Source organism: Actinosynnema sp. NPDC049800, from assembly GCF_040656635.1.
In the GTDB taxonomy this organism is placed as follows: Bacteria; Actinomycetota; Actinomycetes; order Mycobacteriales; family Pseudonocardiaceae; genus Actinosynnema.
This window is the reverse complement of sequence record NZ_JBFAMT010000019.1, coordinates 55485-112998: the sequence shown is the minus strand read 5'-3', so window position 1 is coordinate 112998 and position 57514 is coordinate 55485. Positions and strand designations below refer to the sequence as shown.

Sequence of the window (57514 nt, the reverse complement as noted above, 5' to 3'; positions counted from 1 at the left end):
CCGCGTAGTCCGGCCTGCCGTCGGGCGTGCGGCGCACCAGCGAGTCGTGGTTGTAGAACGCCGAGGTGCCGTCGGAGAGCCGGAAGTCGCGGAAGGCGTTGTCGCCGTCCTGCAGGTGCAGCGAGATCGCCTGGCGCGGCCGGGTCGACCGGTTGGCGGCGCTGCCGTGGTAGGTGCGGCAGTGGTGGAAGCTCATGTGCCCCTTGGGGATGATCATCGGGATCTTGGACACCCGGGCGCCGTTGTGGGCGGCGTTGGCGGAGAGCAGGTCCTCCAGGTGGTCGTGGTCGCGGTCGGCGAAGTGGCGCGTGGTGCTGTCGTCGAACCCGACCTCCTCCCAGCGGTGGCTGCCGTCCACCATCGTGATGGTGCCCAGCTCCTCGTCGCAGTCGTGGAACGGGATGAACGCGGTCAGCATCCGGTCGGAGGACGACGACGACCAGTAGTGCTTGTCGAAGTGCCACGGCACGACGTTGGACGGCTCGTCGGCGATCGGCGGCTTGTAGATCAGGGTCGACTGGAACACCCGGATCTCCGACGCCTCGGCCAGCCTCGCGGCCACCGCGCCGATGATCGGCTTGAGCAGCGCCTTGGCGATGCCGTCGCTCTCGTAGTGCACGTAGTCGTTGTGCCGCTGCACGTCGCCGTGCGCGGGCTCCCAGTAGGCCAGGCGCGGCGGGCGGGTGGGCAGGTGGCGGCTGCGCTCGCCCTCGTAGTAGCGGTCCACGGCGGCGGTCAGCTCGTCCACCTCGTCGTCGGACAGCAACTTCCTGGACAGGTACCAGCCGTGCTCGGCGAAGAAGCGGACCTCGTCGCCGGTCGGGAGCAGCTCCCGTTCCCGGTCGGTCAGCGCGAACGCCTTCACCTCGGTCACTCGTCCTCCCCAGCGGTGGTGCCGGACAGTTCCCCGCGCTTGGCCTCGTACAGGGCGCGGATGTTGCCGCTGCCGAAGGTCAGCGCGCCGCGGCGTTCGATGATCTCCAGGAACAGCGTGCGCCGGACGTGCACGGACTCGGTGAAGATCTGCAGCAGCTGGCCCCAGTGGTCGCGGTCGACCAGCACGCCCAGGCGGCGCAGCTCGTCCAGCGGCGCGTCCAGGTGGCCGACGCGGTCCTCCAGCGAGTCGTAGTAGGCGCCGGGCGTGCCCAGGAAGCGGACGCCGTGCTCGGACAGCGTGCCGACCGCGCGCACGATGTCGTCGGTGCTGAACGCGACGTGCTGGACGCCCGCGCCCGCGTGCCAGGTCAGGAAGTCGTCGATCTGGCCGGGGGTGCGGTCCGGGTCGGGTTCGATCAGCGTGAACGTCACCTGCCCGGACGGGCTCTGCACCACCTTGGAGTCCATGCCCTGCCCGCCGACCTCCACGTGCTCCTCGAAGATCTGCTCGAAGCCGAACACGTCGACGTAGTAGCGCGCGGTCGGGTCCAGCCGCCCGGCGGGCACGCAGATCGCGAGGTGGTCGATGGCGCGCAGCAGCTTGCTGTCGCTGTACGGGTCGGGCTCGTCGACGACCAGCGCGCCGGGCAGGAACTCGCGCCGCGCGCCGTGCCGTTCCACCAGCCGGTGCGTGACGTCGGAGAAGCCGGAGACCTCCGCGACGACGACCCGCTGCTCGCCCTCGCCGTAGGCCTTCGGCGGTGACAGGGGTTGCGCGCCGCGCTCGACCAGCAGCCGGTACGCCGCCGCCGCGTCGTCCACGCCGATGCCGACGACGGCCACCCCGTCGCCGTGGCGGCGCACGTACTCGGTGACCGGGTGCTCGGCGTCCAGCCCGGAGGTCAGCACCACCTGGATGTCGCCCTGGCGCAGCAGCAGCGAGCGCTGCCCGCCCAGGCCCGTCTCGGGCCCGCCCTGGCCGCGCACCTGGAACCCGAGCGCCGTGCACAGGTAGAACGCCGACTGCTTGGCGTCGCCTACGTACAGTTCGATGTGGTCGATGCCGGAGATCCGCATCAAGACGCCCCGATCGCTTCCCGCAGCACGTCGACCGCGCCGTCGATGGTGGTCATCCGGCCGTACTGGTCCTCGTCCAGCTCCACGCGCGCCCCGTAGCGCTGCTCGACCTGGTGCAGCAGCCAGGCCAGCTCCATCGACTCGATGCCCTCGGGGACGTCCCGCACCGACCTGCCGTCGAGGCTGGCGAGCATCGCCACGACCTCGTCCCGGCCCGGCGCCGGCCCGCTCACGCGGGCTCCCCGAGCCGCGGCGGGGTGGTCTCCGTCCTCATCGGATCACCTTCCTTCTCGCGGGGCCTGGCGGAGCACCGACCGGTCGCGCACGAGCTTTCCCGTGGTGGTGCGCGGCATCGCCGTCAGCACGTGCAGCTGCCGCGGTCGCTTGTAGGCGGCCAGCCGCTCGGCGAGACCGGCGTGGACGGCGTCGACCGACGCGCCCGGCGCGAGCTGCAGGTAGCCGGTGATCACGTCGTCGTGCAGCACGACGGCGGCCTCGACGCCCGGCAGCGCGGTCAGCGCCTCCTCGACCTCCGTCAGGTCGACCTTGAGCCCGCCCACCGAGACCTGCGAGTCCAGCCGCCCCTTGATCGTGACCAGGCCGGTGCCCGGGTCGACGACGCCCGCGTCCCGGGTGTGCAGCCACCCGTCGGACCAGCGGGTCGGGTCGGACAGGCCGACGTAGGGCGATTGCGGCCTGCTCACCAGCAGTTCGCCCGCGCGCTCGACGACGGCGAGGCCGGGGGCCGGGGTCAGCGCGGGGCGGTGCGCGCCGAACAGGTCGGTGGCGATGACGCCGACCTCGGTCATGCCCCACATGTTGCCCAGCGGCACGCCGTACTTGTCCAGGAACGCGGTGGCCGTCGCGGCGGGCACGAGTTCGCCGCCGGTGGTCATCCGCTTGAGCTGGGGCAGGCGCGGCGGTTCGGCGACCGAGGCGAGCAGTCCGATGTGGAACGGGACGCCGAGCACCGTCGCCGGACTGCTCTCGGCCGCCACGGCGTCCAGGACGCTGTCCCCGGTGAGCCGTTCCGGCGGCCTGATCTGGACGCCCGCGTGCAGCCCGTAGAGCAGCGCGCCGACCAGGCCCAGCACGTGCACCACCGAGGCCAGCACGACGATCCGCTCGCCGGGCAGGGGCACACCGTCGATGCGCGTGTAGCGCTCGACCTCGGCGATCAGGTCCGCCGCCGTGCGTCCGATCACCTTGGACGGTCCGGTCGAGCCGGAGCTGAGCTGGATCACCGCGTGCGGTGTCGCGGCGGGGCGGCCGGGGTGCGGGGTGACGGTCTCCTCGACGTCGGCGAAGGCGCGCAACGGCTTGCTGCGCACCGCGCCGGGCGCGACCACGACCTGCGGCGCCAGCCGTCGCAGCGCGGCGTCGACCTCGAACGGGGTGAGCCGGTGGTCCAGCAGCGCGACCTGCGCGCCGATCCGCCAGCCCGCCAACAGGTTCGCCACGTACGCCAGGGACGGCGGCAGGCGCAGCACGAGCGAACCGCCCGCGCGCAGCCCCGCCGCTTCGAGCCGGGCGCGGCGCTCGGCGACCACGCGGCGCAGCGCGGCGCGGTCCACCGGGCCGTCGACCTGCAGGCACACCTGGGCGTCCGGGCCGCGCAGCAGGACCTCGTCCACCCACTCGGGGCCCACCACCGGAGCGGAACCGGCCTCCGCGAGATGACGTGTCACGAACACCCCCGCCCGATCGCGCGCCTGCGGTGAACGAATGCCGAACTGGTACGAGGCAGGGAAATGAACGTGGTGAAGCCTACGTCACCGCTCACCCGAGGCACCATCGGCCAATCGGTCGCGGCGGTCGTCGATCAATGCCGCCAGCCGGTCCAGCCCGGTGTCGATCAACCCCGCGGAAACCGCGCTGATCGAAAGCCGCAGCGCGGGTACGGGCGGTGCCCCGTCGTAGAAATGACCCATAGGCGTCCACAACACCCCGTAGTCGCGGGCGGACCGTTCCAGCAGCGCGTCGTCAACCGGAAAGGGAACGTCCACGACCACGAAGAATCCTCCCGCGGGCGCGGTCCAGGTGACGTCGCCGCCTTCGGGGAACCGCGCCGCGAGACCGTCCAGGACGCGGCGCAGGTTGCCCGCGTACCACTCGCGCTGACGGGCGGTGGCGTCGGCCAGGCTCCCGCCGTGCTCGACCAGCGCGCCCCCGATCACGGCCTGCGCGATGGGCGAGGTGTTCACCGTGACCATGCTCTTGATCTTCGACAGCTCGTCGGCGAGCAGCCCCACCCCGCCGGCCGCCGAGGCCACCCGCTGGTCGGCCACCACGTACCCGACGCGCGCCCCGGGCAGCACCGTCTTGGCGAACGACCCCAGGTAGATCACCCTGCGGTGCTCGTCCAGCGCCTTGAGCGTGGGCACCCGCGCACCGCCGTGGAACAGCCCGTACGGGTTGTCCTCGACCAGCAGGACGTCCTCCTCGCGCGCCACCTCCAGCAGCGCCCGCCGCGTCTCCAGGTCCATGCTCAGGCCGGACGGGTTGGCGAAGTCCGGCATCACGTAGCAGGCGCGCGGACGGCGTCCGGCGGCGCGTTCCCGGCGGATCACGGCCACCAGGTCGTCGAGGTCGACCCCGCGCGCCGAGGTCGCCACGGGCCGCACCGGCAGGTCGGCCAGCCGCGCCGCGCCGGTCAGCCCGACGTAGGTCGGCGACACCGCGAGCAGCACGTCCCGGGCGTCGGCGCGGAATGCGCGGGCGACGAGGAACATCGCCTCCTGGCACCCCGCCGTGACGACGACCGACTTGGGGTCGACAACGGTTCCCTCGTCACGCCGGAGGTTCTCGGCGACCAGTTCGTGGATGATCCCTTTGGTACGCCCGTACTGCAATACGGTGCGCCGCACCTGGGCCGGTGTCAGCCCTCGTTCGCGTTCCAGGTGGTCGCCGAACAATCGCAGATATCGCGGCACGTCCGCCAGGTCGAAGAACTCCTCGGTGGGCCGCCCGGCGGCCAGGGAAATGGCTTCGGGATATCGCCCGGCGATCTCGTTGAGGAAATTCATGGAGTTCGCCGCCGGGTCCTCCAGACCGCCGAACAGCGCCGCGGTGGCCAGGTCGGCGGTCTCCGCGGTGCTCACGTCGCCTCCCCGCGCGCGGCGCGGCGGCGGTCGCGCGCGGCGAGCACCGACCGCAGCAGGTCGTCCAGCTCGGTGTCGGACAGCCCGGCCAGCCCGTCGTCGGGTTCGGGTTGCCGCTCCGCGGTGACGATGGCCGCGAGCGCGGCGATGGTCGGCGTGGCGAAGATCCGGTGCAACGGCAGGTTCACGCCGTAGGCCTCGGCGACCTTCGCGGCGAACCGCATGACCGTCAACGACCCCGCGCCGCGCCCGAACAGGTTGTCGTGCACGGCGATCCGGTCGGTGGTGCGCAGCAGGTCGGCCCAGATCCGCGCCATCGTCCGCTCGACGTCGTCCCGGGGCTGTCCCCAGTCGGGCTCGGGCAGGGTGTCGGACAGCTCGTCCAGCGCCACGAACAGCTCGGGGACCATCCACGCCGGCAGCGTGGCGCGCAGGTGCCGCCGCAGGGCTTCGCCGCTCTCGTCGGACACCACGTACGCGACCAACGCCGTCTCGCCGTCCTTCGGCGCACCGGTCACGACGGCGTCCCGCACGGCCGGGTGGGTTCGCAGTTCCGCGGCGACCTCACCGCGGTCCACCCACCTGCCGCGGACCTCCACCCTGTCGTCGGTGCGCCCGACGAGGTCGAGGCGCCCGTCCTCCCGCCACCGCGCCAGGTCGCCGGTCGCGTGATCGCCGACGTGCACCTCGCCGATGGCGCCGATCGGCACGGGCACGCCGCGCTCGTCCAGGATCACGGCACGGGAGCGGTTCGTCGCGGGCCAGCGCCCCGCCACCGGCCAGAGCGCCGACTCCGCATCGCCGTGGACGTGCCACAGCTCGGCCCCCGGGGTGTCGAGCGCTTCGGCGAGATCCGGTGTGAGGCCGGTGCACAGCCGCAGTCGCACGCTCTCCGGCACGGTCGGCAGGTGCCGCCAGGTGTGCGCGGACGCGTGCATGGCGGTGATCCCGTCCAGGTCCTTGCCATCGGTGACCACCACGTCCGCGCCGCACACCAGGGGCAGCAGCAGTTCCATCAGGGCGACGTCGACCGCGGTGCCGATCGCGGCGAACCGATCTCCCGCGCCCAACGGGAGATCACGGCGGAGCACCGCGAGCACGTCGGCGACCGCCCGATGCGTGACGTCACGACCATCGACGACGTAGGCGGCCGGATCCGGCGCCGCGGGGTCGATCGGTTCGCCCTCCGCCGACGTGATCACGGTCGCGCCGCCGATCGAGACGTGCTCCTCGTCGCCCACGACCAGTTCCAACCCGGCGTCCCGGACGCGCTTCTCCAGACCGGGCAACGGGAAGTCCGGATCCAGCAGCACGGCCGTCCGGCCCGCCCACCACGTGCCCAGCACGGCCACGAGCAGTCCCGCACCGCGCCGGACGCACACACCGACGCGCCGGTCCGCGCCCCGCTCGGCGATCACCCGGGCCAGGACGGCGGCGCGCCGACACAACTCGGACATGGGCACGGTGCCGGAGCTGTCGGTCACCGAGGCTTCCGACTCACGCAGGGCGCGCACCACGTCGAGGTCCGGCACCGTCGGGGCGACGGCCTCCGGTCCTGGCGGCAACGGAAGGTCCACGACCGGCGTGCGCGGGTGCTGTTCGGCGTGTTCCAGCACCGCCACGACCGAGCGCAGGAACCGTTGGGCGAACGGCGATCCGTACACGTCCGCGCGGTAGGTCAGCCCGAGGACGCCGTCCTCCCCCGCGTTCACCTGGAAGTCGGCGCACTCCTGGCCTGTCGTGGAGAAGCCGACCACGGGACGGGCCACATCGAGTTCGGCGGCGAGCTTGTCGAACGGCAGCTCATCGTGCGAAAGCGCGACCGCGGCGGAGTCACGCACCCGCGCGCGCAGTTCGGCGAACGCGCCGGTGACGGACACGCGCAGCGGCACGATGTCGGCGAACGGCCCCACGATCGGCTCCAGCTCCGCCCGGACGCGCCCGTTGACGGGCAGGGCGATCACCAGGTCGCGCTGCCTGGCGTAGCGGGACAGCACGACCGCGTACGCGGCGAGCGCGGCGGACGGGTCGCCGGGGGCCTCGGCCGTGACTTCACCCCAGGACGGAGTGGACGGCGGATCGGCGGGCAGGGACAGACCGGCGGGTGCGTCGCGCAGCGGTTCGCGCCACGGCGCCAGTTGCCGCTCCAACTCCTCCCCCGCCAGGCGTTCGCGCTGCCACACGGCGTAGTCGCCTTAGTCCATCCAGAGTTCGGGCGGCACCCCGCCCGCGGTGGTCAACTCGTCCAGCAGGAGGTCCAGGGCCGGACCGTCGGCGACGACCCGGTGCGCGGACACGACGAGCGACGGCCGTTCCGGCGTCCCGACCAGCGCGACGCGCACCAGCGGCGGCGTGGCGAGGTCGAACGGCTCGGCCGACTCCTCGTGCGCGACGGGCAGTTCGGCGGTGTCCGCCACGACCTGCTCCGGCTCGCCGTCGACCGTGACGACCGAGGTGCGCAGCGCGGCGTGCCGGACGACCGCGGCGTCCACGGCCCGGCGCAGGGCATCGGGGTCCACCGGGGCGTCGAGCCGGCGGGCGCGCCGCACCACCGCCGCGGGGCCGTCGAGCGACCGAGCACGGAGCTGCGCGAACGAGAGCGGGTACCGCACGCGTCACCTCCCGCCGGTCGCGTCCGCCAGGAGTCGCTGCCGCATCAGGAACTTGCGCACCTTGCCGGTCGGGCCGAAGGTGACGCCGTCGTCGGGGACGGTCTCGACGCGCCGCAGCGTGCGGGCCGCCGCCTCACCCAGCGCGCCGCGCACGACGTCCTCGTGGTCCGCTTCCGGGTCGACGTCGTCGCGCAGGATCAGCAGCACGTCGGTCACCACCGTGCCGTCCGGCTGCCGGGCCGCCAGCACCGTGCAGTCGCGGACGTCGGGGCTGCGGGCCAGGATGCGCTCCTCGGTGAGCGCGGTGTAGATCCAGTTCCCGTCGCCCAGGTCGACCGCGTCGTTCACCCGGTCGACGTGGTAGTAGTAGCCGTCCTCGTCGCGGTACATGAGGTCACCGGTGAGGTAGTAGCCGTTGAGGCGGGTCCGGTAGGTGGCCGCGGAGTCGTTCCAGTAGCCCAGCGCCAGGGTGGGCGACTTGAGGCCGCACTGACCGACCTGCCCGACCGGCACCTCCTCCGCCGTCGTCACGTCCAGCAGCGCCACTTCGGCGAACGGGTACGGCTTTCCCACGCAGCGGTCGTAGCGGTCGCTGCCGAGGCGGTGCGCGATGGCGAACGCGCTGTGCCCCATCTCGGTGGAGCCCAGCGTGTCGATGAACTTCGAGCCGGGCACGTCGACGACGCCCTCGCGCGTCCACGTCGGGTGGCTGCCCACCGCGACCAGCCGCCGCACGTGCGCCTCGTGCGCGCAGTCGCCGGTGCTCGACCAGTTGCGCACCGAGGACAGGTCGCGGGTGGACAGGTCGAAGCGGGCCAGTTCCGACCACGTCACGGCGAGGCCGTGCACGCCCGTGGGCCTCCAGCGCTCGATGGCGTCGAGGACCACCTCGCCGCTGCGCTCGAACGGGCCGCCCTGGTTGGACAGGCACAGGATCTCGTAGCCGTTGCACAGCGCCTGGTTGAGCACGATGATCCCGGCGGCGTGGGCGGCGGGCAGCGCGGTCAGCTCGCGCACCCGCCCGTGCGGCCGGGCTTCGGTGAGCCGCACCGCGCGCACGGCGGCGAACAGGCCGTGGTGCGAGTGGACGACCGCCGTGGGCATGCGGGTGGTGCCCGAGGAGTGCGTGATGGCCACCGGGTCGTCGCCGTGGTGGCGGTAGTGCTCGGGCGCACGCGTCGGGTCGCCCGTGCCGATCTCCGCCGCGTCGCCGAGGATCGGCACGCCCAGGTCGTGCTCGCGCAACCGGGCGTGGTCGTCGTCCACGACGACGCCGACGCCGCGCAGCTTGCGGATGAACTCCGCCGCCACGTCGATCGGCATGTTCGGGTTCATCAGCGCCGGGATCGCGCCCAGCCGGTTGAGGGCGAAGAAGTTGAGGAACACGTCCGACGCCGCGGTGACGAACAGCGCCACCGGGTCGCGCCGCCCGATCCCCCTGCGGGCGAACCACTCGGCGCGCGCGGCGACCCGTTCGGTCAACTGGCGCAGCGACAGCGGCGTCCACGCCGGGATGCCGTCCACGTCCACGTCGAAGCTCACGCGCGGCGCGTCGAGGTCCGCGCCGTGCTCGACGAGCATCAGCGGCACGTTGCCCGCGCCCACGCGCAGGTCCCGTGCGAGAGCCGTCCGCAGCTGGGCAGTGCTCACGAGACCTCCCGGTTGAACAGGCGGATGGACCAGCCGACGGCCAGGCCGCAGGCGGCGAGCATGACGACACCGCCCTGCCAGACCGCGGGCGCGGTGAAGTGGCCGGTGAACAGGGCGCGCAGGGCGTCGGTGGCCCACGCGAACGGGTTCCACAGCGCCACGTTCTGCACCCACAGCGGCGCCAGGGTCAGCGGGATGAGCACGCCGGCGAGCAGCGACACGGGCTGGCCGACGGTGTTGATCAGCACGCCCAGGCTGTTCTCGTTGCGCACCAGCAGGGCGATGGCGTAGGAGATGGAGATGCTGAGCAGGATCACCAGCGACAGCAGGGCGTAGGACACCACGAGGTCCAGCAGGTTCACCCGCAGCCCGAACGGCAGCGCCGCGACGGTGATCACCGTCGCCTGGAACTCCAGCAGCGCCACGTGCATCAGCGCCCGGCCCAGCAGCAGGCCGGTGCGGCTGACCGGGGTGACCCGGCAGCGGTCGATGATGCCCGCGCGCAACGCGCTGAGCAGGCCGTAGCCCGCGTACAGGCCGCCGAGCAGGCCCATCGCGACGAACAGGCCGGGCACGTAGACGGCGTAGGCGTCGCCGTAGCTCTCCACGCCCCGGCCCGCCATCGCGACCTTGAGGAAGGGCGCGAACAGCACCAGGAACGTGATCGGCTGGGCCAGGGTCAGCGCGACCACGGTGGGGTTGCGCGCCATGATCCTGGTCTCGAAGGTGAAGATCAGCCAGGTGTCGCGGAGCACTTTCACGCCGGCCGCCCTTCAGTCGTCCAGGGTGCGGCCGGTCTTGGCCAGGAACACGTCGTCCAGGCTGGGCCTGCGGGACTCGATGGCGCCCGGTTCGACCCCGGCGCGCAGCAGCGCGGCCATGATCAGCGGGATCGCGGTGGCCGCGCCGTCCACGTACAGGCGCAGGGTCGTGTCGACCGCCTCCACGCCGCGCACGTAGTCCTGCGGGGTCAGCACGTCGGCGGCGCGGCGCAGCTTCCCGGCGTCGGGCTGGCCCGCCTCGTCGGGCGCCGCCAGGTCGACCGTGACGACGTCACCGGAGATCTCCCGCTTGAGGTCCGAGGGCGTGCCCTCGGCGACGATCAGGCCGCGGTCGATGATGGAGATGCGGTCGCACAACGAGTCCGCCTCGTCCAGGTAGTGCGTGGTGAGGAAGACCGTCATGCCGTTGTCGCGCAACCGCCGCACCTCGCGCCACATGCGCGCCCGGCTGGGCGGGTCCAGGCCCGCGGTGGGCTCGTCCAGGAACATCACCGACGGCCGGTGGATCACCCCCAGCGCGAAGTCCAGCCGCCGGCGCTGCCCGCCCGAGTAGGTGCGGACGCGGCGGTCGGCGAACTCCTCCAGGTCGAACGTCGTGATCGCGGCGGCGGCCAGCTGCTCGGCCTCGGCCTTGCCCCGGCCGTGCATCCGGGCCTGGGCGACGAGCTCCTGCCGCGCCGAGGCGTCGTCGTAGGTGCCGCTGGACTGGGCCACGAACCCGATCACGTCGCGGACGCGCGCGGGCGAGCGCAGCAGGTCCACGCCGCCGATGCGGGCGCTGCCGCCGTCCGGGCGGACCAGGGTGGCCAGCATCCGCAGCGTGGTCGACTTGCCCGCGCCGTTGGGCCCGAGGAACCCGAAGATCTCGCCCTCGCGCACCGCGAAGTGCACGTCCCGCACCGCTTCCACGGCCTTGGCCTTGCGCCCGCGCTTGCGATAGGTCTTGCGCAACCCGCTCGCCTCGATGACCAGGTCCCGCCGCTCGCCGGCGTCGGCTCGGTCCGGCGCGACGGGGTCGCGCGCCGACAGCGTTGGGCGGGAGGTCATCCGCTGAGGCTAGGTTAGTTGCGGTGCAACGACAATCACGCTTTCGGACGCGTCGGCGCACCGCCGCGGGGAGTCATCCGCGCGCCGACGGCCGCGCCGATCGCCGCCACCGGGCGCGGCAGCAGCATGTGCTCGTGCTCGCAGTCCACTTCGACCACCTCCACCGGACCGTCCAGGTGGCCGTCCCACGCCGCGACCTTCGCTTCGGTGCTGCGCCGCGACCGGGTGGCCGACAGGAACAGGACCGGGAAGCGCACCAGGCCGGCCTCGTGCCGCTGCGCCACCGCGATGGAGTGGCGGATGACGCGGGGCAGCGCCCGCAACCGCCGGTCGGGCCACTCCGACAGGCCCAGCCTCGGGCGTCCGCGCACCGCCTCGACCAGCCGGCCCACCGGGTCGGGGTCGTCCGGCTCGACCACCGGCTGGTAGCCGAACTCGCGCAGCACGAAGTCGCAGAGCAACCACAGGTTGTCGTCACCGACGCCCAGGCCGTGCGGCAGGTCGGGCGTGGCGTCGCCGACGACCAGCAGCGCCACCTCGTCGCCCCGCCGCTGCAACTCCTCGGCCACGGCGTGCGCGGTGTTCGCGCCCAGGGACCAGCCGAACAGGTGGTGAGGGCCGGGGCTGGTGGCGCGGATCAGGTCCGCCCAGTCGCGGGCGACCTCGGCCAGGTCCACCGGCAGCGGTTCGGGTCTCCGCGAGCCGCGCGACTGGAGCCCGTACACCGGGTGGGCCGCGTCCAGGTGCGGCAGCAGGGCCAGGTAGCACCAGCTCGCGCCGACCAGCGGCGGCAGGCAGAACAGCGGCGCGCCGTCACCGCCGTCGCGCAGCGGCAGCACCAGGTCCAGGATGCCGCCCGCGGCCCTGATGTCGGCCCGCCGCTGCCGAGCCCACGCGAACTCGTCGGTGGTGGGCAACGCGTTCGCTCTCAGCCCGTCCACGGGCCCATCCTCGCGGCTGGAGGCGGTCAGCCGCCAGACGCCAGCGCGACGAGGTGCGCGGCGGCGGGCGCGCCCCCCGCGGCGGCGAACTCGTCGCCGATCCGGCGGGCGCCGTCCCGATAGGCCGGATCGTCCAGGACGGCGCGCACGGCCGCGTCCAGCTCGGGCACCGTCACGTCCAGGATCGGCACCTCGATGCCCGCGCCCGCCGCCGCGACCCGGTGCGACAGCGCCACCTGCTCGGCCCGGACCGGGGCGAGGACCATCGGGACCCCGTAGCTCAACGCCTCGTTGACCGCACCTCCCGCGTGGCAGACCACCGCGTCCAAACGGGGCATCAGGTCCAGCATCGGCACCAGTTCGGCGGCGATGGCGTTGTCGGGGAACGACTTCGCGTCCACCCAGGAGGTGACGAACACCGCCTGCACGTCGTCGGCCAGCGGCGCGAGCACCGCGCCGGCGCGCTCGTAGAAGTCGCCGATCATGTGGCCGACGATGGTGCCGACCGTGACCAGCACGTGCCGGCGGTCGTCGTCCCAGTCGTGCCAGGGGAACCCGGGGGCGTTGGGCCGCGGTCCCAGCGCCGCGCCGACCAGCACCGTCCGGGGCGGCAGCGCGGCGGGCGGGGTGAGGCCGGGACTGGACAGGGCGATCACCAGGTCCGGCGAGAACCTCGGGTCCAGCGGCTCGTCGGCGGGCAGTCCGGCCAGCTCCAGGGCCCGCGCGACCCGGTCGGCCACGAAGTCGTCGAACCCGGCCAGCTCGGGCGGCGGCGCGAGTTCCAGCAGGCCGGTGCACAGGCTGGCCCACCGCACGCCCCGCCGGTGCGCCACCAGGCCCCCGGCCAGCGCGTACTGCTCGGCGACCACGACGTCGGGCCGGTGGCGGACCACCGCGTCGTCCACCGCGTCGAGGACGAACCGGGTGAACGGCAGCAGGTAGCCGTCCCACAGCGCCCGGACGCCGGCCATGCCGGTCTCGGCGTAACGGCGGTAGGCGCGTACCCCGGTGGGGTGCACCGTCGCGTCCGGACCGACCAGTGGGCGCAGCGTGTCCTCCGGACCGCACCACACCACCTCGTGTCCACTGTGGAGGAGTTCCTGGCCGATGGCGAGCATCGGGAACAGGTGGCCTTGCAGCGGCAGCTCTACGAGCAGGAACCGCGACACCGGACGATGATGGCACACATTGACGTCCGACAGGGCGCGTGGTGTGATCTGCGACTGTGACCGCGCTCGACGCGGTGTCGGTGTACACGCCGACTCTCCGCGTTCCCATCGAGAACCTCGCCGAACCGCTGGGGTTGACCGACATCCAGGTCCGGCTCTTCCGGCGGTTCCACGGGCTGGGCGAGATCAGCCTCGACCCGGAGCGGTCGCTGGCCGACCTGCTGCGCGCGGCGATCGACGGCATCGGCTCGCTGCGCGGGCGCGAGCACCTGGTGCGGTACGTGGTCTACGGGCGGGCCATGCCCGTCGTGGTCCCGTACCCGCGCAACCCGCTGCACGAGGTGTGCCGGGAGGCCGGGCTGGGCCACGCGCTGGCGTTCACCGTCACCCACCAGAGCTGCGCCAGCGGGCTGCTCGCCCTCGAGTCGGCGGGGCGGCTGCTGGCGGCCGACCCGGACCCCGACGCGCTCGCGCTCGTCCTCACCGGCGAGAAGGCGTTCACCCGCGACGCGCGCCTGCTGCCCGGCACGTCGATCTTCGGCGAGGGCGCGTCGGCCAGCCTGGTCAGCGCGCACGGCCCGCGCGACCGGGTGCTGTCGTTCGCCTGCGCCCAGCGCGGCGAGTTCGACACCGAGTTCGGCGAGAGCGCCGAGCGCTTCCAGCGCGAGTACCGGCCGTTGCTGGCCGAGGTGATCCGCGAGGCGGTGGCAGGGGCCGGACTGGAGCTGGACGACATCGCCCTGGTGCTGCCCCACAACGACAACGTCGTGACCTGGCAACGGCTCTGCCTGCTGATGGACTTCCCGGTGGAGCGCGTGCTGCTGTCCAACGTGCCGGTCAACGGCCACCTGTTCTGCTCCGACGCGTTCGCCAACTACAGCACGGCGCGCGAACGCGGGCTGCTTCGCGAGGGCGACCGCTACCTGGTGGCCGCGGTCGGCGCGGGCGCCGGGGCGACGTTCACCGCGACGGTGTTCCAGCACTGAGTCCGTTCCACCCAGGAGGCCGCCATGACCGCACCCGACGCCCAGGTCGACACCGAGTTGCGGCCCCGCGTGGTCGAGGCGATGACCGAGGTGATCGCGCGGCTGTCCGAACGGGACGGGCCGGTCACCGAGGACATGGACATGGCCGACGAGCTCGGCCTGAGCTCGTCGCTGGGCCTGGAGCTGCTGCTGGAGGTCGAGGAGCGGCTCGGCGTGCAGATCGACGTGGAGAAGATGCGCACCGACGAGCTGCGGACGGTGGGCCAGCCGGCCAAGTTCATCGCCTCGCACTGCAGGCCCTGGTAGTGCGCGTGCTGCGCGCCGAGCGCCGGGTCTTCCCCGGCCCGGCGGTCTTCCTGGCCGACGACGCGCACCGGGCCGTCGTGGCGGAGTACTTCGCGGACCTGGCCGGATCGGCGCAAGCGCCGGGGCTGACCGGATCCGCGCGGACACCGGAGTTGTCGGGATCGGTGCGGGCGCCGGAGCTGTCCGGCCAGTCCTACGGCGAGATGGCCGCCGCGCTGGTGGCCGCCGTCGCGGACGGGCCGGTGGACCTGCCGGTGCTGGCGTTCTCCATCCACGACCTGTGGCCGGGCCGCGCCACGGCCACCTACCTCAGCCACGTCTGCCCCGGCACGCCGCTGTCCTTCGCGGTCTGCGACCAGGGCAGCGCCGCGCCGTTCACCGCGCTGCGCCTGGTCCGCGACCGCGCGCGGCGGCGGGCGCTGGTGGTGGCCGTCGAGCAGGGCGGGCTGCCCTACGACTCCACGGCGACGCCGCCGCGCGAGCACCGCGGCGTCGCCCTGCTCTGCGGTGACGACGCGGGCCACCGCGTCACGGACCTCCACCAGTTCCCGGACGTGGCCCCGGAGGCCGTGCCGGACCTGGCGGCCCGGACGATCGCCGACCTGTCCGCCGGTCACGACCGGGTGCGCCTCGTGCTGGGCGAGGCGTTGTCCGCGGTGTGGCCCGAAGGTCCCGACCGCGCGCCCGCCGGTCAGCCGCTCACCGGGGTGTGGTGGCGGCTGGCCGACGCGCTCGCCGAGCCGGGCGGGTTGGTGGTGGTCGGCGAGTACGACCGCGAACTGCGCTACCTCTGCCTGGTCGGGATCGAGGTGCGCTGAGGCGGAAACCGGCCGCACGACGAAGGAGCACGCATGATCCCCCTGTTCAAGGTCGCGATGTCCGGCACCGCGCCGGCCCTCGTCGAGAAGGTCCTGACCAGCGGCTTCATCGGGCAGGGCGCCAAGGTGGACGAGTTCGAGGCCGCCCTGGCCACCCGGATCGGCAACCCGAAGCTCGCCACCGTCAACAGCGCCACCTCGGGCCTGCACTTAGCCCTGCACCTGGTCACCGGCGGCGTGAGAGGCGACGGTGGCGAAGTGCTGACCACGCCGATGACGTGCAGCGCCACCAACTGGCCGGTGCTGGCCAACGGCCTGCGCCCGCGCTGGGTGGACGTCGACCCCGCCAACCTCAACATGGACCTGGACGACCTGGCCCGCAAGATCACCCCGCGGACCAAGGCGATCATCGTGGTGCACTGGGCCGGCTACCCGGTGGACCTGCGGCGGTTGGCCGAGGTGCTGGACCAGGCGGAGAAGGTGCACGGCGTGCGCCCCATGGTGATCGAGGACTGCGCGCACGCCTGGGGCGCCACGTTCGACGGCAAGCACCTGGGCAACCACGGCAACATCTCGGTGTTCAGCTTCCAGGCCATCAAGCACCTCACCGCCGGTGACGGCGGCCTGGTCGTGCTGCCGGACAAGGAACTGGCCCGCCGGGCGCGGCTGCTGCGGTGGTACGGCATCGACCGCGAGACCAACGCCCGGTTCTCGTTCCTCAACGACATCCCCGAGTTCGGCTTCAAGTTCCACATGAACGACATCAACGCCAGCATCGGCCTGGCCAACCTCGACCACGTGGACGAGATCGTGGCCAAGCACCGGCGCAACGCCGCGTACTTCGACGCGGAGCTCGCCGACGTGCCGGGCCTGGAGCTGACCGAACGCGCGCCCGACCGCGAGTCGTCGTTCTGGATCTACACGATCAAGGTCGACGACCGCGACGGGTTCATGCGCCGCATGGAGGAGGCGGGCATCATGGCCAGCCAGGTGCACGAGCGCAACGACGTCTACACGACGGTGCGCGAGTACGCCGCGCTGCTGCCCGGCCTGGACAGCGTGGGCGCGCGGATGGTGTCCATCCCGGTCGGCTGGTGGCTGACCGAGGACGAGCGCGGGCACATCGCGTCCACCATCAAGGCGGGCTGGTAGGGACGCGCGCCGCGCCGGGGCCCGGCGCGGCGCTCACCTCCGGGAGCGGGCGAAGGCCAGGAACCGGTCGTTGGCCTCGGCCGTGCCGACCGTGACCCGCACACCCCGACCGTCCAGGCACGCCACCAGGATGCCCGCGGCCCGGGCGTCGGCGGTGAACGCGGCGCTGTCCTCCCCCAGCGGCAGCCACACGAAGTTGGCCTCGCTGTCGGGCGCGGTGTACCCGGCGTCGCGCAGCCCGGCGACCAGCCGGGCGCGCTGCGCGGCCACGTCGGCGCACCGCCGCGACAGCTCCTCGGTGACGTCCGGGTCGAGCGCGCGCAGCGCGGCGGCCTGGCCCAGGGAGTTGGCGAAGAACACCATGCCGGTCATCCGCGCGGCCATCACCCGGTCCGCGGGCAGCACCGCGTAGCCGACGCGCAGCGCGGCCAGGCCGTAGGCCTTGGAGAAGGTGCGCAGCACGCACACGTTCGGGTGGTCGCGGTACAGGTCCAGCGCGTCCGGGAAGTCCGGGTCGGTGACGAAGTGCCGGTAGGCCTCGTCGATCACGACCGGCACGTCGGCGGGCACGCGGCCGAGGAACTCCTCCAGCTCGGCGCGGCCCAGCGCGGAACCGGTGGGGTTGTTGGGGTTGCAGATCAGCACGCACCGGGTGGCGCCGGTGACGGCGTCGGCCATCGCGCGCAGGTCGTGCCGGTAGCCGTCCATCGGCACGGGCACGCCCTCGGCGCCCGCGTTGGCGACGATCAGGGGGTAGCCCTCGAACGACAGCGCCGCGTGCACGACCTCCGGCCTCGGCCCGAACGACTGCACCAGGTGCTGCAACAGCCCCGCCGAGCCAGGTCCGACGAGCACCGCCTCCGGGGCGACGCCCAGGTGCCGGGCCAGCCCGGCGGTGAGCGCCCCGGCCAACCGGTCGGGGTAGCGGTTGAGCAGCGCCGCGCCCTCGGCGACCACCTGCCGCAGCGCGGGCAGCGGCGGGTGGGGCGTCTCGTTCATGGACAGGTCGTGCAGCCGGTCGGCGTCGACGGCGGTCATCGGACCTCGCTTCCCCTCGGGTCGGCCGCGGGCAGGTCGTGGGCACGCCGGTCGGCGAGCACGCCCAGCTGGTAGAGCCGGTCGACGAACGTCAGCGGCCGGACGTCCGTGCCGGACATGTTGCCCGCGGTGCGCCGCAGCAGCCGGGGGTTGGCCGCGGTGCGGCGCATCATCCGCGCGCCCAGCAGCCGGGGTGCGCCGGACAGGGCGGTGATCATGCGGGCGGCGTTGTGGCTGACCGTCGCAATGTGGTCCAGGCTCGGCCGCCGGGCCGCCTCGTACGCCGCCAGTGCCTCGTCCACCGCCGGCTCCTCGCCCATCACCGACCGCGCGGCCAGCACCTCTCCCAACGCCTCGGCCAGCCCTTCGGCATCGGCCAGCGAGCTGTTCACGCCCTGCGCCGCCATCGGGTGCACGGCGTGCGCGGCCTCGCCGACCAGCGCCAGGCCGGGCACGGCCAGCCGGCCCGCCCGCAGCCGGGACACCCCGAACAGCTGCCGGCGGTGCAGGCTCGCCTCCAGCGCGGGCGCGAGCGGCGCGAGCGCGGGCACCTCGGCGAGCACGCCGCCGACCCAGCGGCCCAGCTCGGCCAACCCGGTGGCGCGGAACTCGTCGGGCGCGACCTGGACGTAGAGCCGGCAGCGGCGACCGGGCAACGGGTAGACCAGCCGCAGGCCGCGGGCGGTGCGGTAGGCCGTCACCTCGCCGGGCACGTCCGCGTCGGCCACGTCGAAGGCCAGCAGCCGGTGCGGGTACTCGTCCCGGTCGACGCTGATCCCGGCGTCCTTGCGCAGCGCCGAGGACATGCCGTCCGCCGCCACGACCAACCGCGCGCGGACCTCGCCGCCGTCGACCGCCACGCCCGCGACCCGTCCGCCCTCGCGCAGCACCCCGTCCACGCGCACGCCGCGGACGATCTCCACGGTCTCGGGCAACGAGCGGGTGATTGCCGCGCACAGGTCCTCGTAAGCCGCGCACAGCACCTGCCGGTGCGGACCGGGCAGGGTGCCGTACTCGACGGCGAGCAGCGCGGTGCCGTCGCCGTCGCGGATGGCCAGCCGGTCCACCGGGCGCGCGTCGGCGGCCCTGAGGTCGTCCAGCGCGCCCCAGTCGTCGAGCACGCGCACCGCGCCGGGCTGGAGGATCTCGCCCTTGGCGGTCGGCGCGGGGGTCTGCCTGCGGTCCAGCACCAGCACCCGCAGGCCGGTCCCGCCCAGCGCCCGCGCGGCGGCCAGCCCGGCCGCGCCCGCGCCGGACACCACCACGTCGACGGTCCCCGGGAGCGTCATCGGACGGCGGCCCGGTACTCGCCCAGCGCCTTGAGCGCCACGGCCTGCGTGACCACGCCGTTGGCGTAGCGCACGTGGTGGCGGATGTAGTTGCACACCCGCGTGGGCTCCCACCCGCCGTCCGGTCCGGCGGCGGCCACCAGCCAGGCCGCGCCCCGGTCCACCGCGTCCGCGCCGGCTCCCGCCGCCAGCAGCGCCTGGACCGCCCAGGACGTCTCTTCGACCGAGCCCTCGGTCCCGTCGCCCGGGCCCCACGAGCCGTCCGGCAGCTGGGTGCGTAACAACCAGTCCACCGCCTTGCGCACGACCTCGTGCCCGTCGTGCCCGGCCCGCGCCAGCGCGGCGACCACGACGGCGGTCCCGGACGTGTGGTCGCGGTACCACAGGTTCTCGAACGTGCCGTCCGGGTTCTGCGCGGTGAGCAGCCACGCGACGGCGGAGGCCACGGCCGGGTCGTCGGCGGGGCGGCCCGCGTCCAGCAGGGCCTGGATCGCCTGGCTGGTGATCGCGGGGCACGGCCCGTCGTTGGCGAGCTTGGTGTCGCGCACCCACAGGCTCCACGAGCCGCGCGTGTCCTGCCGCCCGGTCAGCCACTCCAGCCCACCGCGCAGGTGGGCGTCCTCGGCGGCGCCGGGCAGCCCGGCCAGCGCGCTGAGGATCTCGGCCGACTCCAGCGTCACCGGCCAGCCGCGCCGGGTGGAGAAGCTCCAGCCGCCCGCCGGGACGTCCAGGATCGTGAACGGCTCGGTGGTGCGGGCGGCGTGCAGGAAGTCGCGGGCCGCGCGCAGTCGGGGGTCCGCGGCGTACCCGGCGGCGACCAGGCCGGTGGTGGCGTAGCCGGTGCGGGTCAGGTCGAGGTTGGCCACCGCGTCCCACGCGCCCTCGGGCCGGACCGCGGCGCGCAGCCAGCCCGCGATGGCGTCGGCGATGTCGGGCGCCTCGCCGGAGCGCGCCAGGCCGAGCAGCACCAGGGCGGCCGGCCACGGGTCCTCGCTGAGAGCCCCGGTGCGCCCCTCGTGCTCGTACACCGCGCGGACCAGTCGCAGAGCCGCCGGACGGGCCAGGCGCAGGGTGAACCGGCGGACCGGCCCCGTGGGCAGCAGGCCGTCCTGGGCCAGCGCCAGGCCGACGAACGGCGTCGTGCGGAACGAGATCAGCCGCCGCCGCAGCTTGTCGGCCAGCACGATCTCCAGCGGCAGCCGCCGCAGCGCACCCGCCTCGGCGGTCAGCCCGGCCAGGGTCAGGAACTGCCGGCACATCAGCGCCACCGCGCGGTCGGTCACCGCGTCCACCCCGCCCAGCGCGGCCAACGCGGCACGCCCGGCAGTCACGGCCGTCGCGCTGACCTCCGGCGAGACGACGCGCAGGGCGGCGGTGGCGATGGCGGTGGGCACGGCCTCGCTGGGCGCGCCGTCCACCCCGCCCCAGCCGCCGTCGTCGCGCTGCCGGTCGCGCAGCCACGCCGCGCCGCCCGCGACCAGGTCGGCGTGGGCGACCGGGTCGGCGGCGTGCAGCGCCGTGATCGTGCCCGCGGTGCCCAGCACGGAGGCGGGCGGGTCGTCGGTGAACGCGCCGTCCGGGCGCTGCCGGGCCAGCAGCGCCTCCGCGCCGCGCTCCACGGCCTTCGCGACGTCGACCAGCGACACGGCTGTCATGTCTTGTCCTCCAACGGGATCAGGCGGCGCGAGCGGGCCCCGGGCGGCCGGGACGTGCCCAGCTCGTGCCTGCTCCGCATCGCCGACTGCGTCCACCATGTCAGCGCGGCCAGCGGCAGGGCCAGCCCCAGTTGCCAGCCGACGCCCAGGCCGAGGCCGACGGTCGCCGAGGCGAGCACGAGCCGTTCGACCACCAGCACTTCGTGGCTCCGCAGCGCGACGACCACCGGCACGTCCGCGCGCCGCCGGACCAGGGGTGCCAGCGCGAGCACGCCCAGCGCCGCCACGACGGCCAGCGTCACCAGGTACGCCGTGCGGTCGCCGACCGCGGACAGCAGCCCGCCCGCCACCGCCGCGCCGATCACCGCCAGGTACAGCGCGAGGACCGTCCACACCGCGAAGGGCGTGCCGCGGCGCACCGGCAGCGTGCCGTAGCCGCCCGCGCGGTCGCCGTCCACGTCGCGCAGCGCGCCGACCAGGTTGGACGCCGTGTCGTGCAGCCAGAACACCGCCGCCAGCGCCACCACCGCGGCGATCCCCGACGACGGCCACGTCCCGGCCACGCACACCCCGTACACCAGGGCGATCGCGCCGAGCGCGCCGCGCACCAGGTTGCCCGCGATGCCGCGCGCCTTGGCCCAGCGGCTGTAGGCGACGATCCCGAACACGCCGAGCACGGCGGCCAGCAGCGTCGGCCACCCGCCCAGCACGGCGATCGCCGCCACCACCAGCATGCACAGCACACCGCACGCCCGGGCGACGCGCGGGCTCAACCGTCCCGACGGGATCGGTCGGTGCGGTTTGCCGATGGCGTCCAGGTGCCGGTCGAAGTAGTCGCCCAGGTAGTGCCCGCCCAGCCAGCCCGCGGTGGGCGCGGCCCACGCCGCGAGCAGCCGCCACGGGTGCCCGGCCGCGCCGGCCAGCACCGCGCCACCGAGCCCGACCAGCCCGACGTACCAGAGCGTGTAAGGGCGCCACGTCTCCACGTGCGCCCGAACCGCCGCGCCGAAGCCCACGTCCTACCCCCGGCCGTCCGGCGGTGCGCTCACCGCGCCCCGCTCGTGGTCCAGCGCGCGATGTCGGCCAGCGCGGTCGCGTGCGGCGACGGTGACAACCCCGCCAGCCCGGCCAGCGCCAACTCCACGTGCGACACCATCCGCCGGTGCGCGCTCTGCACCGCGCCGGAGGCCGTCACCAGGTCCCGGACCCACCGCACGTCGCCCTCCCGGGCGGCGCGGCGGCCCAGGACGTCCCGCAGCTCGCGCCGATCGGCCTCGTCGGCCGCCTCGTAGGCCAGCAGCACCGGCAGCGTCGGCCGTCCGTTGAGCAGGTCGCTGTCGGCGGGCTTGCCGGTCTCCTCGGGCGTGGCGACGAAGGTCAGCAGGTCGTCGCGGATCTGGAAGGCGATGCCGACGTGCTCGCCGTAGGAGGCCAGCATCGTGCCGGTGTCCGCGCCGGCGCCGCCCAGCGTCGCCCCGATGTAGCAGGCGGCCCGGAACAGCGCGCCGGTCTTGAGGCGCACCATCTCCTCGTACCAGCGCGCGCCCTCCTCCAGGTCGCCGACGAGGCGCGACTCCAGCACCTGGCCGCGGCACAGGTGACGGCCGACCTCGGCCAGCTCGCCGACCGCCGCCACGACGCGCGCGGGCGAGGCCGACCACGGTTCGTCCACAAGGGACTCGAAGGCGCTGAAGATCAGGCCGTCGCCGGTGACGATCGCGTTCGGGACTCCGTAGGCGGCGTGCACCGACGGCCGACCGCGGCGCACGTCGTCGCCGTCGATGATGTCGTCGTGCACGAGGGTCGCGGTGTGGACGTACTCCAGCGCGAGCACGGCCGCGGTGACGCGGAGCGGGTCGCCGCCGACGGCCTGCGCGGTGTGCAGCGCCATCAGCGGGCGCAGCAGCTTCCCCGCCGGCACCAGGGCGAACCGCGCCATGGAAGCCAGCTCGTCGGTCGTCTCCGGCCAACGGCGGCGCAACTCCTCCTGGAGGAGCCGTCCCGACTCGCTGCGGGCCAGACCGTCGAGGAAAGTCCGATACTGCGGTGAGTCGGAAACGGTCATGCGCGTCCGCCCTTCGACAGGCGACAGGTTTGACGCTCAGCGTGACGGTAAGGCGCGGGGAATCCCGCGGCAAGAAGCCGATCAGCGCAACGCCGACCGGAACTCCATGAGCGCCAAGCCATCCGAGCCCGCGAACGTCCGCGCCGGCGCCAGTCCGACCGACGCGGCGAGCGCGTCGTGCGCCGCGCGGTCGCGCTCCCGACCGCCCACCTCCACCAACATGCGGAGGTCGAACGGCGACAGGTGCGGCACGTGCGGCTCGGTGGGCAGCACCTCGACCACGAGCACTCGTCCGTCCGGACCGGCCGCTTCGGCGCAACGGCGCAGGATCGTCGCGGCGGACGCGTCGTTCCAGTCGGTCAGCACGCGCGAGACGACGTAGACGTCCGCGCCTGCGGGCAGCGGCTGGAAGAAGTCGCCCTCGACCACCTCGACCCGGTCGCCCAAGCCGTTCTCGGCGAACCGCGCCGCCGCCGTGGCCACCGGCTCGGCCCGGTCGACCAGCATCCCGCGCAGGTGCCCGTGCGCCGCCAGCAGCTCGGCCAGCAGCGCGCCCGAGCCGCCGCCGACGTCGGCCACCAGCCCCGCCTCCGGCCACGGGTAGAGCTTCGCCACCTGCGGCGCGCTCATCGCCTGGAGCCCGGCCATCAGCCGGTCGAAGTGCGCGCGGTACTCCGGGGTCGCGTCCAGGTCGGACCAGAAGTCGCGGCCGTGCACCGACGCGTAGCCCGGTTCGCCCGTGCGGACCGCGTGCGGCAGGCCGAGCGCGGCCAGGTCCATCCGCGCCGGGAAGCCGTCCAGGTCGAACCTCGTGCCGTAGCCGGTGTCGCCGCGGTCGCGCAGCAGTTCGCCCAGTCCGGTCAACGCGAACACGTCCGGTGAGACCTCCGCGAACACCTCGCGGTGGACCAGGTGGCGCAACAACCTGCCCAACGCGTCGCGGTCGGCGCCGCAGCGCCGCGCCAGCTCGGTCAGGTCGGTGGCGCCGTCGGCGATCAGGTCGGGCACGCGGAGCGTGACCGCCGTGCGCACGGCCATCGGGGTGACCAGGTCGGTGAGCGCGTCCAAGCGCTCCCCTGCGTTCTCGGGCGGCATCGGCGCAGCGTCCCGAACCGCACCACCGCAGTCAACCCGTGGACCAAACCCCCTTCGTGGCACAGAATGGCCCGATGACGAGTGTGACCGCCCCGGAAATCCGGCTGGTGTCCGGCGCCCTCGGCGCGGAGATCAGCGGCATCGACCTGAACACGTTGACCGACGAGCAGTTCGACCTGATCCGCGATCGGCTGCTGCGTCACCAGGTGGTGTTCCTGCGCGGTCAGGGGAACCTGACGCCGCAGGCGCACATCGACTTCGGGCGGCGCTTCGGCGAGGTGGAGCTGCACCCCTACCTGCCGCGGCTGGAGAGCCACCCGGAGATCGTCGTCATCGACTCGGAGGACGGGGCGAAGGTCGACGTGTGGCACACGGACATGACCTTCCACGAGAGCCCGCCGATCGCGTCGGTGCTGCACCTGATCGAACTGCCGCCCCACGGCGGCGACACCATGTGGACCAACCAGTGCCTGGTCTACGAGTCGCTGTCGGCCCCGCTGCGCGACCTGGTGGACGGCCTGACCGCGATCCACACCATCCGCGTGGGCGACGAGTTCTCCAGCCGCGCCGAGCACCCGGTGGTGCGCGTGCACCCGGAGACCGGCCGTCGCTCGCTCTACCTCAACCGCCTGTTCACCTCGCACATCCCCCAGTTGTCGCGCAACGAGAGCGACGCCCTGCTGGAGTACCTGTTCCGGTTCTCCGAGGGACCGCAGTTCACCTGCCGCTTCCGCTGGCAGCCCGGCGACGTGGCCATGTGGGACAACCGGGTCACCCAGCACTACGCCGTCAACGACTACCGCGAACGCCGCCGCGGCCAGCGCATCACGGTGCTGGGCGACGTGCCGACGGGCAACCCGCCGCGCTGGGAGCACTACCAGCCCGCGCCGGGCGAGCGGTACTGGCCCGACCGGGTCAACGCGGTGGAGAGCTACTGATCCTCCCGCCACACCACCGGGAACCTCTCGATGCCCCCGTTGATCCGGTCGTGGCGCCACGGCAGCTCCTCGACCCCGATCGCGGGCGCGAGCCCCGGCAGGCGGCGCAGCAGCGTCGCGATGGACAGCTCGACCTCCATCCGGGCCAGGGCCGTGCCCAGGCAGAAGTGCGGCCCGTAGCCGAAGGCCAGGTGCGCCGTCCGGGCCACCCGGTCGATGTCGAACACGTTGGGGTCCTTGAAGACCCGGGGATCGCGGTTGGCCACCCACGGGACGGCCATGACGCGGTCCCCGGCGCTCATCGCGACGTCGCCGACGGTCACGTCCCCGGTGACGACCTGCACCCGGAACATGCTGCTGACTGCGGTGTACCGCAGGATCTCCTCCACCGCGGCGGGGATCTTCTCCGGTGACCGCACCAGCTCCGCCAGCTGCTCCGGGTGCTGGAACAGCACCCGCACGCCCGCGGCCGTCGAGCCGACCTCCAGGCCGCCGCGCAGCAACCCCATGGCCAGCACGATGATCTCGTCGTCGGACAGGCCGTGGTCGTCGCCGCCCTCCAGCCACACCGACAGCAGGTCGTCGCCGGGCTCGACCCGCTTGGCGGCCAGCTGCCCCGCCAGGTAGACCCACAGCGACTTCGCGGCCTCCGCGGAGTTGTAGTCCACCACCGAGTTCAGGCCCGCGAGCCAGCCGTAGAACCGCTCGCGGTCGGCGGCCGGGACACCGATCACCTCGCAGATCACCAGCAGCGGCAAGGGCGCGACGAGACCGCTGACCAGGTCGGCGGGCCGCGGCCCGGCGATCATCGCGTCCACCAGCTCGTCCACCAGGGCCTGCACGCGCGGGCGGTAGTGCGCCATGCGGCGACCGCCGAACGCGCGGCTGCCCACCCGGCGCACCGCCGCGTGCGCCGGGCCGTCCTGGTTGAGGTCGCGCAGCGGCGGCTGGTCCGGCGGCGGCCGGTGCAGCACCCGGCTGAACCGCGGGTCGGCCAGCACCTTGACGCACCCGGCGTAGTCCAGCACGAGCCAGGCGGGCTCCCCGTCCGGCAGCAGCACCCGGCTCACCGGGTCGGTCTCGATCATGCCGAGGAGTTCCGGCGACAGCTCGCCGGTGAACGGCTCGAAGGGGTACCGGCGCAATTCGGGTAAGGCGGCCACGGCGGATAAGACTGCGCCCGAACCCCCGCTGCGTCAACGGATTCCGCACGCCCCGTGCGCGGGTTAGCATGCCGGGTGCGCATTCTGATCTCGACCTGGGGCTGGCGCTCGCACTTCTACTGCCTGGTGCCGTTGGCGTGGGCGCTGCAGGCCGCCGGGCACGAGGTGCTGGTGGCCACCCAACCCGGGCTCGCGCCGGTCGTGGACGAGGCCGGCCTGGTCGCCGTGCCGCTGGGTCCGCACCTGGACTTCGAGGCCGTGTTCACCGACCGGATCGGCAAGGTCGGTGGCGGCACCGGCGCGCCCGATCCGGACGGTCCGGCGATCACCCCGGACGGCGGTGTGGTTCAGATGGCCGACGCCTGGGTGGACGACCTGGTCGCGTTCGGACGGTCCTTCCGGCCGGACCTCCTCCTGTGGGAGCCGTTCAACCTCGCCGCGGCCGTGGCAGCGGCCGTGCTGGACGTGCCCGGCGCGCAGGTCCTGTGGGGACCGGACCACGGCTCCACGCTGGCGTGGGACCACGAGGGCGTCTTCGGCCCGCTGGCACGCCGCTTCGGGATCACGTCGTCGGACGTGCGCGTGGCGGGCGGCCTGATGATCGACCCCGTGCCCGCGCCGCTCCAGGTTCCGCTGCCCGTGCCGAGCCTGCCGATGCGCTACCTGCCCTACAACGGCACCCACGTCCTCCCGCCGTGGCTGCACGAACCGCCGAGCCGCCCGCGCGTGTGCGTCACCGGCGGCACGGTCGCCGGGCCGGGGCTGTCCGAGCGGGCCGATCTCGCGGACGTCATCCGCGCCGTGGCCGACCTGGGCGCGGACGTGGTCGTCGCCGTGGCCAAGGCGCACCGCGACGCGCTGCCCCCGTTGCCCGACACGGTGCGGGTGGCCGACGCGCCCCTCGCGCTGCGCCTGGCGCTGCCCGGCAGCGCGGCGTTCGTCCAGCACGGCGGTGCGGGCACGATGATGACCGCCCTCGTCCACGGTGTGCCGCAACTGATCCTGCCGCAGGTCGGCGACGAGCACTTCAACGGCGAACGCCTGCTGGTGTCCGGCGCGGGCCTGGTGCTGGAGGAGCCCGACGTCGCGTCGGTGCGCGACAGCGTCGCCGCGCTGATGGACGGTGGGCCGTGGCGGGAGGCCGCCGAACTGCTGCGCGACCGCATCCACGCCATGCCCACCCCCGCCCAGGTGGTCGACCAGCTCGTTGCCTACGCCGAAGGACGCCACCCGTGATCCGCTTCCCGCTCCCGCCCGCGCCGTCGCTGCACCACCCGTCGCCGGAGTACGCGCGCCTGCGCGCCGAGGACCCGGTGCCGCGGGTGGAACTGCCCGACGGCACCCTCGCCTACCTCGCGACCCGGCACGCGGACGTCCGGAAAGTCTTCAGCGACCCCAGGTTCAGCCGTGCCGCGGCCACCGGGCCGAAGGGTCCGGAGTGGGAACTGGGATCGCTGGCCGACGACTCGCTGCTGGGCATGGACCCGCCCCTGCACACCAAGGTCCGCCGCGTGGTCGGCAGCGCCTTCACCGCACGCCGCGTCGAGGACCTGCGCGCGACGGTGGCCGGGCTCGTGGACGGCCTGATCGACCGCCTCGAACAGGCCGGCCCCGGAGCGGACCTGAGCGCGCACGTGTCCGCGCCGCTGCCCATCGCCGTGATCAGCGGGCTGTTCGGCGTGGCCGACGAGGAGCAGGACCGGGTCAAGGAGTGGTCGGACGCGCTGGTCGGCGATTGGCGGGCCGACCCGGGCCCGCCGCGCGCGGCGCTGGCCGCGTTCGGGGAGCTGATAGGGAAGCGGCGCGCGAACCCCGGCGACGACCTGATGAGCGCCTTGGTCGCCGCGTGGGACCGGGAGGACTCGCTGTCCGAGCGGGAACTCGTCTCCGTCACCGCCGGGCTGCTCGCCGGCGGCCACGAGTCGACCACCAACCAGATCAACCTGTTCGTCACCGTCCTGTCGAGCCACCCCGACCAGCTCGCCGCCCTGCGCGGCGACGACCCGCACGCCGTCGCGGTGGCCGTGGAGGAGCTGACCCGCTACATCCAGCTCGGCGAGAGCGGCATCCTGATGCCCCGGGTCACCCTCGAGGACGTCGACCTGGGCGGGGTCCCGGTGCCGGCGGGCTCGGTCGTGCTGCCCGCCGTGGTGTCGGCCAACCGCGACGAGTCGGTGTTCCCGGACGCCGACCGGCTCGACCTCACCCGCTCCCCCAACCCGCACATCGCCTACGGCGCCGGCCCGCACCACTGCATCGGCGCTTCGCTGGCCCGCATGGAGCTCCAGGAGGCGCTGGGCGGACTGCTGCGCCGGCTGCCCGGCCTCCGCCTGGCCGTGCCGGAGTCGGAGCTGGGCCTCAAGCCCGGCCTGGTGGTCAGGAGCTTCCGGGAGCTGCCGGTGACGTGGGGCCGATAGCGGGCGCGGTCGGGTCGAACGCGGCCGCCAGCGCCACCTCCTCGACCGCGTGGAGCATCGTCTCCACCTGGTCGGTGGTGAGCACGGCCATGTCGAACACCATCTGGAGGTGGATCGTGCCGGGCCGGTCCTCGACGCTGATGAACAGCTGGTCGGGCATCGCGTCGAGGTGGCCGTCCCAGGACAGGAACGTCCGGGGCAGCTCGGCCCGCACCCGCTCCTCGGTCACGGGCTCGCCGTCGGTCAGCTCCTCGGCGTCCGGGCGGGTGCTGAACCTCAGGTCGCTGATGCGGCAGGTGACCGCGGCCGGGTGGCCGCGTTCGGCGTCGAGGCGGTCGACCAGGCGGTCGAGCTGGTCGGGGTCGTAGTAGGCGCGCATCCACGCCGCCGTCGCCGCGTGCCGGGTCCGCGCCACCACCTCGTCCACCGTGCCGCGCAAGTCCAGCGTCACCACCGAGTTCTGGCTCAGCGTGCCGATCACGTCGGCGAAGCCCGGCCGGAACCGGTTGCTGACGATGACGTTGGTGGTGAGCGGGTCCACGCCCGTGGCGCGGCCGATCGCGATGGCCAGCACGGCCAGCAGCACCCGCGCGGTGTCGGTGCGCGTGCGGCGGGCGATGGCCAGCACGGCCAGGTGGGCCGCAGAGGACCTGAACCGGCCGTGCCAGTAGCGGTGCCCGAGCCGCCCTTCCGGGTACTTCGGCTCCCCGAACGTCGCGCGCGGCAGGTCCCGGAGTTGGCGCTCCCAGTAGCGCATCGCGCCGTCGCTGGTGCGCCGCGCCTCGGGCGTCTGCTCGCGGCGCGCGAGGTCCAGCGCGGTGACGGCGTCGGGGGCCGGCCGGCGGTCGGCCAGCTCGCCGACGCCCAGGCCGGTCATCAGCAGCAGCGTGCCCGTGCCGTCGGCGACGAGGTGGTTGACCGCGAACACCAGGTGCGCCGCCTGGCCGCGGTGCTCCAGCACCGCCAGCCGGACCAGCCACGGGGTGTGGCCGTCGAACGGGGTCGTCATCCACTCGAACCAGATCTTGTGGCTGTGCCCCAAAACCTCAGCGGGGTCCACGTCGTCGTCGAAGGCGGTCACCTCGACGTCGATCTCGCCGGATTCCACGACCACCTGGCACGGCTCGCCGCCGTCGCCGACGCCGAGCCTCATCCGCAGCGCGGGGTGGCGGCACATCATCGCGCCCAGCCGGGCCGCCAGGTCCGCGACGGTCACGCCCTCGGGCAACGGGTGCGCGCCGCTGTTGTTGTGCGGCCAGCCGGTCGCGCGCATGTCGCGCATGATCGCCTTCTGGCCCCACGTCAGGGGCGCGGTGCCCGCGCCGGGTCCGGAGAACGGGACGGTGACTCGGCGCTCACGCATCGGCGCGCCCGAGGATCACGCTGACGTTGTGGCCGCCGAAGCCGAACGAGTTGGACATGACGGTGCGCGCGGGCGCGGCGAGGGCCTTGTCCCGGACGTGGTTCAGGTCCATCGACGGGTCCGGCTCGTCCAGGTTGTGCGTCGGGGGCAGCAGCCCGTGCCGCAGCGCGGCGATGCCGATGGCCGCCTCCACCACGCCGGACGCGCCGAGCATGTGCCCGGTGACGCCCTTGGTCGAGCTCACCGGCGGCATGGCGCCGCCGAACACGCTCGTGATGGCCTTGGCCTCCGCGGCGTCACCGGCTTTGGTGGCGGTGCCGTGTGCGTTGAGGTAGTCGACGTCCGCGGTGGTCAGGCCCGCGTCGCGCAGGGCGATCTCCATGCTGGCCGCGGCGCTGGAGCCGTCCGGGCGCGGTGTGGTGGGGTGGTAGGCGTCGTTCGTCGCGCCCCAGCCCAGCACGTCGGCGTGCGCGGACGCGCCGCGCGCCCGCGCGAACCCCGGCCGCTCCAGCACCAGCACGCCCGCGGCCTCGCCGAGCACCAGGCCGTTGCGGCGGCGGTCGAACGGCCGGCTCGCGGTCGCCGGGTCGGGCCAGCCCTTGGCCAGGGCCAGGGCGTTGCCGAAGGCGTCGGCGAAGGTCGGGAACAGTGGAGCCTCCGAACAGCCGCACACCACCACGTCCGCCTCGCCGGCGCGCAGGATGCGCAGCGCCTCCCCGATGGACTGGCCGCCGGCCGCGCAAGCCGTGCCGACCGACGAGGTGTAGCCGCGGATCCCGAACTTGATCGCGGTGCGCGCGGCGGCCATGTTGGGCAGCACGCCGGGCAGCATGAACGGGCTGACGCCCAGCCGTCCCCGCCGCGACCGCTGCACCGCCTGGTCGGCCAGCGTGTCCAGCCCGCCGACGCCCGACACCACAACGGCGACCCGGTAGGGGTCCACGTCACGGCCCACTTCGAGGCCCGCGTCCGCCAACGCGTCCTCGGCCGCCCGCAGCGCCATCACGATCGACCGGTCCACGAGCCGCGCTTCCTTGGCCGGGATCACGCTGTCCGCGGCGATCGGCGGGGCGAACGCGGCGACGTCCACGACGCCGCGCAACACGTGGTCCTCCGGTGGAGCGGACAGCCCGGAGCGGCCCGCGCAGACGGCGTCGAACACCTCGTCCACCGCCGTGCCGACCGGCGTGACGAGCCCGATGCCGGTGACGGCGGCCCGCGCGGTCACGTCGCGGCCGAGGTGCTGATCCGCTGGGCGACAACGGCGCAGAACTCGCCGACGGTCAGGCCGGCGAAGGACTCGGCCTCCTCGACCTCGAAGCGCACCCCGTACCGGTCCTCCACCCGCAGGGCGAGTTCGGCCAGGGCCAGCGACTCCAGGTCGGCGCCCGCGGGGCCGAGCACGGTGTCCTCGTCGATCCCGTCGGTGCTGTACTTCATCTCGGTGAGCGACTCCAGCAGGAAGTCGCGGATCTCAGCGGTCATCGTCCACGCGCCCTTTCCCGGCCGGTGAAGGGAGAGTTTTTGCCATCAGGTCCCGGCCGTCAAGCAACCGTTCGCCGAACCGACGCTATGGACCGCGCTCGCTTCGGGACCGCAGAATGTGCGGCATGGCGACGACCGCGCTGGACCTGGTGACCGGCGTCGGCGCGCCGCCGCCCTCGGCCGCCGTCGTGCCGCCCGGCGGTGGCGCGCTGACCTACGGCGAGCTGTCCGACCTGGTGGAGCAGGTCGGAACCGCGTTGCGGCACAACGAGAAGGCCCTCGTGCTGTGCGCGGGCGACCGCGACCTGCCCACTGTGCTGACCTATCTCGCCGCACTGCGGTTGGGCCACACGGTCGCATTCCTTCCCGCGACCGCCGAGGTCTTGTCCGCCTACCGGCCCGATTTCGTCGTCCCGGCGCCCGGCGCGCACGACGACCTGACGGCCGCCGGCTACCGGCCGACCGGCGAATCCCCGGTCGGCGCAACGGTCTTCCGCCGCACCTCCGGCGGTCCGCTCACCCCGATCTCCGACGAGACGGCCCTCCTGCTCACGACTTCGGGGACTACGGGAAGCCCGAAGGCGGTTCGGCTGTCGTACTCGGCGATCGCCGACAACTCCCGTGCGATCGTGGACGCCCTGGGCATCACCGCGGCTGAGCGCGCCGCCACCACGTTGCCGATCACCCACGCCTACGGGCTTTCCGTGCTCAACAGCCACCTGATCGCCGGGGCGAGCGTGGTGCTGTCCGACAGCCCGCCGCTGGCGCTCGCGACGTGGGACCGGCTGGCCCGCACGGGCGTGACGTCGTTGGCGGCCGTGCCGACCACCTACGCGGCGTTCGGGCCGGCGCACGTGAACCTCCTGGAGCGCACGGCGATCCGCACGATGACCCAGGCGGGCGCACGGCTGCCCGACGAGCTGACCACCCGGTTGGCGGGGATGATGCGGCGGCGCGGCGGCCGGTTCTTCACGATGTACGGGCAGACCGAGGCGACGTCCCGGATGGCCGTGCTCGACCCGGCCGACCTGCCCGAGCGCCTCGGTTCGGTCGGACGGGCCGTGCCGGGCGGCGTCTTCACCATCGCCCCCGGCCCACCGCACGCCCGGGCCGTCCCCGGCGAGGGCGCGGTGCGCTACCGGGGGCCGGGCGTGATGCTGGGCTACGCGTCGTGCCGGGAGGACCTGGCCCGGGGCGCCGAAGTGGACGTGCTGGACACCGGCGACCTGGGCTACCTGCGTGCCGGCTACCTGTACCTGACCGGCCGCACCAAGCGCATCGCCAAGGTGCTCGGCGTCCGCACGAGCCTGGACGACCTGGAGCGCCTGGTGGAACGGCCGGAGCACCCCACCGCGGTGCTCGCCGACGACGACGTGGTCTACCTCGTCGGCGCGGGCGACTCCGCCGTTCACGAGCGGCAGCGACGGCACTTGGCCGATTCGCTCGGCGTGCCGAGCCGGCACGTTGTCCTCCGGCAGGTCGACCGATTACCGCGCACGCCCGGCGGGAAGGTCGACTACCCGGCACTGGCCGAAGTCATCGGGAGGTCCGGCGGTGGAGCTGAGCAGTTGGCGTCGACTGTCCGACCGGGGACCTGACCTGGTGCTGTGCCTCGACTTCCCCGGCGGGAGGGCGTCCGCGGGCTTCCCCGACCTGGCGGCCTCGTCGACCGTCGACGCCTCCTTCCTCCACGTGGGACGGATCGGCGCGGGCCCGCTGGACGAGGCGGTCGCCCGGTGGGCGGACGAGGCCCTGGCGGGTGGCGGCGCCGTTCGCGCCGTCCTGGGCTACTGCGCCGGCGCGTCGCTGGCCACCTGCGTGGCCGACGCGGTGGCCGAGCGGCAACCCGCTCCGCGGGTCCTGCTGTTCGACGCCGCGCGGACCGGCGCGGGCTCCCTGGCGGGCGAGTTCAGCGGCATCGTCCACGCCTCCGCCGAGCACCTGACCGAGCAGGAGCTGGAGGACGCCCAGACCCTCGCCGACACCCTGGTCGAGGAGCACCCCGACGACCTGCCCCGCGTGGCCGACGCCCTGGCCGCGCGTTACGACGACTTGATGCGGTCGGTCGCCGGCCGCCTGTCGCTCGACGACTACTTCCGCGGCGAACTGGTCAAGGGCTTCCGCACCTACATGGACTACCTGCTCCTGGCCTCCGGGGGCCGCTTCGAGCTGAAGGCGGGCGAGCCCTTGTTCGTGCACTCCCGGGACTACCCGCTGCCGGTGGACGACGACGTCCACCTGACCGTGTTCGACGTGGAGCACGAGGAGCTGCTGCGCGACGACGAGGTCCGCGCCCACGTGACCGCCCACCTGAGAGGAGTGCCGGCATGACCCCGTCCCGGGTTACCGAGCTGCTGCAGTCGCACCCCGGCGTCGGCCGGGTGGAGGTGGCGGTCGTGCGCCACGACGGGCGCGACGTCGTCGTGGCCGCGGTGGAGCCCACCGAGTACCTGAGCGGCACGGTGCTGCGCAACCACGTCCGGCAGCAGCTGGACGGCCCGGTCGGCGTGCTGGTCGTGGACTCCCTGCCGGTGACCCCCGACGACCTCGCCGCCGCCCTGGCCGACGGCCGCTGCACCCTGTTCGAGGACCCGCGCGACGACGTCGAGCGCCGCGTCGCCGCCATCTGGGCGGAGCAGCTCGACGTGCGCGCGGTGGGGGCCACCGACGACTTCCTGGAGCTGGGCGGCGATTCGCTGTCCGCCCTGGGCATCATCTCCGCCGTCGAGGCCGAGTTCGACCGCCCCGTCGACGTCTACGAGTTCATGACCGCGTCCAGCGTGCGCCGCCTGGCGGAAGTCCTCCGCCAACCATGAACCTCCCCGTGCTCCGACGGATCGCCGACATCGCCCGCGACGCGCCCGAGCGCCCCGCCCTGATCGGCTTCGACGCCGACCTGGCGGAGGTGGCGCTGTCGTGGCGGGAGTTCGCCGACCGCGCCACGGCGACCGCGAGCCGGACGACCGGCCCGTACGCCGTCGTGGAGGCCGCCAACACCGTGGACGCGGCCGTCGCCATCGCCGCGGCCCTGGCGGCCGAGGTGCCGGTGTTCCCGCTCAACCCGGCGACGCCACCCGCCGAACGGGACGTCCTGCTGTCACAGCTGGAGTCCCGGTTCGTCCAGGAGGACCACGGCGTCGCCTACCTCCTGGCGACCGGCGCGAGCACGGGCATCCCGAAGATCGCCGCCCGCCCGGGCCCGCTGCGCCACGACCCGCGCCGGACACCGTCGTTGGCCATCCGGCAGACGGGGTGGCGCACCGGCCAGCGGCACCTCATCGTCGGCCCGCTCTACCACGCCGCGCCGTTCACGTCGTTCGTGGACGCGGTCCTCGACGCCAACACCGTGGTGCTGCAACGCTTCTTCGCGCCGCGGTGGACCGTCGACCTGATCCGCGAGCACGGCGTCGAGTGGGCGCAGCTGACCCCCGCGCACATGCGCGAGATCCTGGCGACCACCCCGGACCCGGCCCACTTCGACAGCCTGCGGGCGGTCCTGCACACCGCCGCCAAGTGCGACGACGACACCAAGCGCGGCTGGCTCGACCTGCTGGGCCCGGAGCGGGTCTTCGAGCTGTACGGCACGACCGAGGGCATCGGCGTGACCCTGGCCCGCGGCGACGAGTGGCTGGCCCGTCCCGGCACGGTGGGCCGCGGGGTCCTCACCCGGATCCGCATCCAGGACGACGCCGGGCGCCCGACCCCGCCGGGCACCCCCGGCACCGTCTACCTGCGCACCCCGGACGCGATCACCCGCGCCGACTACCTGGACCACCGGACCGTGCGCACCACGCCGGACGGGTTCGCCACCGTGGGCGACCGCGGCAGGCTCGACGAGGACGGCTACCTCTACCTGGAACCACGCGCGCACGACACGATCAACGTGGGCGGCGAGAAGGTGGACCCCGAGGAGGTCGAGGCGGCACTGCGCCACCACCACGCGGTGCTCGACGCGGTGGCGCTGGCCGTCCCCCACGACACCCTGGGATCGGTGGTGGGCGTGCACGTGGTCCTGCGGCCGGACAAGACGGCCCGCCGCGCCGAACTGGCCGCGCACTGCGGACGCCTGCTGGCGGGCTACAAGATCCCCAAGCACTTCACGTTCGTCGACCGACTCCCGCGCACGGCGGCCGGAAAGCTCCAGCGCTGGCGCCTGTCTCCCGACTCCGAGGGCGGTGCACCACCCCGATGAACACACCCGTCGACACCGACTACCACCGCCCCCGCGACCCGGTCGAGCTCTGGCTGTCCCGCGTCTGGCAGGACGTCCTCGGCTTCGGCGTGGGCATCAGGGAGAACTTCTTCGGCGTGGGCGGCAACTCCCTGGACGCGGCCCGCGTGATCAACGCGGTGCTCACCGGACTGGACGTCCGGCTACCGCTGAACGTCATGGCGGAACACCCCACGGTCGAATCACTCGCCGCGACCCTGCGCGAGCACAACAGCCGCCTGGCGGGCCCCCTGGTGCCCGTCCAGGACGGCGACGGCACCCCGCTGTTCCTGATCCACCCCGACGACGGCCAGGTGGCCCGCTACGCCCGGCTCGCGCAGGACCTCGGCGAGGACCAGGCGGTGCACGGCCTCCAGGCACCCGGCCTGTACGACGACACGGCGTCGATCGACTCGGCGTCGATCGACTCGGTGCCGGCCCTGGCCCGTGCCTACGCCGACGCGATCCGGGCCGCTCACCCGTCCGGCCCCTACGTCCTGGGCGGTGCGGGCGCGGGCGCGGTGATCGCCTTCGAAGTCGCCGCCCTGCTCCCGGACGTGCGCCTGATCGCCGACCTCGACCCCCGCCTGGTCGAGGCCGAGCCCTCCGACCTCGCAGACCCGGAGCAGGCGCTGGCGGACTGGAAAGCACGCGACCTGGTCCCGCCCGACACGACAACGGCGTTCGTGGCACGGGTGACGCGGGTGCGCGAGGCGTTGGGCCGGGCCGTCGCCGCTTGGCGGCCGTCGCCGTCGGCCGCTCCGGTCGACGTCTTCGGCGAGACGGCGAACCCCTGGCCCGACGACGCCACCGTCCGCCGGCACCAGGCCGGCGACCTGACGACGGCGCTGCGGACGGCACTGCGATGAACGCGCCCACCCGGCCGCGGAAACGACGGGTGCGCCTGACCGCCGTGCGCTCGGAGGCCGTCGAGTTCGCCGGTCTGAGCCACCGCGAAGGACCGCTGACGCTCGGGCAGCTCAACATCCAGCGCTGGCTGATGCGGACCCCGGACCACTTCCACGCCACCCTGGCCGTGGACCTGCCGGTGCCCCGGGACGTCCACGTGGCGGACGTGACCGCGGCCGTGGCGGTCCTGGTGGCCCGCCACGAAGGCCTGCGCACCTCGTACTCGGGCCGTGAGGATCCCCGGCAGACCGTGGCGGCGTCCGGGGTGGTCCCGGTGGTCGTCTGCTCGCTGGGCGACGGCACGTGGGGCGAATCCGACCAGCCCGCGGCGGCGTCGGCGCTCCTGCGCCGGCTCCAGGACGCGCCGGACGGCACGCGGCCCGCGGTGCGCCTGGTGGTGGCGGTGGCGCCGGAGCAGGACGACCTGGTGGTGGCCTGCGCCGCCGAGTTCTCCCACATGGCCGTGGACCGGGCGGCGATCGAGGTGCTCAAGCACGAGTTCCGGGAACTGACCGCCACCCCGTCACTCCGCGAGGTCGGCCCACCGCGTCGCCAACCGCTGGACCAGGTGGAGATCGAGGCCACCCCGCTGGAACGGCGCCGGGCACGGGCGGCGCTCGACCACATGGACTCGATGTCCCGCCGGACCCCGCGCGCGCTCTACCTGCTCCCCGGCGCCCGCGCCACCGGCGACTCGATGGCGGTGGAGATGTCGTCCCCGGCGGCGGGGCGGGCGCTGCGCCGGATCGCCGCCCGGACCAGGACGAGCCGCTCCAGCATCGTCCTGGCGGCGATCAGCGCCGTCCTGTCCCACCGCACCGGCTACCGGGAGCTGATCCTGCCCCTGCTGTCGGGCAACCGCTTCGACCGCGCCCTGACCGGGTACGTGGGGACCCTGGCCCAGGGCTGCCTGGCCGCCGTGGACGTGGCGGACCACGACTTCGACGCCCTGGTCAGGCACACCTGGACCGCCGTCCTGGAGTCCAGCAGGCACGGCCGGTACGACGCCGCGGCCCGGTCGGCGTCCGACGACCGGACCGCGCACGACCGCGGCCTGGTGTTCAACTACGACCCGCTGTTCAACAGCACGGTGCCGGAGTCGTGGTTCGGCCCCAACACCCCCTTCACCGGCCAAGCCCCCGCGCCTCCCACCCTCGACGAGACGACGATCCGCTGGCGCCCCACCCCCCGCAACGGCACCCCGCTGCGCTTTGGCCTGACCAGCGTCGAGCCCCACCTGGTCCTGGACGTCTGGACCGCCGACACCGGCCTGGTCCCGCACGAGGAGGTCGAGTCCCTGCTCTCGGCGGTGGAGCGCCTGCTCCTCGCCGCGGCGCGCGCGAACCTGACCCCCGCGGCGCAGCGGGAGGCGATAGCGCTACCGCCCATCGTCCGCCCCGACAACTGGCACTTCGTGGACAACTGCTGGGTGGACCTGACCGAGGTGCAGGCACTGCTGGACGACGCCCTCACGCCGTCCACCAGCCGAATCCTGCCCGCCGAGAACGGGATCCCGCTGGTGGCCCACCTGACCGCCACCCCCGAGGTCCACACGCCGGAGGAAGCCCACCTCCGCTGCATGGCCGCACTCCCCCGCTACCCCGCGGCCCTGACACCACGCCACTACGTGCTCCACGCCTCCGCTCTCAGCGACCCGCCGCTGACCTCCGGCACCGGCCGCTGACGCCGTCCGCGTTCACTCCGCGCTGGTGAACACCTCCGACGCGGCCTCGCGCACGTCCGGGTCGTCGTGCCGGCGCAGTCCGCGCAGCAGGTCGCGCCACTGCGCGGGCCACCCGGCGTCACGACCGGCGGCGGTCGTGATCGACAGGGCCATCGCGGGCGCGCCCTCGGCGACCAGGGTCCCGGCCACGTCCAGCAGCCGCGGCCGGGACACCCGCCGCAGCACGTGCGGGAGCACGTCCGCCAGTTCCCTGGCGGCCTGCCACGCGATGGTCGGCCGCACGGCCAGCCGTGCCACCTCGCGCAACGCGTCCAGTTCCGGGCCGGATTCCTCCCACGGGACGGCGACCACCGCGAGCTTGACCGCCCACGGCAGGCACCCGGCCGCGACGAGGTCCGGGACCAGGGCACGTGCGGCCGCACGCGATCCGTCCGAGTCACGCCTCTCGGCCAGCTGACCCACGAGCGCCGCGATCCGCTGCCGCGCGGGCAGGTCGCGGTCCTCCTCCGCGTCGAACCGGCCGAGCTGCGCGAGCAGCGCCGCGACCACGGCCCTCAGTGGCGTCACGTCGGCCGTCGTGGACTGCCGCACGAGAGCGACCAGCGCGTACCACCAGGTCGCCGTGTCGGCGAGGTCGGTCACGCGGCCGACCAGCAGCTCGGCGCCGCCCTCCGACCAGCGCGCCCAGTACGGCGCCGCGCCCAGCCCGAGCCGGGCGGTGTCCGGGTCGGGCGAGTCCGCGAGCACCCGCACCAGGTCCGCGTACCGGGCGCGGTGACGGCGCGGCACCGCGTCGGGCCACTGGACCACCGCGCCCGCCACGGCGTGCTCGTCGGCGACGGCCCGGGCCAGCAGCTCCCAGGCGGCCTCGTCGTCGAGGAACCACCGCGTCGCGGACACCAACGCGCGCCGCACGTCGCGATGGCCGTTCTCCCAAGCCCCGGCCAACGCCGCCACCGCGCCCGGCGTGCGGTGTTGCGCGATCAGCCGCACGGCTTCCTTGCGCGCGGTCACCTTCGGCCCTTCGAGCACGGGTGCGAGCAGCGCGCCGAGCCGGTCGGGCGAGGTGAACCGGGCGCAGCGGGTCATCGCGTACACGGCGACCCGCGCGCGGTCGGTGTCGACGTGCGCGAGCAGGTCCGGCAGCACGTCGGCGGGCTCGTCGGTCCACGCCAGCGCGGCCAGCGCCGCCTCCACCACCTGCACCTCGCCGTCGGCGAGGAACCCGCGCACCAGGTCGGCCGTGCCCGGCAGCCGGCCGAGCGCCCGCACGGCGCCGGCGCGTTCGTACGGGTTGGCGTGCCGGGACGTCCCGAGCGCGGCCAGCTCGGCGGCGAACGCGGTGACCTGGCGCGGCAGCCACCGGTCGAAGCACTGCCGGAACGGCGGCACGTACCGCACGCCCCGGCGCAGGAACCGGCCGTGCGGGGACCGGCCGATCACCCGGTCCAGCAGGTCGGTGCGGCGCAACGAGACCGCGGCCTGCACCGAGGGCAACGTGATGGTGGACGGGTCGTCCGCGAGCACGCGCTCCACCCGTGCGCCGCGCTGGTCGCGCGGCGCCAGCCACAGGTCGACCGCGCGCCGCACCACGCCGTCGTCCTCGGCCGACCGCGCCTGGTCCAGCAGGTCCTGCAGGCCCGGCACGTGCCAGGCGCGCCGGCCGAGACCCATGGCGAGCCCGAGCACGACCTCGAACCGGCCGCGCCGGGCGTCGGCGACCAGCCTCGGTCGCAGCGCCTCGAACACCGGGTGCTCGGCGCCGCGCGGCAGCGACCGGTCCAGCCCGTGCAGGTCGACCCACGGCAGGTGGGCGCCCAGGTGGGCCATCCCGGCCAAGCCCGCGTCGACGAGTTCGGGACGGCGGGACACCGCGCCCTGGCGGATCAGCGCCTCCGCCAGGTCGCGCACCCCGGACCGGGTCTGCCAGGAGCAGTCCCGGGCTTGGGTCGCGTCGACCATCACCTTGGTGAACGCGTCGGCCTCGGCCGGGCGGAACAGCCACGCCGGCACGGCGGCGAGCGCGGTGATCGCGGCCGACCGCACCGGGTCCTGCTCGTTGGCGAGCCTGGTCAGGCCGGTGACGACACCGCCGAACACCTCCGGGTCGCGGGTGGCGGCGGCCGCGGCCAGGTACAGCGGGTACGCCTCGGCGCGTTCGTCGGCGGTGGCCCGGCGGGTCGCGGCGAGCAACGTGTCGCGGGCGTCCGACCAGGACAGGCGGGCGGTGACGGCGAGTCGGGAGCCGGGGTCGTCGGCGACCCGGCGCAGGGTCAGCAGCCGCCGGGCGACGGCGTGCCGTGCGGCGGAGGGCAGTTCGTCCACCGCGGTCAGCGGGACGTCCGGGCGGTCGCCGAACGCGCCGGCGAACACCGCCGCCCGCCGGGACGGCGCGATCGCGCGGAGGAACCGGGTCAGGTGCGGGCCGTGGAGCAGTCGGGCGACGGCGATCAGCTCCTCGTCGCCGGTCACGGCCAGCGCGCGCCACAGGGACCGCCGATCGGGCAGGTGCCCGGTGCGGCGGGGGTCGGCCAGCAGGCGGGCCACGCGCGCGGGCGCGTGCCGGGCGAGACCGCCGATCACGCCGTCGAACTGCCACGACAGCGGCGCGTGCGGCACCACCCGGGCCAGCAGGTCGAGCACGCGGTCGGGCTCGGCGGGCGCGGCCCCGGCCACGGCCGCGCCGAAGCGGTGCCACACCGTCGGCCACTCCACCGGCGCGGTGGCGTCCAGCTCGGCGGTGACGAAGTCCAGCAGCACGGCCGGGTGCCGGCGGCCGAGCGAGGTCCAGTTGGTCACCGCGTGCTCCAGGTCGGGCAACGCCTCCGCGACCACGTCCGACGAGCAGACCGGGAGCAGGCCGACGGCCTCGTGGTCGCCGAACGCCGCGCGCACCACCGGCAGCAGCCGCTCGGCCAACGCGTGGCGCCCCTGGCGGCGCACGGCGGTGTAGAGGACCTGTCGCAGCGCGGTCGGCAGGTGCGGCAGCCGGGCCAGGAACACCTCGGCGGGCACGTCCAGCCGGATCGCCGCGCCGATCGCGTGGCGGACCACCGAGGTCTGCTCGGCCGAGAGGCACTGCTCGACGTGCTCGCGGTGACCCGCCACGTAGGCCAGGTGCAACGCCGTCCGCCGTTCGAACTCGCCCCGTTCCGCCAGCTCGCTCACCAGCGCGGCCAACCCGGTCGAGCCGGCCGCCTCGCGGGCGGTGCGGGCGAGGAGGCGTTGACGCGCGCCGTACGGCAGCGGGTCGAGGGCCTTGAGCAAGCGTCGCGCGGTGGTCACGGCCGGATTCTGGTCAACGGGCGGACGGTCCGCCACCGGATTCGGAGAATGACCCGGAAATAGTTTGACGGCACCCCGGGCCGATCGGCACGATGGGTCCACACCGAGCCGAGGAGCGGACATGACGAACACGCGTCGACGCCGTCCGGGCAGCCCGTGCTCCCCGCCGTGACCTGTTGAAAGGTCCGGTCCAGGGAGCCGCCCGTCGGGGAACCGACCAGGGCGGCTTTCTCTTTTCGCGCACCGCGAAAAAGGGAATCGGAAGACCGGGGACGCCATTGTCGGCGACCGCGGAGAAGTGCCGCACGACCAGGCCCCCATAGCTCAGCAGGACAGAGCGCGCCGCTACGAACGGCGAGGTCCCAGGTTCGACTCCTGGTGGGGGCGCCGCTGGAACCCAGTGCCACCGCGTCTCGCCGGGACGAGCCCGGCGGGGCGCGGTCGGCGGTTCCAGACCAGCACCGCCTTCGCGCGCGGCGGGCGAGAATAGCCGCGCAGAGCATTCCCGGTTACCCGGAATGGGCCTTCGGTGACACATATGTGAACCCGTTAGTCGAATAGTGCGGCCACATATGTGAACCTCGAACCGGGGCCGCCACGGGCCGTTGACACGCCGGAAACATGCGCTACGGTGCGATCAGAGAGCGCTTTCCCGATAACCCCTGCACTCACCCCTCATACGGGAGAGGAAATAGCCATGCCCACATCTTCCGGGAACCGGCGCGCCCTGCTGAAGGTCGTCGTGGCCGCCGCGCTGGCCACGACCGCGGCCACCGCGCCCGGCGCCGCGCCGGCGTTGGCCGCGACCACCGCGGACGGGTTCGCCTCGGTGAACGCACTGGGACAGAACGGCACCACCGGCGGCGCGGGCGGCGCCGTCGTCACGGCCACCACCACGGCGCAGTTCCTGGACTACATCTCCCGGCCGGAACCACTGGTCGTGCAGGTCAAGGGCACTATCACGCTGCCGACCGGCACCAGCGACGGCATGCACCCCGTCGCCTCCGACAAGACGATCACCGGTCTGGGCTCCGACGCGCGGCTCGTCGGCGGCGGGCTCACCATCGGCCTGCCGGTGGACGACGACGTCACCACGCCCCCGGCCAACGCCGTGCACAACATCATCATCCGCAACCTCGCCCTCTCCGGCGCCACGGACGACCTGATCAACGTGCAGATGTTCAGCCACCACATCTGGATCGACCACAACGACTTCTCCGACGGCGACGACGGCGCGGTCGACATCAAACGGGGCAGCGATTTCGTCACCGTCTCCTGGAACAGGTTCCACGACCACGACAAGACGCTGCTGCTCGGGCACGACGACGACAACGGCGCGCAGGACATCGGTCGCCTGCGGGTCACCTACCACCACAACTACTTCGACGGCTCCGACCAGCGCAACCCGCGCGTCCGGTTCGGCGAGTCCGTGCACGTCTACAACAACTACTACCGCGACAACAGCTACGGCGTGGCCTCGGCGATGAACGCGGGCGTGGTGCTGGAGGGCAACTACTTCTTCAGCGTCAACAACCCCGGCCGGGTCGACTTCAGCGGCGACCTGGGCCGGATCGTCGCCCGCGACAACATCCTCGTCGAGTGCAACCACGAGATCGAGCTCCGCGGCTCCGTGGTCGAGCCGCGCACGTACTACGGCTACACCCTCCACCGCGCCGCCGAAGTCCCCACGATCGTGCCCGCCGGTGCGGGCACCGGTCGCAGCTGACAGGAGCACCGACCATGAGCGACATCAGCAGGCGCAGCCTCCTCACCGGCGCCGCCGCGACGGCCCTCACCGCCGTCACCGCGCGTGCCGCGACCGCCGAACCCGTCCGCACCAGCCCGGTCACCACGAGCCCGGTGTGGGCGGCGCCGTTCCAGACCGCCGACGGGTTCGCCGGCACGAACACCCTCGGCCAGAACGGCACCACCGGCGGCGTCGGCGGACCCGTGGTCACCGTGCGGGACACCGAGACATTCCTGGACTACTGCGACCGCAACGAAGCCTACGTGATCCAGGTCGACGGGATCATGACGTTCAGCAGCAAGCAGGGCCTGCGGTCCAACAAGACCGTCATCGGCCTGCCCGGCGCGGAGATCCGAGGTGGCGGCCTCGACATGTACCGCCGGCAGAACGTCATCATCCGCAACCTCAAGTTCACCGGCGCGGACGACGACGCGATCAGCATCCAGCAGTCCTCCCACCACATCTGGATCGACCACTGCGACTTCAGCGGCGGCGCGGACGGCCTGATCGACATCGTCCGGGGCGCCGACTTCATCACCGTGTCGTGGAACGACTTCCACGACCACAGCAAGACCGCGCTGCTCGGCCACTCCGACTCCAACGCGGGCCAGGACACGGGCAAGCTGCGCGTCACGTTCCACCACAACTACTTCAACGCCACCGAGCAGCGGCACCCGCGCGTCCGCTTCGGCGAGCCGATCCACGTCTACAACAACTACTTCCGCGACAACCGCCTGTACGGGGTCGCGTCCACGGAGAACGCCGGCGTGCTGGTGGAGGCCAACTACTTCGAGAACGTGCCGCACCCGATCTACTCCGGCTACGACGAGAGCGGACCGGGACGCGTGGTGCAGCGCAACAACGTCTTCGTCAACTCCGGCACGCCGCAGACCCTCGGCACGGTGGTCGAACCGCGCACCTACTACGCCTACACCCCCGACAACCCGTCGACCCTGCCCACCACCGTCCCCGCCGGTGTCGGCGTCGGCCGGATCTGACCCCAGGAGGACCAGGACCATGAGCGCCATCAACCGTCGTCGGCTGCTCGCCGGCACGGCACTCGCCGCCGTGGCCGCCGCCGTGCCACGCGCCGCCTGGGCCGGAGTCGGCCCGCTGGACGCCGCCAACGGGTTCGCCGGGGTCGACGCGCTGGGCCAGAACGGCACCACCGGCGGCGCGGGCGGCCAGGCGGTCACCGTGACCACGGCCGCCGCCCTCGCCGACTACGTCGGCCGCAAGGAGCCGTACGTCATCTCGGTGTCCGGCCGGATCCAGACCGGCGACGAGATGCTGACCGTCGTCGCGAACAAGACCATCGTCGGCGTCGGCTCCACCGCCGAGATCACCGGCGGCGGGCTGCAACTCGGCTCCACCACCCGCCCGGGCAACAACGTGATCATCCGCAACCTGCGGTTCACCGACGCCTCGGACGACTCGATCAGCGTCACCAACTCCGCGCACCACGTGTGGATCGACCACTGCGACCTGTCCGACGGCTACGACGGCCTGCTGGACATCAAGCGCAACTCCGACTACGTCACCGTGTCGTGGAACCACTTCCACCACCACAGCAAGGCCGCCCTGCTCGGCCACTCCGACACCTACACCAGCGACAAGGGCAAGCTGCGCGTCACCTACCACCACAACTTCTTCGACGGCACGGACCAGCGCCACCCGCGCGTGCGCTTCGGCGAGCCCGTGCACGTCTACAACAACTACTACCGGGGCAACTCGCTCTACGGCGTCGCGTCCACCATGGACGCCGGCGTCGTGGTCGAGGGCAACTACTTCGAGAACGTCGCCTACCCGGTCCTGTCCGGCTACGACAAGAGCGGGCCGGGACGCGTGGTGGAGCGCAACAACATCTACGCGGGCTCGGGCGCGCCGGAGACGCTCGGCTCCGTCGTGGAGCCGCGCACCTACTACAGCTACACGGTGGACGACCCCGCGTCCGTGCCGCGCATCGTCACGGCGGGCGCCGGTGTCGGTCGCGTGCAGGGGGTGGCGCGGTGAAGAGGAGCACCGCGGTCGCGCTCGCCGCGACGGTGATGGGCAGCCTGGCCGTCGCCACACCGGTGACCGCCGCTCCGGCGGTCACCGCGGACACCGCGCCGATCGGCTTCGCCGCCGTCAACGCCCTCGGCCAGAACGGCACCACCGGCGGCGCGGGCGGCCCCGAGGTCACCGTGTCCACCGCCGCCGACCTCATCGCCGCGATCAAGGCGACCGGGCCACGCGTGGTGCGGGTGCAGGGCATGATCACGCTGCCGGCCGGCATGCACGACGTGAGCTCGGACAAGACCATCGTGGGCGTCGGCGCGGCGTCGGGCGTCACCGGCGGCGGGTTCACCATCGGCCTGCCGGTGAGCGAGACGACCACGCCCCCGGCGGGCGCCGTGCACAACGTGATCATCCGCAACCTGGTGTTCCGCAACGCCACGGACGACTCGATCAACGTCCAGATGTTCAGCCACCACGTCTGGATCGACCACAACGACCTCTCCCGCGGCTACGACGGGCTCATCGACATCAAGCGCGGGTCCAGCTACGTCACGGTGTCGTGGAACCACGTGCACGACCACGCCAAGAACATGCTGCTCGGGCACTCCGACAGCAACGGCGCGCAGGACACCGGTCACCTGAAGGTCTCCTACCACCACAACTTCTTCGACAAGACCTCGCAGCGCAACCCGCGCACCCGGTTCGGCAACCCCGTGCACATCTTCAACAACTACTTCCTCGACAACAGCGACACCGGCCCCGCGTGCCAGGCCCAGTCCGGCTGCTGGATCGAGGGCAACTACTTCGACGACGTCGAAGAGCCCATGACCAACAGCTACTCCGGGCCCAAGGGCAACATCGTCGAGCGGAACAACGTCTACGTGAACAGCGGCAAGCCGGTCGTCGGCGGCACCGTCACCGACCCGCGCACCTACTACCAGTACACCCTCGACCCGCCCGCCGACGTGAAGGCGCTCGTCACCCAGGGCGCCGGCACCGGCAAGGTCTGACCCGACACGTCACGCGGAGCGGTGGAAGGTGTTCCGCGCCCACCCCTGCCCGGATGGGCGCGGAACGGTCATCCGGTTACTGGAAGATGACGTCGCTGCAGAAGTAGTACGACTGATCCGAGTGGCTGGCCTGCCAGATCGCGTAGACCACGTGGCGGCCGGTGCGGCTGCCCGCGTTCACCGCGACCCGGTAGTGGTCCGACGGCGCGTAGCGGCCCGTGGTGGCGACCAGTTCCAGGTGGTTCCAGCCCAACGGCGTGGTGGTCGCGTCGTAACCCTGCCGCGACACGTACACCCGCAGGTAGTCCGCGCCGTGCCGGGCCTGGTCCCAGATGTCGAGCGTGAACTGCCGCGGCTTGGTCACGGCCTTCCACTGACCCGGGTTGTCCAGCGCCGCGTAGCGCATGCCACCGGTCCGGCCGCCGCTGCACAGCTGGCCGTTGGGGATGGCGCCCTGGTGGTTGCCCGCGACACCTTCGCGGTACAGGCCGTTCCAATTCCACATGGCGGTGGTGTCGGCCTGCCACGCCTGCCAGCACATCGGGTCCTGCTGGGCCATCGTCGGGTTCTGGAAATCGCTGCCCCACCGCTGCCAGCAGCCGTAGTTGCGCGACGGCGGGTCGACGGTCGACCCGTGCGCCTGGGCGACGCCGGTCATCATGCTCGCCATGAGCCCGGCGACGACCGCGACCGTCGCGAAGGCCTTGACGAGCAAACTCTTGTTCGCAGGGACGGATATGAGCGCCACTCTCTCCTCCTCGTTGAGGACAACCATGTTGGTAGTGACCATGGGTGGGCTGGGAGCGCTCCCAAATCGCACTGTAACCAAGCGTGCGCGGAAATGGGAAGTGGTGGCGGACAAGGCGTTCGCATTCGACGCGCATTCGACCGCAATTCGACGAAACGCCCTCCCGGTGGCTGTCGGGAGGGCGTTTCGGGCGAGCCGGCCGGCGCTACAGCACGGACAGGTCGACGGCTTCGGCCATCGCCCGGTAGCCCGCGTCGTTCGGGTGCAGCCGGTCGCCGCTGTCGTAGGCGGGCCGCAACGCGTCCGGGTCCGCCGGGTCGGCCATCGCGCGGTCGAAGTCGACCACCGCGTCGAACTCGCCGGAGGTGCGGATCCAGGCGTTCACCTCGTCCCGCACCGCCTCGCCCGCCTCGGTGTGGTACGCGGCGCCCTTGAACGGCAGGAGCGTGCCGCCGACGACCCGCACGCCCCTCGCGTGCGCCTTGCCGATCAGCTCCCGGTAGCCCTCGATCAGCTCGGCCGCCGTGACCACCGGGTTCGGCGTGGTGCAGTCGATCGACAACTGGCTGAACCCGATGTCGTTGATGCCCTCCAGCAGGATCACCGTGCGCACGTCCGGCTGCGCCAGCGCGTCGCGCTCGAACCGCGCCGTCGCCTTCTCGCCGAAGCACGACGAGTCGTTGAGCACGCGGTTGCCGCCGATGCCCGCGTTCACCACGCCGCGCCGCCCGCCCAGCCGCTCCGCCAGCTCGTCCGGGTAGCGGTTGTCGCCGTCCACAGTGGACGCCGTGCCGTCCGTGATGGAGTCGCCGAACGCCACCACGACCTCGCGCCGCGGCGTGAGGTCGACGACCTCGACGGCGTTGAGGTAGAACCACGACGACGACGTCTCGGTGAAGGCGTCCGCCGCCGCGTCGGCCCGGTGGTCGCCGGACGCCCGCCAGCTCGTCGCGCTCGCGAACGCGTGCCCGGTGGCGGGCCCCGTCCTCCCCGCCAGGTACAGCGTCACGGTGACCTGGCTCAGCGGCGGCACGGCCAGCGGCGCGAGGTCGCCGACCGCCTCACCGCCGACCGGCACCGTCACCGAGCGCCGACCCTCGAACGTCAGGTGCCGCACCGTGTTCGGCCGCACCGCCGCGCCCTGCGCCGTCCGGGCGATCGTCGCGCCGGTCACCACCAGCGGGGACGTGCCGTAGGCGTTGGAGAGCCTGATCCGCACCGCCGCGCCGCCGTCACTGATCCGCACCACCTGGCGGACGGTGTGGTCCTCGAACCCGACCGTTCCCCAACTCGGCCCGAACACGTCGGTCGGCGCGTGCGGCGAGGCGGCCCACGTCGCGTTCCACCCGACGCCCGGCGCACCGACCGAACCCGCCGCCCCGCCCGGGACCAGTGCCAGTCCCAGCACGGCGACCAGCGCCACCGCAAGTTTCCTCATCCTCGTGCCCCCCGGTCACTCACTTGTCCGTTCGGCGACCACCGTAGCGCTCGACCCCGACAAAACTCTCCGACCAGCACCGACGGGCGGCGGTGACTACTTGACGAAGTCTTGACGATCGCCCGGCGGCCGTCTTAAGGTCCGGCATCTCGAAAATTGCCGGATCAATGACGAAACTTTCGAACGCCGCCGTCGTAGTCGTCCGAGAAAGCGAAGACCGCCATGAAGTCGATCCGCCTCGTCACCGCCGCGCTCGCCGCGGTGGCGTTGACCTCTCCGCTGGCCCTCGTGGCCGCGGCCTCTCCCGACACGGGTGAGCTGTCCGCGGGCCACGCGAAGAAGGACAGCCTCCGCTGGGTGGCGCCCAAGGGGTTCTACATCGGCACCGCCGCAGCCGGTGGCGGCCACCACGAGGACCAGCCCTACCCGGACCCGTTCACCAAGGACCTCGAGTACCGCTCCGTGCTGGCCAAGGAGTTCAGCTCGGTGTCCGCCGAGAACCAGATGAAGTGGGAGTACATCCACCCGGAGCGCGACCGCTACAACTTCGGGATGGCCGACGCCATCGTGAAGTTCGCGCAGCGCAACCGCCAGGTGGTCCGCGGGCACACGCTGCTGTGGCACAGCCAGAACCCGGCGTGGCTCGAGCAGGGCGACTTCTCCGCCGAGGAGCTCCGCGAGATCCTGCGCGAGCACATCACCACCGTGGTCGGCCGCTACAAGGGCAAGATCCAGCAGTGGGACGTGGCCAACGAGATCTTCACCGAGACCGGCGCGCTGCGCACCACCGAGAACATCTGGATCCGCGAGCTCGGCCCCGGCATCATCGCGGACGCGTTCCGCTGGGCGCACGAGGCCGACCCCAAGGCCGACCTGTACTTCAACGACTACGGCGTGGAGAGCGTCAACGCCAAGAGCAACGCCTACCTCGCGTTGATCAAGGACTTGCAGGCGCAGGGCGTGCCGGTGCACGGCTTCTCCGCCCAGTCGCACCTCAGCACCCGGTACGGCTTCCCCGGCGACCTGGAGACGAACCTGAAGCGGTTCGCCGACCTCGGTCTCGGCACCGCCATCACCGAGCTGGACGTGCGGATGGACCTGCCGGCGGACGGCAAGCCGACCGCGGAGATGCTGGCCAAGCAGGCCGACTACTACAACCGGACGCTCGTCGCGTGCCTCAACGTGGAGGGCTGTGACTCCTTCACGATCTGGGGCTTCACCGACAAGTACTCCTGGGTGCCGGTGTTCTTCGCCGGCGAGGGCGCGGCGACCGTGATGTGGGAGGACTTCTCCCGCAAGCCCGCCTACGACGTCATGCAGTGCACGCTGGCCAAGGAGTCGGTCGAGCGCGGCGAGCGCCACCCGCACCTGCCGGCCTGCGCCAAGTAGGTCCCGACGCACGTTCCACCGCGTCACCGCAAGCCGTCGGCCCCCGTCCGGACCCCGAGTCCGGGCGGGGGCCGATCACCACTTCACCGATCACCAGGTCACGGGTCGGCGCGCCACGGATCAGCCGCCGAACGCGATCACCGCGCAGGACGTGGCCAGCGCCAGGCACAGCGGCGAGTAGACCCGCAGGTCGAGCCGGGCGAACTCGGTCGACCTCCGGGACGAGACGGCGAGGCCGCCCGCTCCCCGCAGCAGGAACACCGCCGCCACGCCCGCCGTGCCCACCGCCGTCAGCCATGCCGGTCCGGGCACGCCCACCAGGCCCGCCCGGCCGACCACGAGGTAGGCGGCCACGCCGAGCAGCACGGCCACCGCGAGCGTGAGGCCCGCCGAGGGCAGCTCCTCCGGCGGCACGTCCACCACCCGCCGGGCGAACTCCTCCCGGCTCCGCAACGGCCACGGCGAGAAGACCCACAGCACGTGCAACGCGCCCACGAGCACCAGCACACCCGCCGTGAGCAGGGCCAACACCGTCATACGACACCCCCGTACGCTTGCGTATGGTCGCAGCACCGCACGCTAGCGCACGGAAGCTGAGGGACCGTGACGCAAGCCACGGCGAGGCGGGAACACCGAGCGCCCACCGACCGTTGGAACACTCGGTCGGTGCGGTCCGTGTCCCCGGGCCTCACCAAGCGCCTTCGCGGAATACCGTTCGGCTGGAGCCGCGTCGAGCCACTCGCCGAGAGGCGACCGCCGCGCCGACCCTCACACTTCCACCAGACCGGTGACGTCCCGGAGCACCCCGCGGACGTGGTCGTCGCCGGCGAGCGTGCCGTAGAGCAGCGTCAGCGAGGCGTCGGTGATCCCGCAGTAGTCGGACACCCCCGCCCGCAGCTGCCGGTCGAGCACGTCGTCCATGCCACGCTCGGCGAACGTCTCCCGCGTCTCGCCAGCCAGCCCGATCCACCGCATCCGCTTGCCGGCCAGTCGGGGACGACCGCGGCCGTAGGCGAAGCCGTAGTTCCACACCCGGTCGACCCAGCCCTTGAGGATCGCGGGCGGCCCGAACCACCAGACCGGGAACACCACGAGCAGCAGGTCCGCCGCCTCGATCCGGGCCATGTGCTCCCGGACCGGCGCCGAGTACACCTTGTCCCGGTCGGCCCAGTCGGGCTCGTCCTCGGCCGTCATGCGCGGGTCGAACCCCTCGGCGTGCAGGTCGAGCAGGTCCACCTCGACGCCGTGCGCGATCAGGTGGTCCACCAGCCTTGACGCCACCTGGGACGTGAGCGAGTCGGCGCGCGGGTGGGCCACCACCACAAGTGCCTTCACCGCGCGTCCAGGCGGACGAGCATCTTGCCGGTGTTGGCGCCGCGCAGCACGCCGAGGAACGCCTCCGGCGCCTTCTCCAGCCCGTCGTACACGGTCTCCTCGGTGCGCAGCCCGCCGTCCGCCAGCCACCCGGCGACACGCCCGACGTACTCGGGGAACCGGTCCAGGTAGGAGCTGACCACCATGCCGCGCAGGCTCAGCTGCTTGGTCGCGGCCGGGTACAGGTTCGGCCCGGGCACGGGTCCGGTCGCGTTGTACTGGCTGATCGCGCCGACCAGCGCGATCCGGCCGCCGTCGCGCATCGCCCCGATGGCCGCCTCCAGGTGGTCACCGCCGACGAGGTCGACGTAGACGTCGATGCCGTCCGGCGCGGCCGACGCCAGCTGGTCGGCGACGGCACCGGCCCGGTAGTCCAGCGCGGCGTCGAACCCGAAGTCCTCCACCAGCTTCCCGGCCTTCGCGGGCCCGCCCGCCGAGCCGATGACCCGCGACGCGCCGAGCCGCCTGGCGAGCTGCCCCGCGACACTGCCGACCGCGCCCGCGGCGGCGGACACGAAGACCACGTCACCGGGCCGCACGGGCGCGATCTCGGTCAGGCTCACGTACGCGGTGAGCCCCGGCGTGCCGAGCACGCCCAGGTAGGCGGACGCGGGCGCGATCGCGGTGTCCACGACGGTCGCGGCCGACGCGTCGACGACGGCGTGCTCGCGCCACCCGAGGAAGTGGACCACGGTCGCGCCGACCGGCACGGCGTCCGACCTCGACGCGACGACCTCGCCGACCGCGCCGCCCTCCAGCGCCGCCCCGAGCCGGAACGGCGGGATGTAGGACTCTGCGTCGTCCATCCGACCGCGCATGTACGGGTCGACCGACATCCACGTGTTGCGCACGAGCACCTGGCCGTCGTCCAACGCGGGCAGCTCGACGGTCGCGAGCGTGAAGTTCTCCGGTGTGGGCGCGCCGACCGGACGTGACGCGAGCCGGATCTCCCGGGTGGTGGTGATGATCGTCATGATGTGCCTCCGAGCAGGGGTTTCGCTTCTGGGGACCACCTTGCCGAGGCGTTGTTCGGGTTCTGCTCGGGTCCTGTTCGGACCGCCTCGACTACGGTGGCGGCCATGCGTTTCGGGGTGCTCGGTCCGCTGGACGTCCGGACCGCGGACGGCACGCCGGTCAAGGTGCCCGAGCGCAAGGTGCGGCTGCTGCTCGCCGACCTGCTGGCCGACCGCGGCCGTCCCGTGTCGGCGGACCGGCTGGTCGCCGACCTGTGGGGTGACGACGGCCCCGGCAACCCGCTGCGGGCGCTGCACGCGAAGGTGTCGCAGCTGCGCCGGGCGCTGGAGGAGGCCGAGCCGGGCGGCCGTGACCTGGTCGAGTCGCGGTCGCCCGGCTACCTGGTCCACGCCGACTCGGTGGACGCCGACGTGTTCGCGGAGCTGACCGCGCGGGCCCGTGCGGCCACCGATCCGGCGGCGCGGGCCGCGCTGCTGACCGACGCGCTGAACCTGTGGCGCGGCCCGGCGTTCGCGGACTTCGCCGACCTCGACTTCGCCCGGCCGGCGATCACCAGGCTCGAGGAGCAGCGGCTGGTCGCGCTGGAGGACCTGGCCCTGGCGCGGCTCGACCTCGGCGAGCACGCGGCGGTGGTGTCCGAGCTCGCGGACGTGGTCGTGCGGCACCCGTTGCGGGAACGCCTGCGTGCGATCCACCTGCGCGCGCTCTACCGGGCGGGACGGCAGCACGAGGCCCTGGCCGCCTACGACGAGCTGCGCCGTCGGCTGGCCGACGAGCTGGGCGTCGACCCGAGCCCCGAGCTGGCCGCCCTGCACCGCGCCATGCTGGACCAGGACCCCCGCCTCGCGCCGCCGGTCCGGCCGGGCACCAACCTGCCGAACCCGCTCACCGGGCTGGTGGGCCGGGAGCGGGACGTGGCGGAGGTGCGCCGGCTGCTGGCCGAGCACCGCCTGGTGACGTTGACCGGACCGGGCGGTGTCGGCAAGACGAGGCTCGCGGTGGAGACCGCCCGGCAGCTGGTGGACGGGTTCCCGGACGGCGTGTGGGTGGTCGAGGTCTCGGCGCCGTGCGTGCTGCCCGACCTGCTCACGGCGGCGCTGGGCATCCGCGACGACGGCACCTGGGGCGGTGAGCACGTCGACGCGGCCGAGCGGCTGACGACGGCGTTGCGGGACAAGCGGATGCTGCTCGTGCTGGACAACTGCGAGCAGATGATCGCCGAGGTGGCGGAGCTGACCGCGGCCGTGCTGCGGACCGCGCCGCACGTGCGCGTGCTGGCGACCAGCCAGGAGCCGCTGGCCGTGGCGGGCGAGGTGCGGCACACCGTCGCGCCGCTGGCCGAGTCCGCCGCGGTCGAGCTGTTCGTCGCCCGGGTCGGCGCGGCGGGCGGGTCCGCGTCGGACCTCGCCGCGGTGGCCGCGATCTGCCGGCGGTTGGACGGCATCCCGCTGGCGTTGGAGCTGGCCGCGACCAAGGTGCGCGCGTTGGGCGTGACCGGAGTGCTGTCCCGGCTGGACGACCGGTTCCGCGTGCTGGCGGGCGGGTACCGGGACGCGCCGCCCCGGCAGCGGACCCTGCGCGCGATGCTCGACTGGAGCTGGGAGCTGCTGGACGACGCGGCGCGGGTGGTGCTGCGCAGGCTGGCCGTGCACCACGAGGGCTGCGCGTTCGAGGCGGCCGAAGCGGTGTGCGGCGGTGACGACGTGCTGGACGTGTTGACCGGTCTGGTCGACCGGTCGCTGGTGGTCGTCGTGGAAGGCGCGGGCGGCACCCGGTACCGGCTGCTCGAATCGCCGGCGGCGTACTGCGTGGAGCGGCTGGCCGAGGCGGGCGAGCTGGACGAGGTCCGCGCGCGGCACGTCGAGTACTACACCGGCCTGGCCGAGCAGGCCCGGTTGCGCGGGCCCGACCAGCACGAGTGGTTGCGGCGGCTGGACGCGGAGTCGGCCAACCTGCGCGGCGCGCTGGACCACGCCGTGCGCCGAGGGCTGGTCTCGCCCGCGTTGCGGCTGGTGGACGCCCTCGCGTGGTACTGGGTGCTGCGCGGCAGGCTGGGCGAGGCGCGCCGGGCGTTCGAAGCCGCGCACGCGCTGGGCCGGACCGGCGCCACCACCGCCTGGCACACCGCGATCCGCATCCTGACCGGTGACGGCACGGACCGCGCCGAGCGGATCGGGGCCGCGCTGCGGTCGTGCCCCGAACCCCACGCGTCCTGGTTCCTCGGCCACGCCCTGTGCGAGATCGGCGACATCACGTCGGCGGAGGAGCTGACCGACCGGGCGTTGACGGGCTTCGCCGCGACCGGCGACCGCTGGGGCACCGCGGCGGCGCTCGGCGACCGCGCGCTCCAGCACTTCGTGCGCGGCGACCTGTCGGCGGCGGCACGGGAGGGCGAGCGCAGCGTCGTGCTCTTCCGCGACCTCGGCGACACGTGGGGCCAACTGCGCGGCACCAGGGTGCTCGCGTTCGTGGCCGAGGCGTTCGGCGACCACGACGAGGCGGCCGACCGGTTGCGCGCGGGCCTGCGGCTCGCCGACCGGCTCGGGCTGTGGCCGGAGGTGTCCGACCTGACCTCGGGCCTCGGCCGCATCGCGCTGCTCGCGGGCGACCACGCGCGGGCACGGGAGCACCACGAGCGCGCCGCGCACCTGGCCTCGCAGCACGGTTTCCGGGCCGGTGAGGTCAACGCGCGGCTGGGCCTGGCGCTCGGTGCCCGCCGTGAAGGCGATCTCGACACCGCCGAGGAGCTGCTGAACGCCGTGCTGGACTGGCACGACGAGGTCGGGCTGACCAGTGCGAACGCGTTGGTGCTCGCCGAACTCGGCTTCGTCGCCGAACTGCGCGGCGACCCCGCCACGGCCGCCGCACGGCACCGGGAGAGCTACGCGGTGGCCGCGGACACCGGCGACCCGCGTGCGCTGGCGTTGGCGCTGGAAGGCCTGGCCGGCGCCGCGGACCCGGTGGACGCCGCGATCCTGCTCGGCGCGGCGGACGCGGCCCGGCGGTCGCGCGGCGCTCCCCTGCCACCGGCCGAACGCGGCGACGTCGACCGCATCACCGCGCGTGCCGGCGTTGCGCTGGGGCCGGAGGCGTTCGCCGAGCACTTCGCCCGCGGCGCCACCCTCACCCCGGATGAAGCGCGGGCTTCAGCGGGCGCGAACGTGGAACACCCGGGACCTGAGCGTTCGACACGCGCGGGGTGAAGGGTCAGGGCTCGTTGCCCGGGTCGCGTTCGCGCAGGTAGCGGGTGTGGTCGGCCTGCTGGTTCACGTCCACCGCGTACACGCGTTCGGCCAGCCGGTGGGCCTCGGCCTCCAGCAGCCCGAGCTGGGTCACCAACTCGTCGCCCGGACTCGGCTCGCCGCCCGCGCGCTGCTTCACCGCGAACCACCACGGCAGGTTCAGGTACGTCTGCACGGACAGCGGCAGGTCGGTGCGCGCCAGCCGGACCACGGTGTGCCGCAGGTCCGGGTTGGCGGCCAACGCCTCGTGCCGGGTGAGCAGGTCGCCGAGCACCGCGCCGATCCGGCCGACGGCGGCGACCGCGGGCTCGGGCATCCGGGACGACTGCGCGCCCACCTCGCGCACCAGCCCGTCCAGTTCCGCGCGGAGCAGGCCTGCCTCGGTGACCGCGTCCACCGGCACCAACCGGACCTTCTCCGGCGGCGCGAGCAGCGCGCCCACCGCGTACAGCCCGGCCACCACGACCGGCCACGCCCCGCCGACCACGCCGGTCAGGTGCAGCAGCACGCCGACGAGACCGCCGACGCAGCCGACGAGGTTCTTGGTCGAGCCCAGGTAGCGGATCATTGGTAGCCGCGGATCTCCTGGAACACGTCGCCCAGTTCGGTGGCGCGCGCGTCGAACACCTTGCCGCCGGTCATGGTGGCCACCTCGCCCAGCTCCGCGCTGCTGCCCTCGCCGAACAGCACGGTGAACACGGGCACCTGCCGCACCGACGCGGGCACCGAGCCGAACGACGCCCGGAACTCGGCCAGGCCCGAGCCGTTCGCGTTCTCGCCGTCCGTCATCAGCACGATCGAGGTGAACCGGTCCGGGTCGGCCGCCACCAGCGGCTCCATCACCTCGTAGGCGCGGGACAGGCTGTCGTAGATGGCCGTGCCGCCGCCTTCCACCAGCCCTTCGGCGTACGCCTTGATCTCCGCCAGCTCCGCCCGCGGGTCGCCCTCGGGCAGGGTGAACGTGCGCGGCTCGCCCGGTTCGGTGTTGAACGGCAGCATGGTCACCTCCTCCCGGCTGCGGAACCGGCGGAAGCGGCCGGTGAGCGAGTCGTCCGCGCCGGTCAGGCCGACCAGCGCGGACCTGAGCGACGCGATTCGGTCGCCGGCCATCGAACCGGACGTGTCGAGCACGTACAGCGTGCGCGACGGACGCCGGATCTCGTTGAAGTAGGCCGAGAGCAGGGCGTCGACGGAGTCGCGCGCGGCCGGGAACGGCAGCTCCACCAGGTCGCGCACGGCGAACCGGGAGTCCAGGTCGACGCCCGGCACGACCGGCCGCCGGTGCGTGGTCTCCATGATCCGGCGCTGCACGTCCGGCGTGCGCAGGTGGTCGGTGAGGCGTTGGTGCGCGTCACGGGCGTCGTCGCCGGAGTCCGCGAGCAGGGTCAGCGGGTAGTCCGCGGTGACGACGCCGTCGTCCGGGTAGACGAGGGTGAGCGGCTCGGGCAGCGTGCCGGCGGCGTTCATGGACAGCAGCACGGACTCGTAGTTGATCAGCCCGTCGACCTGCGCGCCGGTGTCCTGGCCGGTGGCGCGGCGCTGGTAGGCCTCCGACAGCCAGCCCGACGACCCGGCGGACAGCGACTGCGCAGCGAAGAAGCCCTTCAGCCGCGGTGTCACCGCCGCGATCTGGCCCGCGTCCACGGCGTTGCCCGCGCCCGCCAGCGCCGACGCCACGCCGACCAGGGCGGAGAAGCCGGAGTTCGACGACGACGGGTCGGTCATGCCGTAGCTGAACTCCTTGTGCCCGGCCCGCTCGGCGATCTCGCCCCAGCCGACCCGCCGGTCGGCCCAGCCCAGCCGCTGTGCCGACGACGTCGACAGGCCGAGCACCACTGGCGAGCTCATGATCTTGACCTGGTTGCCGAGCCGTGCCGCGGCCTCCGGGATGCCGGCCGGGTAGCGGTTGGACGAGAACCAGACGGCGTCGTACTTGCCGTCCACCTCGCCCTTCGCCAACGCCTCGGCGCCCTCCAGCGTGCCGGTGAAGGTGAACCTCACCTCGACGCCGGTGGCCTCGGCCGCCTCGTCCAGCACCGGCTGGAGGTCGGTCAGCTCGCTGCCCGCGAGCACCCGCAGCACACCGGGTTCGGCCGGGCCGGCGGGCCGCGCCGGGTCGGGCTCGGCCTCGCCGGTGCACCCCGCCAGCACCAGCACGGCGGCGAGCACGAACGCTGTCCTCATCGGTCCCCCTCGACCGCCGCCGCGTCGTGCGAACGGCGCAAGTGCTCTTCCGCGCGGCGGATCTCCCCCGACAGCGACTCGACCGTGACGGCCATCGTGCGCACCGCGTCCGCCCGGTAGCCGTCGACCGCGTCGATCGCCGCGTAGATCCGGTCGAACGACGCGCGGATCGTCTCCACCGCGACGGCCGGGTCGCTGCTCGCCCGGCGGATCTCCGCGCCCTGCAGGTCCAGCAGCTCGGTGTTGGCGCGGATGAGCCCGTCCGTGGTGGCCTGCAACGCGGCGACCTCGTC

50 protein-coding genes and 1 tRNA gene (2 of these 51 only partly in view) are annotated in these 57514 nt (G+C 73.5%); 20 read left to right on the top strand and 31 right to left on the bottom strand.

Annotated elements, in window-relative coordinates; all coding sequences use genetic code 11:
- The 12 genes from AB0I91_RS22895 to AB0I91_RS22840 all read right to left on the bottom strand — a co-directional run.
- Positions 1–874: the 5' portion of a phytanoyl-CoA dioxygenase family protein gene (locus tag AB0I91_RS22895; RefSeq protein WP_499611369.1), read on the bottom strand. The gene continues 35 nt to the left of window position 1, outside the view; the window shows 874 of its 909 coding nt (coding positions 1–874); it begins with the start codon at positions 872–874; its stop codon lies beyond the left edge, outside the window.
- Complete coding sequence (hppD, locus tag AB0I91_RS22890; protein WP_499638646.1) at positions 871–1953, bottom strand: 4-hydroxyphenylpyruvate dioxygenase; 1083 nt, start codon at positions 1951–1953, stop codon at positions 871–873. Before hppD ends, AB0I91_RS22895 begins: the two co-directional genes overlap by 4 nt.
- The gene (locus AB0I91_RS22885; protein ID WP_499611376.1) at positions 1953–2186 is read right to left on the bottom strand and encodes a hypothetical protein; all 234 of its coding nucleotides are present in this window, start codon (positions 2184–2186) and stop codon (positions 1953–1955) included. The genes hppD and AB0I91_RS22885 overlap by 1 nt, the downstream gene beginning before the upstream one ends.
- Before the next feature lie 45 nt (positions 2187–2231).
- Positions 2232–3641, bottom strand: coding sequence for a class I adenylate-forming enzyme family protein (locus AB0I91_RS22880; RefSeq protein ID WP_499638644.1), 1410 nt, complete (start codon positions 3639–3641; stop codon positions 2232–2234).
- Between the two features lie 84 nt (positions 3642–3725).
- The gene (locus AB0I91_RS22875) at positions 3726–5054 is read right to left on the bottom strand and encodes an aminotransferase-like domain-containing protein (protein WP_499638642.1); all 1329 of its coding nucleotides are present in this window, start codon (positions 5052–5054) and stop codon (positions 3726–3728) included.
- Entirely contained in the window at positions 5051–7237 is a 2187-nt protein-coding gene (locus tag AB0I91_RS22870; protein ID WP_499638640.1) for a condensation domain-containing protein, read from the bottom strand. The genes AB0I91_RS22875 and AB0I91_RS22870 overlap by 4 nt, the downstream gene beginning before the upstream one ends.
- Before the next feature lie 12 nt (positions 7238–7249).
- Positions 7250–7666, bottom strand: a complete 417-nt coding sequence (locus tag AB0I91_RS22865; protein WP_499638638.1) for a condensation domain-containing protein — start codon at positions 7664–7666, stop codon at positions 7250–7252.
- 3 nt (positions 7667–7669) lie between these two features.
- Entirely contained in the window at positions 7670–9316 is a 1647-nt protein-coding gene (locus AB0I91_RS22860; RefSeq protein ID WP_499638636.1) for a class I adenylate-forming enzyme family protein, read from the bottom strand.
- A complete protein-coding gene (locus tag AB0I91_RS22855; RefSeq protein ID WP_498780286.1) occupies positions 9313–10077 on the bottom strand; it encodes an ABC transporter permease in 765 nt (254 codons plus the stop codon). Before AB0I91_RS22855 ends, AB0I91_RS22860 begins: the two co-directional genes overlap by 4 nt.
- A gap of 12 nt (positions 10078–10089) precedes the next feature.
- Positions 10090–11145, bottom strand: a complete 1056-nt coding sequence (locus AB0I91_RS22850) for an ATP-binding cassette domain-containing protein (RefSeq protein WP_499611387.1) — start codon at positions 11143–11145, stop codon at positions 10090–10092.
- Positions 11146–11180: 35 nt separating this feature from the next.
- Entirely contained in the window at positions 11181–12086 is a 906-nt protein-coding gene (locus tag AB0I91_RS22845) for a thioesterase domain-containing protein (protein ID WP_499638634.1), read from the bottom strand.
- A gap of 26 nt (positions 12087–12112) precedes the next feature.
- Positions 12113–13255: a glycosyltransferase gene (locus tag AB0I91_RS22840; RefSeq protein ID WP_499638632.1), complete on the bottom strand. Its 1143-nt coding sequence runs from the start codon at positions 13253–13255 to the stop codon at positions 12113–12115.
- Positions 13256–13311: 56 nt separating this feature from the next.
- Here AB0I91_RS22840 and AB0I91_RS22835 point away from each other — a divergent pair, with 56 nt between their 5' ends.
- From AB0I91_RS22835 to AB0I91_RS22820, 4 genes are read left to right on the top strand one after another with little or no spacing between them, the layout of a single operon-like run.
- Positions 13312–14241 carry a 3-oxoacyl-[acyl-carrier-protein] synthase III C-terminal domain-containing protein gene (locus tag AB0I91_RS22835; RefSeq protein ID WP_499638630.1) on the top strand — a complete coding sequence of 310 codons (930 nt, stop codon included), beginning with the start codon at positions 13312–13314 and terminating at the stop codon, positions 14239–14241.
- A gap of 24 nt (positions 14242–14265) precedes the next feature.
- Positions 14266–14547, top strand: a complete 282-nt coding sequence (locus tag AB0I91_RS22830) for a phosphopantetheine-binding protein (protein ID WP_499638628.1) — start codon at positions 14266–14268, stop codon at positions 14545–14547.
- Between the two features lie 5 nt (positions 14548–14552).
- Positions 14553–15365, top strand: coding sequence for a hypothetical protein (locus tag AB0I91_RS22825; RefSeq protein WP_499638626.1), 813 nt, complete (start codon positions 14553–14555; stop codon positions 15363–15365).
- Positions 15366–15398: 33 nt separating this feature from the next.
- On the top strand, positions 15399–16517 hold the full coding sequence (locus AB0I91_RS22820; RefSeq protein WP_498780298.1) for a DegT/DnrJ/EryC1/StrS family aminotransferase: 1119 nt from the start codon (positions 15399–15401) through the stop codon (positions 16515–16517).
- Between the two features lie 33 nt (positions 16518–16550).
- Here the strand turns inward: AB0I91_RS22820 and AB0I91_RS22815 are convergent, their stop codons facing one another.
- The 6 genes from AB0I91_RS22815 to AB0I91_RS22790 all read right to left on the bottom strand — a co-directional run bounded on the left by AB0I91_RS22815 (position 16551) and on the right by AB0I91_RS22790 (position 23659).
- Positions 16551–17555 carry a histidinol-phosphate transaminase gene (locus tag AB0I91_RS22815; RefSeq protein WP_499611403.1) on the bottom strand — a complete coding sequence of 335 codons (1005 nt, stop codon included), beginning with the start codon at positions 17553–17555 and terminating at the stop codon, positions 16551–16553.
- On the bottom strand, positions 17552–18844 hold the full coding sequence (locus AB0I91_RS22810; protein ID WP_499638624.1) for an FAD-dependent oxidoreductase: 1293 nt from the start codon (positions 18842–18844) through the stop codon (positions 17552–17554). Before AB0I91_RS22810 ends, AB0I91_RS22815 begins: the two co-directional genes overlap by 4 nt.
- Entirely contained in the window at positions 18841–20499 is a 1659-nt protein-coding gene (locus tag AB0I91_RS22805; RefSeq protein WP_498780302.1) for a prenyltransferase/squalene oxidase repeat-containing protein, read from the bottom strand. Before AB0I91_RS22805 ends, AB0I91_RS22810 begins: the two co-directional genes overlap by 4 nt.
- Positions 20496–21515: a UbiA family prenyltransferase gene (locus tag AB0I91_RS22800; RefSeq protein WP_499638622.1), complete on the bottom strand. Its 1020-nt coding sequence runs from the start codon at positions 21513–21515 to the stop codon at positions 20496–20498. The genes AB0I91_RS22805 and AB0I91_RS22800 overlap by 4 nt, the downstream gene beginning before the upstream one ends.
- A 29-nt stretch (positions 21516–21544) precedes the next feature.
- Positions 21545–22564, bottom strand: a complete 1020-nt coding sequence (locus tag AB0I91_RS22795; protein ID WP_499638620.1) for a polyprenyl synthetase family protein — start codon at positions 22562–22564, stop codon at positions 21545–21547.
- Between the two features lie 81 nt (positions 22565–22645).
- Positions 22646–23659: a methyltransferase gene (locus AB0I91_RS22790; RefSeq protein ID WP_499638618.1), complete on the bottom strand. Its 1014-nt coding sequence runs from the start codon at positions 23657–23659 to the stop codon at positions 22646–22648.
- 74 nt (positions 23660–23733) lie between these two features.
- Between AB0I91_RS22790 and AB0I91_RS22785 the strand changes: the two genes are divergently transcribed.
- A complete protein-coding gene (locus AB0I91_RS22785) occupies positions 23734–24597 on the top strand; it encodes a TauD/TfdA dioxygenase family protein (protein ID WP_498780309.1) in 864 nt (287 codons plus the stop codon).
- Here the strand turns inward: AB0I91_RS22785 and AB0I91_RS22780 are convergent.
- Positions 24591–25760: a cytochrome P450 gene (locus AB0I91_RS22780; RefSeq protein WP_498780310.1), complete on the bottom strand. Its 1170-nt coding sequence runs from the start codon at positions 25758–25760 to the stop codon at positions 24591–24593. The two genes, AB0I91_RS22785 and AB0I91_RS22780, sit on opposite strands and share 7 nt — an antisense overlap.
- Before the next feature lie 75 nt (positions 25761–25835).
- On the opposite strand from AB0I91_RS22780, the gene AB0I91_RS22775 reads away from it, so the two are divergent.
- Positions 25836–26996 carry a nucleotide disphospho-sugar-binding domain-containing protein gene (locus AB0I91_RS22775; RefSeq protein ID WP_498780312.1) on the top strand — a complete coding sequence of 387 codons (1161 nt, stop codon included), beginning with the start codon at positions 25836–25838 and terminating at the stop codon, positions 26994–26996.
- On the top strand, positions 26993–28177 hold the full coding sequence (locus AB0I91_RS22770; protein WP_499638616.1) for a cytochrome P450: 1185 nt from the start codon (positions 26993–26995) through the stop codon (positions 28175–28177). The genes AB0I91_RS22775 and AB0I91_RS22770 overlap by 4 nt, the downstream gene beginning before the upstream one ends.
- Here the strand turns inward: AB0I91_RS22770 and AB0I91_RS22765 are convergent.
- The 3 genes from AB0I91_RS22765 to AB0I91_RS22755 are packed head-to-tail and all read right to left on the bottom strand — an operon-like array spanning position 28137 to position 31025.
- Positions 28137–29540: a condensation domain-containing protein gene (locus tag AB0I91_RS22765; protein ID WP_499638614.1), complete on the bottom strand. Its 1404-nt coding sequence runs from the start codon at positions 29538–29540 to the stop codon at positions 28137–28139. The genes AB0I91_RS22770 and AB0I91_RS22765 overlap by 41 nt on opposite strands.
- Entirely contained in the window at positions 29533–30768 is a 1236-nt protein-coding gene (locus AB0I91_RS22760; protein ID WP_499611419.1) for a beta-ketoacyl-[acyl-carrier-protein] synthase family protein, read from the bottom strand. The genes AB0I91_RS22765 and AB0I91_RS22760 overlap by 8 nt, the downstream gene beginning before the upstream one ends.
- Complete coding sequence (locus AB0I91_RS22755) at positions 30765–31025, bottom strand: acyl carrier protein (RefSeq protein ID WP_498780319.1); 261 nt, start codon at positions 31023–31025, stop codon at positions 30765–30767. Before AB0I91_RS22755 ends, AB0I91_RS22760 begins: the two co-directional genes overlap by 4 nt.
- A 125-nt stretch (positions 31026–31150) precedes the next feature.
- On the opposite strand from AB0I91_RS22755, the gene AB0I91_RS22750 reads away from it, so the two are divergent.
- Genes AB0I91_RS22750 through AB0I91_RS22725 form a run of 6 tightly spaced genes read left to right on the top strand, consistent with a single transcriptional unit; the run spans position 31151 to position 37828 of the window.
- Positions 31151–32623, top strand: a complete 1473-nt coding sequence (locus tag AB0I91_RS22750) for an AMP-binding protein (RefSeq protein ID WP_499638612.1) — start codon at positions 31151–31153, stop codon at positions 32621–32623.
- Complete coding sequence (locus AB0I91_RS22745) at positions 32580–33356, top strand: hypothetical protein (RefSeq protein WP_499611424.1); 777 nt, start codon at positions 32580–32582, stop codon at positions 33354–33356. Before AB0I91_RS22750 ends, AB0I91_RS22745 begins: the two co-directional genes overlap by 44 nt.
- Positions 33353–33841: a phosphopantetheine-binding protein gene (locus AB0I91_RS22740; RefSeq protein WP_498780322.1), complete on the top strand. Its 489-nt coding sequence runs from the start codon at positions 33353–33355 to the stop codon at positions 33839–33841. Before AB0I91_RS22745 ends, AB0I91_RS22740 begins: the two co-directional genes overlap by 4 nt.
- A gap of 8 nt (positions 33842–33849) precedes the next feature.
- Entirely contained in the window at positions 33850–35217 is a 1368-nt protein-coding gene (locus AB0I91_RS22735) for an AMP-binding protein (protein ID WP_498780323.1), read from the top strand.
- Positions 35214–36104: a thioesterase domain-containing protein gene (locus tag AB0I91_RS22730; protein ID WP_499638610.1), complete on the top strand. Its 891-nt coding sequence runs from the start codon at positions 35214–35216 to the stop codon at positions 36102–36104. The genes AB0I91_RS22735 and AB0I91_RS22730 overlap by 4 nt, the downstream gene beginning before the upstream one ends.
- Entirely contained in the window at positions 36101–37828 is a 1728-nt protein-coding gene (locus AB0I91_RS22725) for a condensation domain-containing protein (RefSeq protein WP_499638608.1), read from the top strand. Before AB0I91_RS22730 ends, AB0I91_RS22725 begins: the two co-directional genes overlap by 4 nt.
- 12 nt (positions 37829–37840) lie before the next feature.
- Here AB0I91_RS22725 and AB0I91_RS22720 read toward each other — a convergent pair whose 3' ends face one another.
- Positions 37841–41113 carry a hypothetical protein gene (locus AB0I91_RS22720; protein ID WP_499638606.1) on the bottom strand — a complete coding sequence of 1091 codons (3273 nt, stop codon included), beginning with the start codon at positions 41111–41113 and terminating at the stop codon, positions 37841–37843.
- Positions 41114–41426: 313 nt separating this feature from the next.
- Between AB0I91_RS22720 and AB0I91_RS22715 the strand changes: the two genes are divergently transcribed.
- The 5 genes from AB0I91_RS22715 to AB0I91_RS22695 all read left to right on the top strand — a co-directional run bounded on the left by AB0I91_RS22715 (position 41427) and on the right by AB0I91_RS22695 (position 45871).
- Positions 41427–41500, top strand: a tRNA-Arg gene (locus tag AB0I91_RS22715).
- A gap of 310 nt (positions 41501–41810) precedes the next feature.
- Complete coding sequence (locus AB0I91_RS22710; protein WP_498780328.1) at positions 41811–42839, top strand: pectate lyase family protein; 1029 nt, start codon at positions 41811–41813, stop codon at positions 42837–42839.
- A 14-nt stretch (positions 42840–42853) separates the two neighbouring features.
- Positions 42854–43858 carry a pectate lyase family protein gene (locus AB0I91_RS22705; protein ID WP_499638604.1) on the top strand — a complete coding sequence of 335 codons (1005 nt, stop codon included), beginning with the start codon at positions 42854–42856 and terminating at the stop codon, positions 43856–43858.
- A gap of 19 nt (positions 43859–43877) precedes the next feature.
- Positions 43878–44873: a pectate lyase family protein gene (locus AB0I91_RS22700; protein ID WP_498780331.1), complete on the top strand. Its 996-nt coding sequence runs from the start codon at positions 43878–43880 to the stop codon at positions 44871–44873.
- Positions 44870–45871 (top strand): pectate lyase family protein, encoded by a 1002-nt coding sequence (locus tag AB0I91_RS22695; RefSeq protein WP_499611442.1) that lies wholly within the window; start codon positions 44870–44872, stop codon positions 45869–45871. Before AB0I91_RS22700 ends, AB0I91_RS22695 begins: the two co-directional genes overlap by 4 nt.
- Before the next feature lie 76 nt (positions 45872–45947).
- Here AB0I91_RS22695 and AB0I91_RS22690 read toward each other — a convergent pair whose 3' ends face one another.
- Complete coding sequence (locus AB0I91_RS22690; RefSeq protein WP_498780335.1) at positions 45948–46619, bottom strand: lytic polysaccharide monooxygenase auxiliary activity family 9 protein; 672 nt, start codon at positions 46617–46619, stop codon at positions 45948–45950.
- A gap of 205 nt (positions 46620–46824) precedes the next feature.
- Complete coding sequence (locus AB0I91_RS22685; protein WP_499638602.1) at positions 46825–48057, bottom strand: SGNH/GDSL hydrolase family protein; 1233 nt, start codon at positions 48055–48057, stop codon at positions 46825–46827.
- A 222-nt stretch (positions 48058–48279) separates the two neighbouring features.
- Here AB0I91_RS22685 and AB0I91_RS22680 point away from each other — a divergent pair, with 222 nt between their 5' ends.
- A complete protein-coding gene (locus AB0I91_RS22680) occupies positions 48280–49446 on the top strand; it encodes an endo-1,4-beta-xylanase (RefSeq protein ID WP_498780339.1) in 1167 nt (388 codons plus the stop codon).
- A 120-nt stretch (positions 49447–49566) separates the two neighbouring features.
- Here AB0I91_RS22680 and AB0I91_RS22675 read toward each other — a convergent pair whose 3' ends face one another.
- The 3 genes from AB0I91_RS22675 to AB0I91_RS22665 form a co-directional block, all read right to left on the bottom strand.
- On the bottom strand, positions 49567–49983 hold the full coding sequence (locus AB0I91_RS22675) for a DUF3995 domain-containing protein (protein WP_498780341.1): 417 nt from the start codon (positions 49981–49983) through the stop codon (positions 49567–49569).
- A 231-nt stretch (positions 49984–50214) separates the two neighbouring features.
- On the bottom strand, positions 50215–50781 hold the full coding sequence (locus tag AB0I91_RS22670) for an NAD(P)H oxidoreductase (RefSeq protein ID WP_498780343.1): 567 nt from the start codon (positions 50779–50781) through the stop codon (positions 50215–50217).
- A complete protein-coding gene (locus tag AB0I91_RS22665) occupies positions 50778–51794 on the bottom strand; it encodes an NADP-dependent oxidoreductase (RefSeq protein ID WP_499638600.1) in 1017 nt (338 codons plus the stop codon). Before AB0I91_RS22665 ends, AB0I91_RS22670 begins: the two co-directional genes overlap by 4 nt.
- 105 nt (positions 51795–51899) lie before the next feature.
- On the opposite strand from AB0I91_RS22665, the gene AB0I91_RS22660 reads away from it, so the two are divergent.
- A complete protein-coding gene (locus AB0I91_RS22660; RefSeq protein ID WP_499638598.1) occupies positions 51900–54998 on the top strand; it encodes an AfsR/SARP family transcriptional regulator in 3099 nt (1032 codons plus the stop codon).
- A 4-nt stretch (positions 54999–55002) separates the two neighbouring features.
- Here AB0I91_RS22660 and AB0I91_RS22655 read toward each other — a convergent pair whose 3' ends face one another.
- The 3 genes in view from AB0I91_RS22655 to AB0I91_RS22645 are tightly spaced (each overlapping or abutting the next) and all read right to left on the bottom strand, a layout consistent with a single transcriptional unit that may run on beyond the window.
- On the bottom strand, positions 55003–55605 hold the full coding sequence (locus AB0I91_RS22655; protein ID WP_499638596.1) for a hypothetical protein: 603 nt from the start codon (positions 55603–55605) through the stop codon (positions 55003–55005).
- The gene (locus AB0I91_RS22650) at positions 55602–57221 is read right to left on the bottom strand and encodes a vWA domain-containing protein (RefSeq protein ID WP_499638594.1); all 1620 of its coding nucleotides are present in this window, start codon (positions 57219–57221) and stop codon (positions 55602–55604) included. The genes AB0I91_RS22655 and AB0I91_RS22650 overlap by 4 nt, the downstream gene beginning before the upstream one ends.
- Positions 57218–57514, bottom strand: partial view of a toxic anion resistance protein gene (locus AB0I91_RS22645; RefSeq protein WP_499638592.1) — the final stretch only. 855 nt of this gene lie beyond the right edge of the window; only the last 297 of its 1152 coding nucleotides appear in the window; the start codon falls outside the window, past its right edge — the gene reads right to left on this strand; the stop codon is at positions 57218–57220. Before AB0I91_RS22645 ends, AB0I91_RS22650 begins: the two co-directional genes overlap by 4 nt.

Excerpts from the sequence above, each read along its gene's own strand:
- AB0I91_RS22815 (WP_499611403.1), bottom strand. The coding sequence starts at position 17,555 with ATGACCGCCGTCGACGCCGACCGGCTGCACGACCTGTCCATGAACGAG.
- AB0I91_RS22810 (WP_499638624.1), bottom strand. The coding sequence starts at position 18,844 with ATGACGCTCCCGGGGACCGTCGACGTGGTGGTGTCCGGCGCGGGCGCG.
- AB0I91_RS22740 (WP_498780322.1), top strand. The coding sequence starts at position 33,353 with ATGACCCCGTCCCGGGTTACCGAGCTGCTGCAGTCGCACCCCGGCGTC.
- AB0I91_RS22755 (WP_498780319.1), bottom strand. The coding sequence starts at position 31,025 with ATGACCGCTGAGATCCGCGACTTCCTGCTGGAGTCGCTCACCGAGATG.
- AB0I91_RS22660 (WP_499638598.1), top strand. The coding sequence starts at position 51,900 with ATGCGTTTCGGGGTGCTCGGTCCGCTGGACGTCCGGACCGCGGACGGC.
- AB0I91_RS22820 (WP_498780298.1), top strand. The coding sequence starts at position 15,399 with ATGATCCCCCTGTTCAAGGTCGCGATGTCCGGCACCGCGCCGGCCCTC.
- AB0I91_RS22765 (WP_499638614.1), bottom strand. The coding sequence starts at position 29,540 with ATGCGTGAGCGCCGAGTCACCGTCCCGTTCTCCGGACCCGGCGCGGGC.
- AB0I91_RS22785 (WP_498780309.1), top strand. The coding sequence starts at position 23,734 with ATGACGAGTGTGACCGCCCCGGAAATCCGGCTGGTGTCCGGCGCCCTC.
- AB0I91_RS22685 (WP_499638602.1), bottom strand. The coding sequence starts at position 48,057 with ATGAGGAAACTTGCGGTGGCGCTGGTCGCCGTGCTGGGACTGGCACTG.
- AB0I91_RS22655 (WP_499638596.1), bottom strand. The coding sequence starts at position 55,605 with ATGATCCGCTACCTGGGCTCGACCAAGAACCTCGTCGGCTGCGTCGGC.
- AB0I91_RS22795 (WP_499638620.1), bottom strand. The coding sequence starts at position 22,564 with ATGACCGTTTCCGACTCACCGCAGTATCGGACTTTCCTCGACGGTCTG.
- AB0I91_RS22830 (WP_499638628.1), top strand. The coding sequence starts at position 14,266 with ATGACCGCACCCGACGCCCAGGTCGACACCGAGTTGCGGCCCCGCGTG.
- AB0I91_RS22675 (WP_498780341.1), bottom strand. The coding sequence starts at position 49,983 with ATGACGGTGTTGGCCCTGCTCACGGCGGGTGTGCTGGTGCTCGTGGGC.
- AB0I91_RS22665 (WP_499638600.1), bottom strand. The coding sequence starts at position 51,794 with ATGACGATCATCACCACCACCCGGGAGATCCGGCTCGCGTCACGTCCG.
- AB0I91_RS22710 (WP_498780328.1), top strand. The coding sequence starts at position 41,811 with ATGCCCACATCTTCCGGGAACCGGCGCGCCCTGCTGAAGGTCGTCGTG.
- AB0I91_RS22705 (WP_499638604.1), top strand. The coding sequence starts at position 42,854 with ATGAGCGACATCAGCAGGCGCAGCCTCCTCACCGGCGCCGCCGCGACG.
- AB0I91_RS22700 (WP_498780331.1), top strand. The coding sequence starts at position 43,878 with ATGAGCGCCATCAACCGTCGTCGGCTGCTCGCCGGCACGGCACTCGCC.
- AB0I91_RS22725 (WP_499638608.1), top strand. The coding sequence starts at position 36,101 with ATGAACGCGCCCACCCGGCCGCGGAAACGACGGGTGCGCCTGACCGCC.
- AB0I91_RS22730 (WP_499638610.1), top strand. The coding sequence starts at position 35,214 with ATGAACACACCCGTCGACACCGACTACCACCGCCCCCGCGACCCGGTC.
- AB0I91_RS22790 (WP_499638618.1), bottom strand. The coding sequence starts at position 23,659 with ATGCCGCCCGAGAACGCAGGGGAGCGCTTGGACGCGCTCACCGACCTG.
- AB0I91_RS22750 (WP_499638612.1), top strand. The coding sequence starts at position 31,151 with ATGGCGACGACCGCGCTGGACCTGGTGACCGGCGTCGGCGCGCCGCCG.
- hppD (WP_499638646.1), bottom strand. The coding sequence starts at position 1,953 with ATGCGGATCTCCGGCATCGACCACATCGAACTGTACGTAGGCGACGCC.
- AB0I91_RS22805 (WP_498780302.1), bottom strand. The coding sequence starts at position 20,499 with ATGACAGCCGTGTCGCTGGTCGACGTCGCGAAGGCCGTGGAGCGCGGC.
- AB0I91_RS22680 (WP_498780339.1), top strand. The coding sequence starts at position 48,280 with ATGAAGTCGATCCGCCTCGTCACCGCCGCGCTCGCCGCGGTGGCGTTG.
- AB0I91_RS22850 (WP_499611387.1), bottom strand. The coding sequence starts at position 11,145 with ATGACCTCCCGCCCAACGCTGTCGGCGCGCGACCCCGTCGCGCCGGAC.
- AB0I91_RS22650 (WP_499638594.1), bottom strand. The coding sequence starts at position 57,221 with ATGAGGACAGCGTTCGTGCTCGCCGCCGTGCTGGTGCTGGCGGGGTGC.